We start from the raw sequence: 57671 nt of genomic DNA, 5'->3' as shown, positions 1-57671 counted from the left end.
TTAGTTTGTTCAATTTAAGTTTAAAAATGTTTACTCATACTTGTTGAAGTAACTCTAAAGGAGTATTTTTTTGTCATTGAGTTTAAATATGTAAACTGACTATGATGAGTGTAAAACAAGTACGATTTACTAACGAAGACAGAGAAGCGCTGAAAAGCTACTACCGTCTTGCGGACACCATTGCGGATCTCATAGGTCCTCACTGTGAAGTGGTGATTCATTCTTTTGAAAGTCTTGAAAACTCAGTGGTTAAAATCGTCAATGGTCATCATACAGGACGAAAAATCGGCTCACCAATTACCGACCTTGGGCTTCGTATGTGGAGTCGTTTTGAAAAAACGGGAGAAGTGTCACCGAAGAGTTATTTCACCAACTCGGCGGATGGCTCGTTACTAAAATCGACAACATGTGTGCTTGATGGACCCAATAAAAAACCTATTGGTATGTTATGTATCAATATGAATCTCTCTTTTCCGTTTCCTGAGATCATCAAAACCTTACTTCCTCAATGTACGTCGACCAATTCCTTGGTTCATGAAAATTTCAGTAATAACGCGAATGACGTTATTCAACAAGCACTCGCGTCAGCAATAAGTGAAATAGAGAACAACACATCAATTACGACAAAAGGTCGTAATAAAGCCATTGTTCGCAATCTTTTTGAAAATGGTATTTTTGAATTAAAAGAGACGACGACACAGATATCAGAAAGCTTGGGGATCAGTCGCCAAGCTATTTATAAATTTATTCGAGAATTTAAATCAGAATAGTTCGTTAATTAAGGAGTTTAACGTGAAAGAAATTATATCCACACCAGCAGCCCCTGCGGCCATTGGCCCATATTCGCAAGGAACCATTTATGGAGAGGTGGTTTACACCTCAGGCCAGCTTCCATTAGTTCCAGAAACAATGCAATTTGTTGAAGGTGGGATTAAGGAACAAGCAAAACAGTCGTTGGATAACCTGAAAGCGGTATTGGAAGCTAGTGGTGCTGGGCTCGATAGCGTACTGAAAACCACTTGCTTTCTTTCCGATATGGAAAACTTCGCTGCATTTAATGAGGTGTACACGGAGGTGTTTGGTACTGAGAATGCACCAGCGCGCTCGTGCGTCGAAGCGGCACGACTGCCAAAAGACGCGTTAGTTGAAATTGAAGCCATTGCCTACAAAAAGTAACGGCCATCCGGAAACCATGAGCATCAATAGGAGACTCTCATGAGCTTATCATTTATCGCATTAAGCGTATTGTTCTTCGGGTTCTACGCGTTACTTGCGAACTTTAAAAAACAGAAGAAAAGCTTTAACTTCCGCGTACTGAGTGCGCTTGCTGCTGGTCTGTTATTTGGCGGCGCGATTCAACTCGTATTCGGTGTTGGCAACGTTGCTACCGCAGGATTTGCCGAGCTGATTTCTGTGTTTGGCAAAGGCTACATCAAGCTACTGCAAATGATCGTGATTCCACTGGTCTTCGTTGCCATGATTTCGTCAATCATGAACGTAGAGGGCGGTGGCGCTCTATCTCGTATCGCGCCCAAAATCATCGGTATTCTACTTTTCACTTGTGCTATCTCCGCCGCTGTGGGCATCGCAAGTATTTACCTATTCGGTATCGATGCCAATGCGCTTGTGAGTACAATTGGTACCAACAGCGCCATTGAAGCGCGTGGCAATGCTTTGGTTGCAACCCAGAGTGCAATGGCCAGCAGTGGCTTATCTGGCATGGCGTTATCCATTATCCCAACCAATATTTTCGACATGCTAACGGGCTCTCAGCGCACTTCAACGCTATCGACGGTACTGTTCGGTATGTTCCTTGGCTACTGTATCCTGCAAGTGAAAAACCGTAAGCCGGAGAAAGTGCAAAACTTCGTTGATTTCATCAATGCTGCCAAAGAAGTGGTGCTTTCAATGGTACGTGAGATTCTCAAGCTGACGCCTTACGGTGTGTTTGCTCTGATGACCACGTTCATGATGACCAACGATTTGTTCGCACTGGCAGAAATGGGGCGCTTCCTACTTGCAAGTTACGTGGCCATTGGTGTGATGTTTGCTATCCACTTCGTGATGGTGTCTATGTTTGGTCTATCGCCTGCGAAGTTCATGAAGAAGACTTGGCCTGTACTCGTCTTTGGTTTTGGGTCTCGCTCAAGTATGGCTGCTATTCCACTCAACGTAGAAACGCAAACTCAGCGTTTGGGTGTGGATGAAGAAACGGCAAATATGTCAGCAACATTTGGTACCAGTATCGGCCAGAATGGGTGTGCGGGTATCTACCCTGCAATGCTTGCAATCATGGCGTCTCAAGTGATGGGCATTCCAGTTGATTTAAGTTTTGTACTACAGCTGATCGCCGTTATCGCTATTGCGTCATTCGGCATTGCCGGTGTGGGTGGCGGTGCAACGTTCGCAGCAGTGGCGGTACTAACCATTATGGGCCTTGATATCACGGTGGTAGCGATTCTAGTTTCGATCGAAGCATTAATCGATATGGCTCGTACTGCGCTTAACATCTCTGGTTCAATGCTGTCTGGTGTGCTTACCGCGAAGAAGAATGGCTCGTTAAATCTTGAGCAATACAACGCAGAGAATGGCGCAACAGCGACCAAAGAAGCGGCGGTGTAATGTGTAAACGAAATGGAGAGCACCCATAAGGGTGCTCTTCGGTTTTCCTAAGTTCAGTTTATTTAGGTAGTAAATATGAAAGTTGTTGTCGTAGGCGGTAGCGCCGCTGGGATGAGTTTTGCTGCAAAGTACAAGCGTAATCAGCCGTCGGATGAAGTGATTGTGCTGGATAAGCGAGATTACATCTCATTTGGTGCGTGTGGCTTACCTTACTTTGCTGGTGGCATGTTTGATGACACCGAGCGTATGATTTCTCGTACGCCAGAACAGGCGATTAAATCTGGCTTGGATGTGCGCATTGAAACCGAAATGGTGGCTTTAGATCGAATTGAAAAGCAGATCACGGTTCGCCATCAAGGTGAAGAAACCATTTTAGATTACGATATGCTGGTGATTGCCACTGGTGCTCGTCCAATCATCCCTTCCTTTGGTGAGTTCAACCCAGAGCACGTATACACGTTAACCAGCATGGAAGATGGCTTGGCAGTAAAACAAGCGCTTAAGGACAGCAACAAACAACGCGTTTGCGTGATTGGCGGTGGTTTTATCGGTCTTGAAGTGTTTGATGCCGCGCACTTACTAGGTAAGCATGTCACCATCATTGAACGCGAGCAACATGTCATGAGTCGTCAATTCAGCCCTGAAATGATCGACGTTGTGGAAGGCGCGATTCGTGAATCTGGCGCTGAGCTTAAAACCAGTTGCAGCGTATCGGCCATTCGCGATGCAGAGCAGGGCGGTTATCTTGTCGAAACCGACAACGGCAGCGTCGCGGCAGACGTGGTGATTATGTCCCTGGGCTTCAAACCAAACACAGAAGCGTTCGAGTTACCAAAAGCGGCTAACGGCGCATTGCTTGTCGACGAGTTTGGTGCAACAGAAGATGAGCATATCTACGCGGTTGGTGACTGTGCGGTGGTTCATCATATGGCGCTAGGCAAAACGGTTTATGTTCCTCTAGCGACGACAGCCAACAAACAAGCGCGCATGATGGCGGATAAGCTTGCAGGCAAAGACACTTACATGAATGGTTTCCTAGGCTCATCTTGTTTAAAAGTGTTGGACTACGAACTCGCATGCACTGGCGTATCTGAACTGCTCGCCAAAGAGCATGGCTTAGATGTGAGGGTTTCCACCATTTCAGATAAGAACCAAACCGATTACTACCCAGGCCAAGAAGATATCAAAGTGAAGTTGGTTTACCACCCAGAGACTAAGGTTCTACTTGGCGGTGAGATTGTTGGTAAAAAAGGTGCTGTGGGTCGAATCAACGCGCTAGCGGTTGCGATTACGGCCAAAATGACCACACAACAGCTAGGTTACATGGACTTTTGCTACGCGCCGCCATTTGCACGCACATGGGATGCATTAAATGTGGCTGGCAACGTCGCGAAATAATGGCACAGTACGAAGGGAAGCGATGCTTCCCTTTTTTATATTCCATTATGTGGCCAGTTATCCGGCACGATAAACCAGAACTGGCCACTTTTACTTTGTGCGTGAACAAACCTATCCTGTGGTTCCTGGATTGGCGTGCCAAACTCGCTGGTTCCCACGGCCCAATGGTGTTTTTCCAACGCATAGAGTGGTTCGGGTATCTGAGACCATTGATGGGCAAAACACCAATATCCTTTGATTACCTGCGCATTGAGGGAATATCCCAAGCACTCTTGAGGGATGACTTGATCTAAAAAGGGATTAATGTAGAGCCGCCCTTGCATGAGAAGGTGTTCGCTGCAATTGCGGTATTGGGGATGCGTTGCTAAGAATGCCTCGTTTGAGCTCATCTTCAACTGGTGATTGAGCATATGGCTTAACTTTTTGTCGAGGCGATCTTTCGCATTAGGGCCATACCACAACCCGTCGCACAATAAGTAGAACTTGATCGCCACCTCCCAATGCTGGTAACTCGACTCAGCGGTATTACGCAACATAAAATCGATGGCGCCGAGTGTGCGCTGGTGATCTTTTAGCTGCAATTCTTCTTCAATGAAATCAATCGTCTTGGTGTTTTGAAATAGGGTGCTACATAGGTGTTGATATAAGAAGCCCAATCTCTTGTTACCTTGATAGGGTGGTAAGGCTGATGGCAGGGAGACATCGAGAGGCTGTAACTGAGCAAAAGGTGGTTTCAGTTCAAACAGAGAGGGAGAATGTAATATCCAGTGTAGAAAGCGCAGTTGTGATTCCATCATTGTGCTCGAGGTTGGATCCGATATTGTATTGCCGACAAGCTTGAGTATACACTTTGCGTGTAACTTAAGTCTGGAATCTAAGATGAACAACCTCGAACTAGAAAAAATCTTAAATGAGAAACTGACCCCCCAGTTGATTAAAGATTACTGCCCAAATGGCCTGCAAATCGAAGGCAGTGAGACGATAAAAAAAATCATCACCGGTGTGACCGCTTCTCAAGCGTTAATCGATAAAGCGGTTGAGCTCAATGCCGATGCGCTGCTTGTGCACCACGGCTATTTTTGGAAAGGTGAAGCTGAGCCTATCCGTGGCATGAAAGGAAAACGCGTCCGCACTCTGATTAAAAATGATCTCAACTTATTTGCCTATCACTTGCCTCTCGACATTCACCCGGAGCTCGGTAACAACGCTGAGCTGGCACGTTTGCTTGAGATAAAGGTTGAGGGTGGTTTAGAAGGGCATCCTCAATCCGTGGCCATGTTTGGGCGCCTCAAACAACCGCTTACAGGGGCTGAATTTGCCCAAAAAATAGCATCTGCGCTTAACCGCGAACCTTTGCACATTGCCCCAGAAAATCGCCATAAAATGATTGAAACGGTAGGTTGGTGTACTGGTGGTGGACAAGATTACATTGAGCTTGCTGCACAACATGGCCTAGATGCTTTTATCTCTGGCGAGATTTCAGAGCGAACCACTTACAGTGCCCGAGAGCTAGATATCCATTACTATGCCGCTGGCCATCATGCTACTGAGCGTTACGGAATTAAGGCGCTTGGTGAATGGTTGGTACAACAACACCAATTGGATGTTGAATTTATTGATATCGATAATCCGGTATAGGCCCAATACCATAAAGCCACAAACAAAAAGGGTTGAGACCATGTCTCAACCCTTTTTAGTTTTAACACTGTGCGTATTACTCGCGTTCGTGCATAGGTTGGAAATCGCGTTGGACTTCCCCTGTGTACAACTGGCGAGGGCGACCGATACGGTTCAGTGGGTCACTGTGCATTTCGTTCCAGTGTGCAATCCAACCGATGGTGCGTGAAATTGCGAAGATAACGGTAAACATTGAAACTGGAATGCCAATCGCTTTCAGAATGATGCCTGAGTAGAAATCAACGTTCGGGTACAGTTTCTTCGATACAAAGTACTCGTCTGAAAGAGCAATACGCTCAAGTTCCATTGCAACATCAAGCAGTGGATCTTGAATGTTGAGCTCTTTAAGCACTTCATGACAGGTTTCACGCATGACGGTTGCGCGTGGATCGTAGTTCTTGTAAACACGGTGACCAAAGCCCATCAAACGGAATGGGTCATCTTTGTCTTTCGCTCGATCCACGTACTCAGGAATGTTGTCGACTGAAGCAATCTCTTCCAACATCTTCAAACACGCTTCATTTGCGCCGCCATGAGCTGGACCCCAAAGCGATGCAATACCTGCCGCAATACAAGCAAACGGGTTTGCACCAGAAGAACCCGCCAAACGTACCGTTGACGTTGACGCATTTTGTTCGTGGTCTGCGTGCAGAGTGAAGATTTTGTCCATCGCACGTGCAACGACAGGGTTTACTTCATATTCTTCACATGGTGTAGCAAACATCATGTGTAGGAAGTTTTCTGCGTAGCTCAAATCATTGCGAGGGTAGATGAACGGCTGGCCTGTAGAGTACTTGTAACACATCGCAGCCAAAGTCGGCATCTTAGACAACAGACGATACGCTGTGATCTCACGGTGCAGGTCATTATTGATGTCTAGAGAATCGTGGTAGAACGCAGCAAGTGCGCCAACAACACCACACATTACTGCCATAGGGTGTGCATCACGACGGAAGCCATGGAAGAAGCTGGCAATTTGTTCGTGCACCATAGTGTGGCGAGTAACAGTTGTTTTGAATTTCTCGTATTGCTCACGAGTAGGGGCTTCACCGTAAAGTAGAATATAACAAACCTCTAGGTAATCAGCGTTGTTTGCAAGCTGATCAATAGGGTATCCACGGTGAAGCAGGATGCCTTTTCCGCCGTCGATGTATGTTATTTGCGATTCACAAGATGCAGTGGCAAGAAAACCCGGGTCGAAAGTGAAGTAGCCGTTCGCTCCTAGCTTACGAACATCAATTACAGGCGTTCCCAAAGAACCTTCCATAATTGGCAATTCGATCGGCGCTTTACCTTCAACATGAAGGGTCGCTTTCTTATCCGCCATAACAATCTCCTTTGTTTATTATTTAATCCGTCCAGGATGTTTATGTGCCTTTTTTGTACTGGTGTTAAAGATTAAAGTCAATTCTTCTCCCTTTTTGTGTGCACTTGTTATTATTTTTTGCATTAAAATCGTTAAAAATCTGTTCTGTGTAGCATAATTTGTTACATCAATTGTATTAGAATGTTGCCAGCCGTATAGTGGCGCAGAAATTTTTGGTTAACTCCTTATAAATTCGGGGCTAGAAACAATTGTGAGGTGTTTCTTTTAGCTTTTTTGTTAACAAGTTTTTTACAATTTAATGGAATCATTTGCCGGAATGTTGTTAATTAAATGTTAACTTTTGTGGGGTTGGGAGCCAAAATTCGTTCATAACAATAAATGCTCAATGGAGCTGAGTGAGCAAGCCCGTGAAAGAAAGAAAGTCAAGACCTGTTAATTTAGATTTACAGACCATTCGCTTTCCTATCACAGCAATCGCGTCCATCCTGCACCGTGTGTCAGGTGTGATTACGTTTGTTGCGGTGGGAATTTTGCTTTGGTTACTATCCATTTCTCTGTCATCCCCAGTAGGCTTTATGGAAGCAAGCGACATCGTCGATAGCTTCTTTGTGAAGTTTATTCTATGGGGCATTTTAACTGCGTTGGCATACCACATCGCTGGTGGTATTCGTCACTTGATGATGGACTTAGGCCATTTTGAAGAGCTTGAGTCTGGCGCAATGAGTGCCAAAGTTGCATTTGCTGCCACCGCTGTCTTATCACTGTTGGCGGGGATTTTGGTATGGTAAAACACGTTTCCTCTGTTGGCCGTAACGGTGTGCACGATTTCTTGTTGATTCGTGCAACGGCCATCATCATGACTCTTTACACCATTTATCTTGTTAGCTTCTGTGCGTTCACAGATATCAATTATGCATCCTGGACTCAGTTTTTTGGTGGCACTTTTACTAAAGTCTTCACCATGCTTGCTCTCGCTTCTGTCCTGATTCATGCCTGGATTGGATTATGGCAAGTGCTGACTGACTACATCAAGTGCGCCAAATTGCGTGGTGGTTTACAACTTGGTGTGATCGCACTGCTGTTCGGGTATTTCTTCTCTGGTCTGTTTGTATTGTGGGGTGCATAAGTGTCTATTCCAGTTCGCGAATTTGATGCCGTAGTAATCGGCGCTGGTGGTGCAGGTATGCGTGCTGCACTACAAATTTCTGAGCAAGGCCTTTCTTGTGCATTGCTATCTAAAGTATTTCCAACACGCTCACACACTGTATCGGCTCAAGGTGGTATTACCGTTGCTCTAGGTAACTCGCACAAAGACGATTGGCAGTGGCATATGTATGACACCGTAAAAGGTTCTGACTACATTGGTGACCAAAATGCCATTGAGTACATGTGTAAGAATGGTCCTGAGTCAGTGATCGAGCTTGAGAAAATGGGTCTGCCTTTCTCTCGTTTTGATAACGGCAGTATCTACCAGCGTCCATTTGGTGGTCAGTCAAAAGAGTTTGGTGGCGAGCAAGCGGCGCGTACCGCTGCAGCGGCTGACCGTACTGGTCACGCATTGCTCCACACTCTGTATCAGCAAAACGTAAAACACAAAACCATGATCTTCTCTGAGTGGTATGCACTTGACCTGGTGAAAAACCAAGATGGTGCGGTTGTGGGTTGTACAGCGGTATGCATGGAAACGGGTGAAATTTGCTACTTCAAGTCGAAAGCGACCATTTTAGCAACTGGTGGTGCTGGCCGTATTTACGCCTCAACAACGAACGCACACATCAATACTGGTGATGGTGTTGGTATGGCACTGCGCGCTGGCGTCCCAATGCAAGACATGGAAATGTGGCAGTTCCACCCAACGGGTATCGCTGGTGCAGGTGTTCTTGTGACGGAAGGTTGTCGTGGTGAAGGCGGTTACCTTCTCAACAAAGATGGTGAGCGTTTCATGGAGCGTTATGCTCCTAATGCGAAAGATTTGGCTGGTCGCGACGTTGTTGCACGTTCAATGATGATCGAAATCCGTGAAGGTCGTGGTTGTGATGGCCCTTGGGGTCCACACATTAAACTCAAGTTGGATCATCTAGGCAAAGATGTGCTTGAATCGCGTCTACCAGGTATCTGTGAGTTATCGCGTACCTTCGCTCACGTTGACCCAGTGAAAGAGCCAATCCCAGTTATCCCAACTTGTCACTACATGATGGGTGGTGTACCAACGCAAGTTTCTGGTCAAGCGATCAAACAAACTGCCGATGGCAAAGACGTCGAAGTTCAAGGTCTATTCGCGTGTGGTGAAATTGCTTCTGTATCAGTACATGGCGCAAACCGTCTAGGTGGTAACTCACTGCTTGACCTCGTGGTATTCGGTCGTGCAACGGGTCTTCACCTTGGTGAAACACTCGCTGCGCAGGCAGAAGCGCGTGATGCATCAGCATCGGACATTGAAGCCTCACTTTCTCGCTACATGCGCTGGGAAAACAGCAAAGGTGGTGAGGATCCTGTTCAGATTCGTAAAGATCTACAACGTTGTATGCAGAACAGCTTCTCGGTATTCCGTGAAGGTGACGCTATGGCGACAGGTCTGGAAGAGCTGAAAGTGATTCGTGAGCGCCTGAAAGATGCACATCTTTCTGACAAATCAACTGAGTTCAATACTCAGCGTATCGAGTGTCTAGAGCTAGACAACTTGATGGAAACGGCATTCTCAACAGCGGTTGCGGCCAACTATCGCACAGAAAGTCGCGGTGCTCACGCCCGCTTTGACTTCCCAGATCGTGACGATGAAAACTGGCTATGCCACTCTATCTACAACCCGGAAACGGAGCAAATGAGCAAGCGTGATGTCAATATGACGCCTGTTCATCGTGATGCGTTCCCACCAAAAGTACGTACATACTAAGGGAGGACTGAACATGAAACTGAACTTCTCTGTATATCGTTACAATCCGGATGTAGATACCAAACCATACATGAAAGACTATGTGCTGGAAGTGGAAGACGGCTCTGACATGATGGTGTTGGATGCACTGATTCTACTGAAAGAACAAGACGCTACGATCTCTTTCCGTCGTTCTTGTCGTGAAGGCGTGTGTGGATCGGATGGTCTTAACATGAATGGTAAGAACGGTTTGGCGTGTATCACACCGCTGTCTGCGTTGAAAGCGGACAAAATTGTGATTCGTCCATTGCCTGGGTTACCTGTGATTCGCGATCTTATCGTTGACATGACACAGTTCTACGATAACTATGCGAAAGTTAAGCCTTTCTTGATTTCAGATGGTGCTCTTCCGCCTTCTCGAGAAAACTTACAATCACCAGACGAGCGTGCGCATTTGGATGGTTTGTACGAATGTATTATGTGTGCATGTTGTACAACCTCGTGCCCATCATTCTGGTGGAACCCGGACAAGTTTATCGGACCAGCGGGTCTTCTGGCAGCGTATCGTTGGCTGATTGACAGTCGTGATACTGCAACAGATGAACGTTTGTCTAATCTTGATGACGCATTTAGCGTTTTTCGTTGCCACGGCATTATGAATTGTGTAAGTGTTTGTCCTAAGGGGCTAAATCCTACAAAAGCTATTGGCCATATCAAGAGTATGCTGGTCAATCGTTCGGTGTAATAAACAACAAAATTGCCGACAGTGTTCTAACCAACCTGTCGGCTCTATAGTAGCTCGGCGAAGACCGCAGCAAACGTGAAAACTACTGGTTAAGGGAAAATATGCACAACGGCGTGATGAAGGCATGGCTCGAGTCTTCACACTTGGCTGGCGCCAATGCAACTTACGTAGAGGATCTCTACGAACTGTATCTAAGTGACCCCGATCTGGTAAGTGAGGAGTGGAAACGTGTTTTTGAAGGCTTGCCTAAGCCAACAAAAGAAGTGGCCGAACAGCCGCATTCACGGGTCCGTGACTACTTCCGACGACTAGCTCAAGAAACAAAGCATTATAGTGTCCAGGTAAGTGATCCTGATGTCGATGCTAAGCAAGTTAAGGTACTACAGCTGATTAATGCTTACCGCTTCCGCGGACATGAAGCAGCAGAATTGGATCCACTCGGTTTATGGCAACGCCCAACAGTGGCTGAGCTAGACCCTGCATTCCACAATCTCACCGAAGATGACTTCGAAGAAACATTCAACGTAGGTTCTTTTGCTGTTGGTCAAGAGACCATGCCGCTGAAAGATATCTACACCGCACTTAAGAAAACCTACTGTGGTTCGATTGGTGCAGAATACATGCACATGACAGACACAGAGCAAAAGCGTTGGATCCAACAACGTTTAGAATCTGTGGTAGGTCAACCTTCCTTTGATAAAGATGAAAAACGTACATTCCTTGCTGAGCTAACGGCAGCAGAAGGTCTTGAGCGCTATCTTGGTGCAAAATTCCCAGGAGCGAAGCGTTTCTCTCTCGAAGGTGGCGACGCAATGATTCCGATGATGAAAGAGTTAATTCGTCATGCGGGTCGTAGCGGAATGCGCGAAGTGGTTATCGGCATGGCTCACCGTGGCCGTCTCAATATGCTTGTTAACGTCTTGGGCAAAAAGCCACAGGACCTATTTGACGAGTTTGCTGGTAAACATGGCGAGAGTTGGGGTACGGGCGATGTAAAATATCACCAAGGTTTCTCAGCGGACTTCGCAACACCAGGTGGCGACGTTCACTTAGCCCTTGCGTTTAACCCATCTCACTTAGAGATCGTTAACCCAGTAGTTATGGGTTCTGTGCGTGCGCGTCAAGATCGCTTGGGCGACGATGACGGTAGCAAAGTGTTGCCGATTACCATCCATGGTGACTCTGCGATCGCGGGTCAAGGGGTTGTTGCTGAAACATTCAACATGTCTCAAGCGCGTGGCTTCTGCGTTGGTGGCACGGTACGTGTTGTCGTCAATAACCAAGTTGGTTTTACGACGTCTAACCCACGCGACACCCGCTCAACGATGTACTGTACTGATATTGCGAAGATGGTACAGGCACCGATTTTCCACGTAAACGCAGATGACCCTGAAGCAGTAGCTTTCGTGACTCGTATTGCGTTGGATTACCGTAACGAGTTTAAACGCGATGTGGTGATTGACTTGGTTTGTTACCGCCGTCATGGCCACAATGAAGCGGACGAGCCGAATGCTACTCAGCCTTTGATGTACCAAAAGATCAAAAAACATCCTACGCCTCGTAAGTTGTATGCTGATGTTTTGATTGATCGTAACGAGTGCGACATTGAAACCGCAACGCAAATGGTCAACGAGTATCGTGATGCACTCGATCACGGCGAAGTGGTTGTTAAAGAATGGCGCCCAATGGCATTACATTCTGTCGATTGGTCTCCATATCTGGGCCATGACTGGGATACGCCTTGGAGCAATACCTACGATAAACAACGCCTAGTCGAGCTAGGTAAGCGTTTATGCCAATACCCAGAAAGTCACACGCTTCACAGCCGAGTGAGCAAGCTTTACAACGACCGTACGGCAATGACCAATGGTGAAAAAGAGCTAGATTGGGGGATGGCAGAAACTTTGGCCTACGCCACACTAGTGGATGATGGCAAGCGCATTCGTATTTCAGGTCAGGATTCTGGTCGTGGTACCTTCTTCCATCGTCATGCTGTACTGCACAACCAAAACGATGCCAGTACGTATGTTCCTCTTGCCAATATTCATGATAAGCAAGGTCCTTTTGAAGTATTCGATTCGGTTCTTTCTGAAGAAGCGGTACTTGCCTTTGAATATGGTTACGCAACGGCAGAGCCAAGTGGCTTGACGCTTTGGGAAGCGCAATTTGGTGACTTTGCTAACGGCGCACAAGTGGTTATTGACCAGTTCATCTCTTCGGGTGAACAGAAGTGGGCTCGACTATGTGGGTTAACCATGTTGTTGCCTCACGGCTATGAAGGTCAAGGTCCAGAGCACTCATCTGCGCGTCTTGAGCGTTACCTACAACTGTGTGCTGAACAAAACATGCAAGTGGTTGTGCCATCAACCCCTGCGCAGGTTTATCACATGATCCGTCGTCAAGTTGTGCGTCCAATGCGTCGTCCACTGATTGTGATGTCTCCTAAATCATTGCTACGCCACCCATTATGCACATCGTCACTCGATGACTTGGCAAATGGTACCTTTATGCCCGCGATTCCAGAAATCGATGAACTGGATCCGGCAAAAGTGAAACGTGTTGTGTTCTGTTCAGGTAAGGTCTACTTCGACCTTCTAGAGCAGCGTCGCAATAACGAGCAAGATGATGTCGCGATTGTACGTATTGAACAGCTGTACCCATTCCCAATGGATGACGTGAAAGCGGCAATAGCACCTTATGTGAATGTTGAAGATTTTGTTTGGTGTCAGGAAGAACCGCAAAACCAAGGGGCTTGGTACTGTAGCCAACATAACTTCCGTGCAGCTATCCCGGCAGGAACTGAGTTGAAATACGCTGGTCGTCCAGCGTCAGCTTCTCCAGCCGTTGGCTATATGTCGGTGCACTTGAAACAGCAGAAAGCGCTGATTGATGACGCGCTAAACGTGAACGAAAAGACTTCGGATTAAGAACTAGAAGTAAAAGGAAGAAACAGATATGACTATTGAAATTCTGGTTCCAGATTTACCTGAATCAGTGGCCGATGCAACAGTTGCAACTTGGCACAAGAAACCAGGCGACAGAGTTGAGCGCGATGAAGTACTGGTTGATATTGAAACAGACAAAGTAGTGTTAGAAGTACCGGCTTCAGAAGCGGGTATTCTAGAAGCGATCGTTGAAGAAGAAGGTGCGACAGTGCTTTCGAAGCAACTGATTGGTCGCATTAAATTGGCGGCTGTCGCGGGTGAACCTACGGCTGATACGACGGAAGAGTCAGAGCCATCTCCAGATAAGCGTCATACAGCAAGCTTATCAGAAGAGAGCAATGATGCCCTTAGTCCAGCGGTGCGTCGCCTTCTCGCAGAGCATAGCTTGGAAGCAAGCCAAGTAAAAGGTACGGGTGTTGGTGGCCGTATTACACGTGAAGATATCGAAGCGCACCTTGCCGCGGCAAAACAAGCTCCTGCAGTTGCAGAAGCTCCTGCTGCAGTTGCATCGGTTGCTGCTCGCAGTGAAAAACGTGTTCCAATGACACGTCTACGCAAAACAGTGGCTAACCGTTTGCTAGAAGCGAAAAACAGCACGGCGATGTTGACGACGTTTAACGAAGTTAACATGAAGCCAATCATGGATCTTCGTAAGCAGTATGGTGATCAGTTTGAAGCGCGTCATGGTATTCGTCTTGGCTTCATGTCTTTCTACGTGAAAGCGGTGACTGAAGCACTGAAGCGTTATCCTGAAATCAACGCATCGATCGATGGTGATGACATTGTTTACCACAACTATTTTGACATCAGTATGGCGGTTTCTACGCCACGTGGTCTAGTGACTCCAGTCCTAAAAGACTGCGACACGCTAGGTTTTGCGGATGTTGAAAAGGGTATCAAAGAGCTCGCCATCAAAGGTCGTGACGGAAAACTAACCGTTGACGAGCTAATTGGCGGCAACTTTACCATCACGAATGGTGGTGTGTTTGGTTCATTGATGTCGACTCCAATCATCAACCCACCACAATCTGCGATTTTGGGTATGCATAAGATTCAAGATCGTCCGATGGCGGTAGATGGCAAAGTTGAAATTCTGCCAATGATGTACCTAGCACTGTCTTATGACCACCGCTTGATTGATGGTCGCGAGTCGGTTGGCTTCCTAGTGACCGTGAAAGAGTTACTGGAAGATCCAGCACGTCTGTTGTTAGACGTTTAATATCGCTAAAACGTCTAGTTGTCGTTGATGGCTAGACGTTAAAAATCCCTAAGGCTAGACTGGCTCAGCGTCTGGCCTTCACTTGAACTGTTAGCAGTTTATTTGAGAAGACCCTACAGGCGTCGCACTGTTAATCGTGACGTTATGGAAATAATAAATCCCTTAAGGGAAGAACAAACGGAATATCAAAATGAATTTGCATGAATACCAAGCCAAACAGCTGTTTGCAGAATTCGGTTTGCCGGTACCAGAAGGTTATGCTTGTGATACACCTCAAGAAGCATTTGAAGCTGCTGGCCGCATTAGCACCGCGAAGAAAGTTGTAAAATGTCAGGTTCACGCAGGTGGCCGCGGTAAAGCGGGTGGCGTAGAGCTTCACGATACGAAAGAAGGCGTGAAAGAATTTGCACAAAAATGGCTTGGCAAAAACCTGGTAACTTATCAGACAGATGCGAATGGTCAGCCAGTAACAAAAATTTTGGTTGAAGAAGCGTCCAATATTGCCAACGAGCTATACTTGGGTGCTGTCGTTGACCGTGCAACACGTAAAGTCGTTTTCATGGCCTCAACTGAAGGCGGTGTGGAAATCGAAAAAGTTGCAGAAGAAACACCTGAACTGATTCACAAAGCGGCTATTGATCCACTGGTAGGCCCTCAGGCTTATCAAGGTCGTGAGCTTGCATTTAAACTTGGTCTTCAAGGCGATCAAATTAAGCAGTTTGTGAAAATCTTCATGGGTTTGGGTGAAATGTTCACTCAATACGATCTCGCTCTTCTTGAAATCAACCCACTTGTGATTACTGGTGAAGGCAACCTACTTTGTCTAGATGGTAAGATCAACATCGACTCAAATGCGCTTTACCGCCAACCTAAACTGCGTGAAATGCACGATCCTTCTCAAGAAGATAAGCGTGAAGCTCATGCGGCGCAGTGGGAACTGAACTACGTAGCACTTGATGGTAACGTCGGCTGTATGGTGAACGGTGCAGGCCTTGCAATGGGTACTATGGACATCGTAAACCTACACGGTGGCAAACCAGCCAACTTCTTGGATGTAGGTGGCGGCGCGACAAAAGAGCGTGTAGCAGAGGCATTCAAGATCATCCTTTCTGATGACAATGTAAAAGCCGTTTTGGTGAACATCTTTGGTGGTATTGTTCGTTGTGACATGATCGCAGAAGGTATCATCGGCGCGGTAAAAGAAGTTGGTGTAAGCGTACCCGTTGTTGTACGCCTTGAAGGTACTAACGCGGATCTTGGCCGCAAAGTACTGGCAGAGTCAGGTTTGGATATCATTGCAGCAGAATCACTAACAGATGCTGCTCAGAAAGTAGTTGCTGCGGCGGAGGGCAAATAATGTCTGTATTAATTAACAAAGACACCAAAGTAATCTGTCAGGGTTTCACAGGCGGTCAAGGTACTTTCCACTCAGAGCAAGCGCTAGCTTATGGCACGCAAATGGTTGGTGGTGTTTCTCCTGGTAAAGGTGGTCAAACACATTTAGGCCTACCTGTGTTCAACACTGTTCGCGAAGCGGTAGAAGCAACGGGCGCAACAGCAACAGTTATCTACGTTCCAGCTCCTTTCTGTAAAGATGCCATCTTGGAAGCAATCGATGCGGGTATCGAACTTATTGTAACCATCACAGAGGGCATTCCTACGACGGATATGATCGATGTGAAAGTGAAACTTGAGCAGACTGGCGTTCGTATGATTGGGCCAAACTGTCCAGGCGTTATCACTCCTGATGAGTGTAAGATCGGCATCATGCCAGGTCATATCCATAAGAAGGGTAAAGTGGGTATCGTTTCACGCTCAGGTACTTTAACGTACGAAGCCGTTAAACAAACCACGGATGAAGGTTTCGGTCAGTCTACGTGTGTTGGTATCGGTGGCGACCCAATCCCAGGTTCTAACTTCATCGATATTCTAAAATTGTTCCAAGAAGACCCAGAAACGGAAGCGATCGTGATGATCGGTGAAATTGGCGGTACGGCAGAAGAAGAAGCGGCAGCGTTCATTAAAGAGAACGTTACTAAGCCAGTGGTCTCTTACATCGCTGGTGTAACTGCGCCTCCGGGTAAACGTATGGGCCATGCTGGTGCTATCATTTCTGGTGGTAAAGGGACTGCGGATGAGAAGTTTGCAGCACTTGAATCTGCTGGTGTGAAAACCGTTAAGTCTTTGGCTGACATTGGTCAAGCACTTCGCGAAGTGACGGGTTGGTAATAGACAACAGCGTCAACCGTTTAAGTAAAAGCCGAGCAATCAATGCTCGGCTTTTTCATTGTAGTTTACTTGTTCTGTCACTTTAGCTTGTTTGCGGCTTTAGTTGAGCCAGCATAAAGATAGCGGTTGCGCTAATGACCACTGAGGGGCCTGCCGGGGTATCGAAATGCCAAGAGAGCGTTAATCCACCGAGGACGGCAAGAACACCGATCAGAGAAGCAAACCCAGCCATTTGCTCTGGTGACTGAGCAAAGCGCCTTGCCGCTGCTGCAGGGATGATCAGCAGAGAGGTCATAATCAGTGCGCCGACAAATTTCATTCCCACTGCGATAACGATACCGACCATCAGCATCAAAATTAGGCGAATCAAATCGATATTGGTGCCTTCCACTGCAGCCAACTCTTCATTAACTGTGGTGGACAAAAGCGGTCGCCAAAAAAGATACAACGTTGCGCCAACCGCAGCGACTCCTGCGTATATGAACAGCAAATCTTGTGGGGAGACAGCCAAAAGATCACCAAATAAGTAGCTCATCAGATCCACACGGACATTATCGAGAAAACTTACCGCGACCAAACCGATGGACAATGCGCTGTGAGCTAAGATGCCGAGCAGTGTATCCGACGCAACGAGCTGCTGTTTTTGCAGTGTCACGAGTATCACCGCTAAAGCGAGGCAACATACAATGAGCGCAAGGTACAAGTTCACATCGAGCAGAAAGCCAAGCGCTAGCCCCATTAGTGACGCATGAGCTAGGGTATCGCCGAAGTAAGCCATTCTGCGCCAAACAACAAATGATCCCAAAGGCCCGGCGATCAGTGCAATTCCTAAGCCGGCTAAAAGAGAAGGAAGAAGAAACTCAATCATGATGATGTCCATGGTGATGATGGTTACACTGAGTTGCATCACCAGAAACAGGTTGGCCTGCTAAATCGTGGTGGTGGTGGTCATGTTGGTGATGATAAATCGCTAATGAGTCTCTTGCCGCACTACCAAATAATGCAATGTAAGACGGGTGCTGAGTAATGTCTTCTGGCGCGCCAGAACAGCAAACGTGATGTTGAAGGCAAATGACTTCATCGGTTTTTGCCATAACCAGATGTAAGTCATGTGACACCATAAACACGGCACAATCGAAACGATGGCGGATGCTTTCAATTAAATCGTAGAGATCAATTTGTCCTTGAATGTCGACGCCTTGAGCGGGTTCATCAAGTACAAGTAAGTCTGGCCGTTGCAAAAGCGCGCGAGCCAACAGCACGCGTTGAGTCTCACCGCCAGAGAGTTTGTGCATGTTGGATTTATATAGGTGCTCGGCACCAACAAGTCGAAGTGCTTCCATGGTTTCTTGCTGACTATACTTTCCTGATAGATTTAAGAAACGGATAACATTAAGTGGCAATGTGTCATTTAGCTTTAGCTTTTGCGGAACATAGCCGATAGTAAGCTTTGCTTGACGTTGAACTTGACCTGAAGTGGGTTTGAGTAAACCGATGATGATTTTGACTAAGGTTGACTTGCCGGCACCATTTGGGCCGATCAGTGTCGTGATTTTACCTTTGTGCAAATCCAAGCTAATACTGTCTAAAACTTTCTTATTGTCAAAGGTGACCGAAAGCGCCTTTAGGCTAATTAACGCTGACATGAATAGAACTCATTTGCAATTGGTGAGTGTTATAATGTAACATTTTATCCTAATGAACGCTACTTACCAACTTGGATTATTATGATTCGCTTTTTATTGTGTACTTTTACACTATTTTTGCCGTTACAAGCGCTTGCCGTTGAGGTTTTAACCAGCATTAAACCAATACAGCTAATCGTCAATGAGCTTACACAAGAGGTAACGACTCCAACGTTACTCGTGGCTGCCAATGCTTCGCCTCACGACTACGCTTTGAAACCTTCTGACGTGAAAAAAGTAAGGCGAGCGGATCTGATAGTGTGGTTTGGCTCATCCTTAGAGCCTTTTATGACAAAGTTGGTGTCAGAACATTCCAATGTGCTAACGATCAGCGCGATTCCTTCTCTTAAGTTACGTGAATACCAAGAGGCTCATCAGCATGATGGCCATGATCACGGTAGCCATGACCCCCATTTTTGGATGGGCATCGACACGGTCAAACAAGTTGCTCCAGCGATAACGGCGCGTCTGATCGAAATCGACGCGCAGAACGAAGAACAGTACCAAGCTAACTTAAAGCGTTTCATGCAGGGATTGGATGAAACGGATACGCGTTTAAATAAGTTGCTACAAGGAGTGAAAGAGCGCGGCTACTATGTGTTCCATGATGCTTATGGCTACTTTGAACAGCAGTATCAACTTCGCAACCTTGGGCACTTTACGGTTAGCCCGGAGAAAAAGCCTGGAGCGAAAACGTTGATTGAAATTCGTAACCGTTTAGCAAAAGGCGATGTTGTGTGTGTGTTTGCTGAGCCACAATTTACACCAGCGGTTATCGAAAGTGTCATGAGAGGCAGCTCGGCGAAAAAAGGGGTTCTAGACCCTATTGGTACAGAAGTGACACTTGAATCCGGCGGCTACTTTAATTATCTCCTCTCAATGGGGAATGATTTCTACCAATGTTTACATGATAAGTAGATCCAACTTCTCCCTATTTACGTGATCCAATTAGTGATATTGGCAACCCTTGCTAAGTTGATATTTTTATCATGCCGCAATTTCGCTATGATATTTAGCGCCCCAAAATAATGCTCTAAAGCGTTGAAAATAATCAAGGGCGTAAGAATTGACTTTACAGGGAAATCTGACTTGCTGCGTATTCTTGCCTGGCTTCTACTTGCTGGGCTTACACTACCGTTCAAAGTGCTAGCTTTGGACGGTAACTCTGCCATATTTTACCCACTGCCTGGACAGGAGCAGGGAACCTTTGTTGCCGCTAAAAATCTCTTTGTTGGTGGTGATGGTGGTTTGTGGATTCACGACGTGCACGGCAAAGTGCAATATTTCGATGGCAATACCTTGTTGCCGAAACGTGGCAGCCTTCTAGAGTATCCTTCCGAGCAAGTGGCCTTTCATCAAGGCAGTTTTTGGACTTTTGTCGCGAATGAAGTCTTCCAAACATACCCCAATCAGAAGCGTCAGTTAGCGTTCAGCTTAAACCCAGGGGCAGAAATCAGAAAAATTGGCAGCTCAGATGGCCACATTTGGGTGAGTGATGGCATCAATTTTTATGACTACGATATTGAATCAAAAGAATTAAAAACCTATTCCTTACTCTCGTTGTATCAAAACAATCAGAGTAGTTACGTCTACATCAATGATGCAAAGCGGGTTTTAAGCAAATGGGTACTCGGTACCACATCGGGAGCTTACCTATCACAAGGTGAGCAATTTACCCATATCAAAGCGTCAGCGAAGCATTTCGTTGCCAAACTGTACTTTTCTCCGACTCGTCGTGAGTTACTGGTGGGGACGCTAAATGGCGCTGCGCTCATTGATATTTTAAAGCCGACTCAAAAAAACATCATGATTGGAGAGTCTCATGTGCTTTCGATGACAGAAACCAATCAAGAATATTGGATTGGCACGGAACATGGTCTGTACAGTTACTCGTTTTTAACTGGACAAGTGGCCAAAGTGAAAGCGGCAGGTGCGCAAGATGTCTCTCCTGATAATCGAAAAATTTACTCGTTGGTGAATGATGAACAAGGGGGTATTTGGGTTGCGACGAACAGTGGCATTCTCTACTACTCGCTGTTTGGCCGAAAATTTGAACGTCTTAATAACATCACCGAAGAAAAAGCCAGCCGTTTTAATGGCAATATCACCAAAATTGTCTATGCATCAGATGAAACGATTTGGTTTAAAGATGCAAACAATCTTTACCGGGCCATTGGGGTTAATAAACAATACAGCCGTGTGCGTTTGCCGATAAAGGTGAATGACTTTGCACTTGAAGATGGCAACATCTGGATTGCTTCCGAGCAAGGTCTGTATATATACGACACGAATCAGTACAAACTTCGATCGTTCGATTTACCAAGTTACCTTAAAGGTAAAGAGATTGATTTTGTTTCGGTCAGCCCTCAAGGCAAGGTTTGGATTAGTTCGGGTTATCGATTAGCTGCCATTGGCGTTGCCGATGGACGCTTCCAAGATTATGGCGATCGGTGGATTGCCAGCCAAAATTTGCCCGCTCGAATTTTGGGTCTAGAAGTGGATCAAAAAGTCCCGTTAATCGTAAGAACCGATCACGGGGCCTATGTGCTAGAAAACGACAAGATCCGTTTTGAGCGAAACACGCAGTCTTTTGGTGAAAGTGTCGATATTGCAGAAGCGAAAGATGGGTCGCTATGGTTTGCAGGGACTCACGGCATCTATCGTAAGGATCCCACAGAAAAAACGTTAGGAGAGCTGGCACTTCCTCAGGAAAACGTGAAGCCTATTTGCTTAGTCACCGATGCTAGCGGCATTTGGATGGTGAGTTCAATTGGCCTCAGTTTTTACAATTTTGACGGAGAGCTGCGTAAGCACTTTGGGTCTCGCTCGGGCATTATGAGTAATGAGTTCGTTGAAGGGGCATGTGCGGCTTCATTTGGAGAAGCGCAATCCGGCTCGGTGTTAGTACTGGGTTCAAAATATGGCCTGGTATTTGCGGACCGTGATGACCTAATGGTATCCAAACTACCTGAACCTAGAGTGGTCATCAGCCAAGTTCGTATTGATGATCAGGTTGCAAATATCGGGCAAAAAGAGTGGCAATTGCCCGAGTTAGCGTATGGTTCCGCGATCAGTTTTGGCCTCGGCGTGATGCCCAATGCTTACGGTGAAACGCTCTATTACCGTTTAAACCAGGAACACTGGCAAACCACAGAAGCAGGACAAGTCTCTTTTGAACACCTTGCGGCAGGTGATTACTTGTTAAGTGTTAAAACCAGCCTAGTCGCAGGGGATTCCGTGCAAGTTCGCTTTACGGTGTTACACCCGTGGTATCAAACTACGATGGCGATGGCAATTTTTGTCTTGCTTATCGTAGCGCTGGGCGGCTTAGTTGTTTTCTGGCGTTCTCGTTACGTCAGTGTTCAAAACCGTGAGTTAACTGCACTGGTGGCATTGAAGACCAATCAATTGCGTCATCAGAGTCGAGTGTTGCTCACCAGTAACCAACAACTTCGTAAACAGATCCAAGTTAGAAATTTGCTGGTTGACAATGTTGCCCGTTCATTACGTCAAAGTGTGGCTGCATTACTAAGCAAGCCATCGGTTGAACCTGCCTCAGAATATCAGGAACATCAAATGCGCATAGCAATGCTTTTGGAAGAGCTAAAAAGCTCGCCCAGCGATGGAACTGACGGGTATCTGCAAAACTTTAACGTTAGCCATATCATTCAGTCGGTCGTTGACGTTTGGGAAGATGAACTCAATAAAAGCGGTGTTCAGGTGCACATTTCTGGCGAATCGGACGACTATCGTGTCGCGGTAGGGCAATTTAATCTGGATGTCATTTTTAATAGTGTTTTTGCAAGTGTATTGAAACGCGCCTATCGTGGCCAAATGCTCGATATTGTGATCAGAGAGCAAAACGATTTTGTTGAAGTGTCGTTTATTGATTTTGGCCAGCCGTTTAGTACGAGCACGGAAGCCGAGGATAGCGCTGGTGTTGAGTCGACAAAAGTCGATACTGCAATCGAGAAGCTTCCTGCTTTAGTTGAACAAAGTGGTGGACGCTTAAGCTTGTTCAGTAGCGCTGAGCGAAACAAGATCGAAATACTGTGGCCGAAAGCGGTTGAATCTCTGATAAATGATGAAGAGCCAAGCATCTTTGTTGATTCAGTCGAACCGTCTCCAGTTACGGAAGTCTTATCCGAAGCTGTTCTGTCGCCAGAGCAGCTATGGTTGGCGAAGGTCGAGGCTATGGTGGCAGAGCATTATACAAACCCAGAATTTGGCACGGCAATGGCGGCCAAAAAGCTCTATGTTTCTGAGCGCAGCTTACAGCGACGGTTTAAATCAGCGAGCTCTCGTACATTTACGGATTACCTCACGGAAGTACGTTTAGAAAAAGCATGCGAAAGTTTGTTGGCTGGTGAAAAAGTGGTCGATGTGGCTTTCGCATCGGGATTTAATGATCCTTCTTACTTTAGTCAACGTTTTAAACTGTACTTTGGTGTGCCCCCTTCAAAATTTGCCAGTGACGCTCTAGAGTCCGAATAACATCGCGGTCTACCTAGCGTGCTCGGCTTACCTCAAAGCTTGATTCGCCTTGCCTATGGCCTTTATTCATCAACGACACATTATTTCCGCCTAACTTGCGCCTAGGCTATTTCAACTCATAGCCTGATACGACATGGATGCTTTCTCTCATCCTTGTTCGTTAAGCTACTCATTGGCTGCTCTATAGCTGAGATAGTCATGTTCATGCGGAGTTATTGAACGGTGTGATCGAAAATACGTTGAGAAACGGATGAGGCTAATTTATTGCTTGCTAAGTGCACGGGTGAAAGTGAGAGTAATAAGATAAAGAGTTTAACAAGAGAGGAAAACGATAGAAAAAAAATATCGTGGTATAGCCGGGGGGACTATACCACGGGTGTCAATGACACCTTCGCTTGCTGCCGGAGTGACGCGACATCGTCACGCCACCTCTGGAATTCTTGAGAGGAGTGCCTCTCGATGTGTTCACTATAAGTTAATCGACTTATTTTCCTTATAAAAATAACGCCATTGATACCTTACAAAAACGACAATATCTTCCTGTGTGCTTAAGTTGTTGTAATTTAAGGTTTATTTATTTCATTCCTTGTTTTTGTAAACAAAACGTTAAACGCGATGTTGATTTGAAATTTGGATTTTGACGTAAATGACGTGTCTAAATTTGACAAAAGTTACGAACGCAGTTCTGCAATCTTTGATTTCAGACAATAAAAATCAGCTTGTTGAGGCGTAGAATTGCATTATTAATAAAAATATTTCTCATTTACACTTTCTTTTCGGGCAAGTATGAAATTATCAGAATTAAAACAAGGCCAGAGCGCGACGGTTGTGGCTATTCATGGACTCACTAGCGACGTGAGAAAGAAACTCATGGTGATGGGTATTTTGCCAAACACGTCTGTACGACTTATCCGTCGAGCACCAATGGGGGATCCGCTACAAATAGAAGCTCGTGGTGTATCGTTAGCGGTGCGAGAAAAAATTGCGGAAGCCATCGAAGTGGAGTGCCAATAATGCAGTATCAAATTCTGACGGTCGGTAATCCTAACAGCGGAAAAACGACGTTATTTAACGGTTTGACCGGCGCAAAACAGCAAGTGGGTAACTGGGCTGGCGTCACGGTAGAAAAGAAAACCGGCCGTTACCATCACGCTGGTGATGAATTTTTACTGACAGATCTTCCGGGTATCTACTCGCTGGATAGTGGTAATGACAGCAACAGTATTGATGAATCCATTGCTTCCCGTGCGGTATTAACTCACCCAGCCGATATGATCATCAATGTGGTGGACGCAACGAGCCTTGAGCGCAGCTTATACATGACACTGCAATTGCGCGAACTTGGCCGTCCGATGATTGTTGTGTTGAATAAAATGGATGCGCTTAAACGTGAGCGTCAGATCATCAATGTGGCTGAGTTAGAAAAAAGTCTCGGTTGCCCGGTGATCAGTTTATCCGCAACGAACAAAGCACAAGTCGCGGAGTTTAAAGAGAAACTGCACAAATCTGTGGTTCAAGGTGTGGCACTAAAAGAGATTGCTTTGAACTATGGTCCGGCGATGGAAGCGGCGATTGATAGCATTTCAACGCTATTTAACGATCAAACGGTTTCCCATCGAGCACTCGCCGTTCGTGCTCTCGAGAAAGACGCTCTGGTATTAAACAGTATGTCAGATGTGGATCGCCTTCGTGTTGAAGAAGTCGTGACGGAATTAAATCTGGATGTGGACTTACACGTTGCTGACGTCAAATATACGCATCTTCATCAGGAGTGCAAAAAGGTCCGTCGTAGCGAAGGTAAGTTAAGCCGCAGTGTCACTGAAAAGCTGGACCAATTTATTCTAAACAAATGGGTCGGTATTCCGTTCTTCTTCGTTGTGATGTACCTCATGTTCATGTTCTCTATCAACATTGGTAGTGCCTTTATTGACTTCTTTGATATCGGTGTCGGTGCTCTATTGGTTGATGGAGGCCACCACTTGTTAGACGGACACTTGCCGGTGTGGTTGGTGACGGTACTGGCCGATGGACTCGGTGGTGGTATCCAGACGGTGGCGACTTTCATTCCGGTTATCGCCTGTTTGTACCTTTTCCTCGCAGTGCTTGAAAGCTCAGGCTACATGGCTCGTGCCGCGTTTGTGCTTGATAAAGTGATGCAGAAGATCGGCCTGCCGGGTAAAGCTTTTGTACCACTGGTTTTAGGTTTCGGCTGTAACGTGCCATCCATTATGGCCACGCGTACACTAGACCAAGAGCGTGAACGTAAACTGGCAGCATCAATGGCGCCATTTATGTCTTGTGGTGCTCGCTTGCCTGTGTATGCGCTATTTGCTGCCGCCTTTTTCCCAGGTGCTGGGCAAAATATTGTGTTTGCGCTTTACCTACTTGGTATCGTCGCGGCGATTTTCACGGGTCTCTTCCTTAAGCACACACTGTACCCAGGTAGCAGTGACAACTTAGTGATGGAGATGCCCGATTACGAACTGCCAACACTGCAAAACGTGGTGATCAAAACATGGCAAAAACTGAAGCGTTTCGTTTTGGGAGCAGGCAAAACCATCGTTGTTGTGGTTGCGATCCTAAGTTTCTTAAACTCGCTTGGTACCGATGGCAGCTTCGGCAACGAAGACAGCGAAAACTCGGTTCTGTCAAAAGCCGCACAAGTGGTAACGCCCGTGTTTGCTCCGATTGGCATCGAGAAAGACAACTGGCCAGCGACAGTCGGTATCATCACAGGTATCTTCGCCAAAGAGGCGGTAGTGGGTACGCTTAATAGTCTATACACCACACCAAGTGATGGAGAAGAAGCAGAGTTTGATCTGATGGCCAGCCTAGAAGAGGCCGTGATGAGTATCCCTGAAAACTTAGCGGGTTTGAGCTATTCAGATCCATTGGGTATCGAGGTGGGAGATCTAACGGATTCAAATGCTGTGGCAGAGGAACAAGATGTCGATGCTTCTATCTTTGGTAACCTTAAAGCGCAGTTTGCGTCTGGTCATGCGGCTTTTGCCTACCTCATTTTTATTTTGTTGTACACCCCATGTGTGGCAGCGATGGGGGCATACGTTCGCGAATTCGGTCATAAGTTTGCACGCTTTATTGCCGTTTGGACGATGGCTCTGGCCTACCTTTGTGCGACCTTCTACAATCAATTGACACACTTTGCGGATAGCCCTGTCACCAGTGGTATTTGGATCGCAGCGATTGTCGCCATTTTCTTTGCCACGTATCGTGTGTTTAAGCGCGTAGGTGACAAGCAACGAGGCATATTTGAGGCGCAGGTAGCATGATATTAAAAGAGCTTTATCAATATATTGCAGACAAAGGAACTGTCTCCCAGTCAGATCTGGCTAAGCAGTTTGGGATGAGTGAAGATGGCGCTGATGCGATGTTAAGCGTGTGGATCAAAAAAGGTAAAATTAGCCGCTTAGTCGACACCAATAAAGCTCATAGTGTCACTCGCGTTCGCTACGCAGTGACCAAACAAGACGGTTTATCGCTGACCGTAACCATGTAGTCTCAGACGCCAAATGAGATAAAAACGACAAAGCCGCATCAGTAATGATGCGGCTTTTCTATTGCGCCCGAGTACTCTTTCAGCCCCGCTATCAACAAGCGATTTGATTTAGGCTTTTTGGAAGATTGAGCTCAGTGATAGGACGTTTTTGATGCGAACAAGCAGTTCGTTTTGTTCTTCTTCGGTGCGGAATTCTCCGTTGGTATTGCCCCAAACGGGTCCTGGCCACGCCACGTCGTCTTTAAAGCGTGCAATGTGGTGAATGTGCAGTTGTGGCACCATGTTACCTAATGCGCCAAGGTTGAGTTTGTCTGGGCGGAATGTCGCTTCCAGTGCTTGGCTTACTGCTTGAGACTCGAGCAAAAACTGTTGTTGCTCTTGCATTGGCAAGTGGTGTAGTTCTTTTAGGTTTGCACGTTTCGGTACCAAAATCACCCACGGCACGGCATTGTCTTTATGCAGCAATGCCACACACAGCGGGAAGTGGCCAATCACCGTCGTGTCTTTGGCCAGTTGAGGATGCAGTTCAAAACTCATTGTTGTTGTCCGGTTTGAATTGAATGACAACAGTATACGCCAGATAAAACAAAAGGTTGACGCTTTCACGTCAACCTTTCTTAATTGTCTCGAACCTCGAACCTCGAACCTCGAACCTCGAACCTCGAACCTATTACATACGTTCTAGCGTATCGATACCAAGTAGAGACAGACCTTGCTTGATGGTCTTCGCTGTTAGCGCAGCGAGTTTCAGACGGCTTTGTTTCACTGCTTCGTCTTCAGCCACTAGGATAGGGCATGCTTCGTAGAAGCTAGAGAACTGGCCTGCGAGTTCGAATAGGTAGCTACACATGATGTGTGGCTGACCTTCGCGAGCCACAGATTGAACTGCTTCTTCGAACTGCATCAGTTTAGCGATAAGTGCTTTCTCTTTCTCGTCAGTGATTTTGATTTCACCTTGCAGATCATCCATAGAAACGCCAGCTTTAGCGAATACAGAGGCTACGCGAGTGTAAGCGTATTGCATGTACGGTGCTGTGTTACCTTCGAACGCTAGCATGTTGTCCCAATCGAACACGTAGTCCGTGGTACGGTGCTTAGAAAGGTCTGCGTATTTAACCGCTGCCATGGCAACCGTGTTCGCGATCGCTTTCTTCTCGTCTTCTGCTAGTTCTGGGTTCTTAGATTCGATCAGCTGTGCTGCACGCACTTCTGCTTCATCAAGCAGATCAGCAAGACGAACCGTACCACCCGCACGAGTCTTGAATGGCTTACCGTCTTTACCTAGCATCATACCGAACGCGTGGTGCTCAAGAGATACTGACTCTGGCACGTAACCCGCTTTGCGAACGATCGTCCAAGCTTGCATTAAGTGCTGGTGCTGACGAGAGTCGATGAAGTAAAGCACACGATCTGCGCCTAGCTCTTCGTAACGGTATTTCGCACACGCGATGTCCGTTGTGGTGTAGAGGAAGCCACCGTCACGTTTTTGTACGATAACGCCCATAGGCTCGCCGTCTTTGTTCTTGAATTCGTCGAGGAAAACAACTTGTGCGCCGTCATCTTCAACCGCAAGACCTTGAGCTTTCAGGTCGGCTACGATCTTAGGTAGCATGTCGTTGTACATGCTTTCGCCCATCACGTCATCACGAGATAGAGAGACGTTGAGACGATCGTAGTTGCGTTGGTTTTGGATCATGGTGACGTCAACCAGCTTCTTCCACATTTCTGCGCAGAACTCGTCGCCGCTTTGCAGTTTCACAACGTAGTTACGTGCTTTCACTGCGAATTCTTCGTCTTCGTCGTATAGTTTCTTAGACTCACGGTAGAAGCCTTCAAGGTCAGCCAGTTCCATCGAAACTTCACCAGACTCTTGCTGTACGCGCTCAAGGTTGGCGATAAGCATACCGAACTGAGTACCCCAGTCACCGATGTGGTTCGCACGGATCACTTTGTGACCTAGGAACTCAAGGGTACGTACAACCGCATCACCAATGATGGTTGAACGTAGGTGACCAACGTGCATCTCTTTTGCCACGTTTGGCGCAGAGTAGTCAGCAACGATGGTTTGTGCTTCTTCTGACGCGACGCCAAGACGAGGATCCGCCAGTGCCGCTTCAGCTTGCTTCGCTAGGAACTCTTCGCTTAGGAAAATATTGATGAAACCAGGACCTGCGATTTCGGTTTTGCTTGCGATGCCGTCTAGGTCTAGAACATCCAATACTTTTTGCGCAAATTCTCGAGGGTTAGTACCCAACTGTTTTGCTACGCCCATTACGCCGTTTGCTTGGTAGTCACCAAATTGTGGCTTAGCGGATTGGCGAACCGCTGCAGGGCTGCCTGCAGGAGCGCCAGCAGCTTCAAGAGCCTGAGATACTTTGTCGTTAATAAGTGCTTGGATATTCACACGCGTTTCCTTCAATTCAAGGACGAAAAACCCGGAAATAGAGAGGCCGGGTTCTGTTTGAGTTCACAAAAATGGGGCTAATGATAGCAATTATATTGCCTTTCATACAGAGCCGATTTAGTGAAATTTTGACTTTTTATTTAAGTACTCGCAGGACTGCCAATTTTGCCTGAAGTTGTTACTATGACGCCCAGAAATAAAAAGTGTGAAGAGAACGAGAATGAGTAATTTGCTGGCAGAAAAACGCCTGACACCCCAACAGATGCTAGAGGATTTACCCGGTTTCATGCAGAAAATCGAGTCGCTGGCCGATTTATTGCAACTGGATTTGAGTTTTGCTCAAGCGGATCATATTGCGCTACGCGTAAACGAGAATCAAACCGCGCAGTTGTCTCAGCAAATGTGGAGTGAACAAGGCAAAGTGATCTCACAGGCGAACATCAATGGTCGTCCGATCATTGTGATCGAGTTTGATGCGCCACTGGCCAGTCGCGGTTGGAAAATCGAATGCTTAGAGCTGCCTTATCCGGCAGAAGGAAAAGCGTATCCCCAAGAAGGTTGGGAACATGTAGAGTTTGTCGTCCCATCTCATGCTCAAACGGCCGAAGACTATTTGGTGGATTTGAAACACACCTATCCAGCGTTTGGCGCTCAGTTTAGCAAACTCGAGGAATTGGGGGTTAAGGTGAAGTTGTCGAGTCCAAAGGGGGAAGGTGAGCGGTTGAACAATCCGACGGTTGCGTTCAAGTACCAAGGCATTTGCATCAAGCTGCACCCACATTCTTTAAAACGTATTGTTGAGTCTGAGCAAGCCTAGCTGCGCAGAAAAACAAAGGGTTGCAATTATTGCAACCCTTTTAGTTCGCCGTATTCCATGCTTAAAGAATGACGGTTTTGTTGCCATACACAAAAACGTGGTCATTCAGTACCTTATTAAGCGCCTTGCTCAACACATTCTTCTCAACATCTCGACCCGCTTGCGCCATGTCTTGCGCGCTGAAGTTGTGATCAACCGGAATCACGTCTTGTTTGATGATTGGGCCTTCATCTAAATCATTGGTGACGAAGTGTGCCGTAGCACCGATGATTTTTACACCGCGATCAAAAGCTTGTTGATAAGGTTTCGCGCCAATAAAGGCAGGCAAGAAGCTGTGGTGAATGTTGATGATCTTATGGTGATATTTCTCAACAAAACCTGGCGTGAGCACACGCATGTATTTCGCTAGCACCAAATAATCGGGCTGATATTGACCAATCACTTCAAGCATCTTCTGCTCGTGACTTTCACGATCGAGCCCTTCATGACAAACATGGTGATAAGGGATGTCGAATTTTTCCGTGAGGCTTTGCAGTTTGTCGTAGTTACCTACCACCGCAGCAATGTCAACATCCAAGCTACCGTCGTAATTCTTCATCAGAATATCACCTAAGCAGTGCGCTTCTTTGGTAACCAAAATCACAATGCGTTTGCGCTCAGAACTGACGAGTTTACGTTTTGCCCCTTGTGGCAGCGCTTGGTCGAGATCGGCAAGAAAAGTGTGGTCGTTAAAGTATCCCTCCAGCTCGGTTCGCATAAAAAAGTGACCGCTGGAATTATCTACAAACTCATTGTTGTGAATAATATTCAGTTGATGCTTGTAACAAATGTTGGTGATTTTAGAGATCAGACCCGGCGCGTCTGAGCAATGAGTCAGTAGTGTTTTCTTTTCCATATTAGAGATACTTCCGTGATTTATTTTTTTTATGGTACGAATAATTGTTTGGGCGTCGAACGGTGAACTAAACCGCAATACAGGCCTAATAGATAATCTATTATTAAGATGGTTTCAAACAAATTCTCCAGCAAAACGTTTGGCTGAAGACGTTGTCTGAATTGAGCCTTCATAAGAATCATAGAGGTGGTGTATATGGACAAAGATCTACTGGCTCGAAAACTGTATGTAGAGAGAGTGAGCTCTCTGCTCGGTAACCATGAAATAGATGAGGATCGCATTACTGAACTTTGGGAAAATCGAGCTTCTCCAGCCGAAGCGGCCAAGGCCATCTTAGGGGAAGAGGATCAATTCACCGGCCCAGCGTGGCTTGCACGCTATTTAAACCGCAAATAACCGACCAAATACCTGCCGAGGCGAAGACAATTCGGATTCGCCTCAAAAAGACAAACCTGACATAATCTGTGCCACTGACCCCTCAGCAGAACACAGAATGATAGCAAAAACGTTTTCTTCCAAAGGTGCTTTAGGCAAGGCCATTCCCGGCTTTCAAGCTCGTCAACCTCAGGTCGATATGGCCGAAGCGGTCGCCGAGGCGATCCAACAGCAAACACAGCTTGTGGTTGAAGCGGGGACCGGAACCGGTAAAACCTTCGCTTATCTGGTGCCAGCTCTGCTAAGTGGCAAAAAGGTCATTATTTCTACTGGTTCGAAAAACTTGCAAGAACAGCTTTTTCATCGTGATTTGCCGCTCATGACCGATGCGTTGGGCTTTTTTGGACAAGTCGCGTTATTGAAAGGCCGCTCCAACTATTTGTGTTTAGAGCGTTTAAGCCGACAAATGGTCGAAGTGCATCACAATGAATCGGATTCCACTTCATTAAGCCAATTGGTCAAAGTGCGCAGTTGGTCTTCGGAAACCAAAACGGGCGATTTGGGTGATTGTGAAGAGTTGCCAGAAGACAGCATGATCATACCCACCATTACGTCAACCAATGACAACTGCTTAGGTAAAGATTGCCCAAGTTACCAAGATTGCTTTGTGTTAAAAGCGCGAAAGAAAGCGCTGGATGCCGATGTGGTGGTGGTGAACCATCACCTTTTTCTTGCCGACCTGGCGATCAAAGAAACCGGTTTTGGTGAGCTGATCCCCGAAGCGGATGTGTTTATTTTCGATGAAGCGCACCAACTGCCTGATATTGCGAGCGAATATTTTGGTCAGTCACTCTCCAGCCGCCAGATTCTCGATTTGGCCAAAGACATTGAAATTGCCTATCGCACGGAAGTGAAAGACATGCGTCAGCTGCAAAAAGTGGGGGATAAATTAGCCCAAACCGCAATGGATATGCGCATTGTGCTGGGTGAGCCTGGCTTTCGTGGCAATTGGCGAGATGCCTTACAATCGCCATCCATCAAGCGCGAAGTGGATCGCTTGGTGGATGCGTTGGATCTGACCATCGAGGTACTCAAGCTCGCGTTAGGTCGCTGCCAATTGCTTGATGTGGCGTTTGAGCGCGCTAACCTTATCAAAGGTCGTTTAGAACGAGTGTGTGATACCAGCATAACGGGCTATTCATACTGGTTTGATACCTCGCCGCGCCATTTTACATTGCACATCACGCCGCTCTCTGTTGCCGACAAATTTCATGAGCAAATAGAGATCAAGCAGGGTGCGTGGATCTTCACCTCGGCCACGTTGGCGGTGGGGGACGATTTTAGTCATTTTACCGACCGCTTAGGCTTAAAGCCGCGAAAGCAATTCTCATTGCCAAGTCCATTTGATTATGCCGAGCAGGCGCGATTGTGCGTCCCTCGCTATCTACCAGAGCCCAATAGCCCAGGTTTGGCGCAAAAACTGGTGAGCATGTTAGCTCCGGTGATCGAATCCAACCAAGGGCGCTGTTTCTTCCTCTGTACTTCACATTCGATGATGCGTGAATTAGGCGAGCGTTTTCGCGAGGTTTTGGACTTACCCGTTTTATTGCAAGGCGAGATGAGCAAACAGCGCACGCTCGCTGAATTTATGGAGTTGGGGAATGCCTTGCTGGTGGCCACTGGCGCTTTTTGGGAAGGAATCGATGTTAGAGGTGACGCCTTAAGCTGTGTTATCATCGACAAACTTCCTTTTACATCACCAGATGACCCGCTACTTAAAGCTCGTATCGAAGATTGTCGATTACGAGGCGGAGAGCCGTTTGAGCAAGTACAACTGCCTGATGCAGTCATTACGCTCAAACAAGGGGTAGGGCGTCTGATTCGAGATCAAAAAGATCGCGGGGCTTTAATCATCTGTGACAACCGCTTGGTCACAAGAGAGTACGGCGGCATTTTTCTTGCCAGTTTACCTCCGATCCCGAGAACCCGTGATTTGGATTTGATTCAACAATTTCTAACAGAACAAACAGAGAACTGAATGAGCGCTAAAATTCTTGCTATCGACACCGCAACCGAAAACTGTTCAGTCGCCCTTTTAGTCGGCGACCAAGTCTTTTCACGTAGCGAAGTGGCCCCACGTGACCACACCAAAAAAGTGCTCCCTATGGTGGAAGAGGTGTTGCAACAAGCTGGATTGACACTGACCGATTTGGATGCGCTTGCTTTTGGTCGTGGTCCTGGCAGTTTTACTGGCGTGCGAATTGGCATCGGTATTGCACAAGGTTTAGCATTCGGTGCGGATTTGCCAATGATTGGCATTTCAACACTGGCAGCGATGGCGCAAGGTTCCTACCGTGTACACGGCGCGACCTCGGTGGTGGCTGCGATTGATGCGCGCATGGATGAAGTCTATTGGGGACGCTACCAGCGTCAGCAAGATGGCAGTTGGGTTGCCGTGGATGCAGAATGCGTCATTCCTCCGGCGCAATTAGCACAAAATATCACGGCCGATCAACAGAGCTGGACAAGCGCGGGTACAGGATGGGATGCCTACGCTGAAAGCTTAGCCAATTTGCCGTTGAACATCGAAGCGGGTGAGGTACTTTACCCTGATGCTCAAGACATTGTTGTCCTTGCTAAGTATGAGCTGGCGGCGGGCAATACGGTCGCCGTAGAAGAGTCTAGCCCAGTTTATCTGCGCGATAACGTGGCTTGGAAAAAATTACCAGGGCGTGAATAACGCCCACTCAAAGTGATGGAACGCGATGGCTTCAATTAACGGTTTACCTCCTGCGATTATTCCCGGGACGCAACGGACGAATAAAAGCAGCAACAAGCGTAAGGTGGCGAAAAACCAACAGCAACAAGCGGTTGGTCAAACGTCCAAGGTAGCCAATGCTGTTGCCCATAGCATCCAAAATGTCAAAGAATCTGACATTCATAAAGCGCAAATTCAGTATGATCTTCCCGAAGGTCAAGCTCGACGTGCAATGCAAGAATACATGGACGTAATGAATCAAGCCAAAAGAGAGGAACTCGCCCAGTTGCTCGGTGTCGATATCTACATTTGACCCTTTTGTTGCTTTGATGACTGAAGACAGGCAGGTAAATAATGAAGAAAACGGTTCGCTCTCTTTTCGCAATGATCGCTTTGCTCGGCTTGGCGGCGTGTAGCTCTCTCCCACAAGAGCTGACGGCGCAAAACCAAGAAGTGCTAACGGATTATAAAATCTTTGCAGAAAGCCAAGGCGTGGTGACGCAAGATGTTCGTTTGGGTGGCGTGATTGCTAAAGTGGACAATCTCAAAGACAAAACGCGCATTGAAATTGTTAACTTGCCGATCGATAAAAACGGCAAGCCCGACATTAGCCAAGAACCCAATGGACGTTTTGTTGCCTACCTTGATGGCTATTTAGAGCCCGTTGCGTTTAGTCAAGGACGTTTGATTACCGTAGTCGGCACTGCTGCAGGGGAAGAGCAAGGCAAAATCGGCGAGTATGATTATGTTTTTCCAGTGGTGAAGAGCTACGGTTATCGCCTTTGGACCATCGAAGAAAGAGTGAGAGTGTATGACACTTCAAGCTACCTCTACCCGTGTTATTCGATTACTTGCCGACAAATGCGCGACTTCCCGCGTGACGGTAAAATCATTCAAGATGTTAAATAATGCGTGAGACGCGTTATGTTATCGCTAGTGGAACGCTGGCAGCAATCGAGTATGGTGATGTAAAAACGGCTGATTTATCAGTCGTTTTTCTTCATGGCTGGCTGGATAACGCCGCCAGCTTTCATAGCGTCATGGCAGAGCTGCATCAGCAAAACCCTAAGCTTCACCTATGCGCCATTGATCTCCCCGGTCATGGTCTCTCTTCGCACAAGTCATTGGATAATTTTTATCCATTTCATGATTATATCGATGACGTTTATCAGTTTTTGCGTGTTTTATCGCCAAATAAACTGCTACTAGTAGGCCATTCACTTGGTGCTTTGATTGCAAGTTGTTATAGTGCGGCCTTTCCTGAACAGGTGACAGCTCTGGTTCAGATAGAAGGTTACGGGCCTTTGGCTGAAGCCCCGCAAAAGGCGGTTGAAAGGCTCAGGCAAGGGGTACTCAGCCGTAATCGTTTGCGTGCGAAACCCTCCCGTAATCTCAGTAGTTTTGATGAAGCGCTCATGCTTCGCGTCGCTGCCAATCAGCTTTCTGCGGATGCATTGCGACCCATCGTCGAACGTGGTGTTGAACATCGCCATGGCATTTGGCAATGGCGTCATGATGCAAAACTGAAATGTGATTCGTTGTATCGACTCTCGCAGAAACATGCCGAAACGATTTTAGACCAAATTTCCTGTTTTCATCTGATCATATTAGGCGAAAATGGATTTCGTGAGCTTAAGGATATCAGTCACTTAAATGCGAAAAATCCAGCCCAAATTGAGACAGTGCAAGGCGGTCATCACTGTCACTTAGAGCAATCACTCGAGGTCGCAATGCGAATTCTTGGAGTAGTTAACAAAATTTAAACAAGTGTTTGAGAGTTTCGTGCTCAAGCATGCCTGCTGTGCTGTAATAGTGAACAAATAAAAAGGACGCTATCTCGCAAGCTTCTCTTGCGTAGGCCAGCTTTAAACGAGGAGTAACATCGTGGAAAAACCATGGCTGTCACGTTATCCATCTGACGTACCGGAAACCATTAACCCAGATCAGTACGAGTCACTGGTCGAAATGTTTGAGCAATCAGTGCAGAAATACGCCGACCAACCTGCGTTTATGAACATGGGTTCGGTGATGACTTTCCGCAAGTTAGAAGAGCGCAGCCGTGCGTTTGCTGCGTATCTACAAAACGAGTTGAAACTGAAAAAAGGCGATCGCGTGGCATTAATGATGCCAAACCTACTGCAATATCCTGTGGCACTGTTTGGTGTGCTACGTGCGGGCTGTATTGCTGTGAACGTAAACCCGTTGTATACCCCACGTGAATTGGAACATCAGCTCAACGACTCTGGTGCCACCGCGATTGTGATCGTGTCGAACTTTGCCAATACACTAGAGCAGATCGTTGAGAACACGCCAGTGAAACACGTGGTGCTAACCAGCCTAGGCCAAATGCTGCCACGTGCGAAAGGCACCATCGTTGATTTTGTTGTGAAATACGTCAAAGGCATGGTACCAAAATACGATCTGCCTGGGGCCATCTCGATGCGTAAAGCCTTGCACAAAGGCCGTCGTCTGCAGTACGTCAAACCTTTTATGACTGGTGATGATATTGCGTTCTTGCAATACACCGGTGGTACTACTGGGGTGGCGAAAGGCGCAATCCTTACTCACCGCAATATGATTGCTAACGTAATGCAAGCTAAAGGCATGTATGGTCCGGTTCTGCAGCCTGGCCGTGAGCTTGTGGTGACCGCGTTGCCGTTGTATCACGTGTTTGCTTTAACGGTGAACTGCTTGCTGTTTATCGAAATGGGTGGCCGCAACCTGTTGATCACCAACCCACGCGATATTCCAGGGTTTGTTAAAGAGCTACAGAGATACCCGTTCACCGCCATTACTGGGGTAAACACGCTGTTTAACGCGCTGGTCAATAATGAAGATTTCCATGAACTGAACTTCAGCCATCTGAAACTGGCGGTTGGTGGTGGCATGGCCGTTCAGCGCGCGGTGGCGGAGAAGTGGAAGAAAACCACAGGCTGTTACCTGCTCGAAGGCTACGGTTTAACCGAGTGTTCACCACTGGTTGCCGCGTATCCGCACGATCTTGTGGATTACAACGGTTCCATTGGTCTGCCCGTTCCATCAACAGAAGTTCGCATTGTGAACGATGAAGGTGAAGCCCTCGCTAATAGTGAAACGGGTGAGTTGCAAGTGCGTGGCCCACAGGTGATGCAAGGTTACTGGCAGCGCCCAGAAGCGACCAAAGAAGTGATCAACAATGATGGTTGGCTATCGACTGGCGACATCGTCAAGTTTGATGAAGATGGCTTCTTGCACATTGTTGATCGTAAGAAAGACATGATTTTGGTGTCCGGTTTCAACGTTTATCCAAATGAAATCGAAGATGTGGTTGCGCTGCACGGTAAAGTGCTTGAAGTGGCGGCCATCGGTCAGCCGCACGAAGTCTCTGGCGAAGTGGTGAAGATTTACGTGGTTAAGCGTGATCCAAGCCTGACCAAAGAAGAGATCATCAATCACTGTCGTCAGCACCTGACAGGCTATAAAGTGCCGAAGTTGATTGAGTTCCGTGAAGATCTGCCGAAAACCAACGTCGGTAAGATTTTGCGTCGCGTATTACGCGATGAAAATGATGCTAAGCTTGCCAAAGAGAATGAGGCAGCGTAAGCCGCGCAAAGTGTCACGAAGAGTGTTAAAATGCCAGCCGAATTCCAAGGCTGGCATTTTTATTTTCAAAGCGATAGCGAGAGACGAGTGAATTACCAAATTATTACCGAAAACCAAGACCTAGTTAGGGTATGCAGTAAAGCGCGCAAAGCAGACGTTGTGATGTTGGATACCGAGTTTGTCCGCACCCGAACGTATTACCCACAATTGGGCTTAATTCAGCTTTTTGATGGTGACACCCTCTCGCTGATTGATCCAACGGTGCTGACTGATATGAGTGCGTTTACTGAGTTGCTTAACGATGCCTCGGTAATGAAAGTGCTTCACGCGTGCGGTGAGGATTTGGAAGTGTTCCACAATGCGTTTGGTGCGATACCCGTGCCGATGGTGGATACGCAAATCATGGCCGCGTTTTTGGGTCACGGTCTATCGACGGGCTTTGCCGCATTGGTCGAGCAGTACCTTAACGTGGAACTGGATAAAAGTGAGTCGCGCACGGACTGGTTGGCTCGCCCTCTGAGTGACAAACAGCTTGAGTACGCCGCGGCAGATGTTCACTACTTGTTGCCGCTGTACGAGATCTTGTTGGAAAAAGTGATGGAAGCGGGCTGGTGGCAAGCGGCTCAGCAAGAGAGCGAACTGCAAGCAAGCAAGCGTGTAAAAACGCCGAATGCCGACAATGCTTACCTCGATATCAAAGGGGCTTGGCAGCTTAAGCCAAGAGAGCTAGCGATACTCAAACCGCTTGCGACTTGGCGTATGCAAGAGGCGATTCGTCGTGACTTAGCGTTGAACTTTGTTTTCAAAGAACACGACTTACTCACGGTGGCACGTTTAGGTCTGACGAGCTTTAAGCGCATGGAAGAAGAGGGGATGGATGTCCGCTCAGTACAGCGTCATGGCAATCGTATTGCTGCGATGGTGAAGTCGGCGCGTGAGACTGATCCTGAGGATTATCCAGCACCAATTGAACGCTTGATGGATTTGCCAGGTTACAAACAACTGTTTAAAAAACTGAAAGACGAAGTCACTCGCGCGTCAAAAGCGACAGGTTTAGCGAGCGAGTTTTTAGCGTCGAAGAAGCAGACTAATCAACTGATCAGTTGGGTATGGAAACATCAGCGCGATCAAAATCGCCTGCCAGACTTGATGCAAGGTTGGCGCTTAGACATTCTGGGCGAAAAAATGAACAAGCTAATTTAGAGCACGCTTGGCGCATTTGCTTTATGGATAAATAAAAACAGACGGTCTAAGCCGTCTGTTTTTCTATCCGATGAATGAAGCGCTATTTCTCTTCATCTGGCAGTTTCACGTTCAATTCCAAGACGGAAATATCATCGTCTTTATGTTCGAATGTCAAATCCACCATGGCTGGATCAATCGCGACGTATTTACTGATCACTTTAAGAATGTCTTCTTTCAGCTGTGGCAAGTATGACGGCGCAGGATCATTTTGGCTGCGGCGTTCTGCGACGATGATCTGCAAACGCTCTTTAGCGAGGCTTGCAGAGGTCTTTTTTTGTGGGCGGAAAAACTCAAGCAGTGACATATCTAGCCTCCAAACAGTCGTTTAAACAGTCCTTTCTTCTCCTCAGTAAGGAAACGAAAATCCACTTGATTACCCAGTAGGCGATCAACGGTGTCTGAATAGGCCATGCCTGCATCGGTGTTTTCATCAAAAATCACGGGCACGCCTTTGTTCGAGGCATTCAGAACCGCTTGGCTTTCAGGAATCACACCGAGTAGTGAAATGTGCAGAATTTCCTCGACATCTTCAACGCTCAGCATTTCGCCAAGATTCACGCGAGCAGGGTTGTAACGGGTCAACAAAAGATGCTGCTTGACCGGCTCAAGCCCTTGTTCTGCGCGCAGAGATTTCGAATCCAAAATCCCCAAAATACGGTCTGAATCTCGCACAGAAGAGACTTCTGGGTTGGTGGTGACAATCGCTTCATCTGCAAAGTATAGCGCCATTAACGCACCTTGCTCGATGCCCGCAGGGGAATCACAGATGACAAAATCAAAGCCCATCTCATCGAGCTCATCCAATACACGCTTGACCCCTTCTTTGGTTAACGCATCTTTATCGCGCGTTTGAGAAGCGGGCAAAATGAATAAGTTGTCGACGCGTTTGTCTTTGATCATCGCTTGATTGAGCGTCGCTTCGCCATTAATCACGTTAACAAAGTCATAGACCACACGACGTTCACAGCCCATGATCAAATCTAGGTTACGTAGGCCGATATCAAAATCGATAACCGCTGTTTTTTTTCCTTTCAGCGCAAGGCCTGAAGCAATCGCGGCGCTGGACGTGGTTTTGCCAACCCCACCTTTACCCGAAGTTACAACAATAATGCGTGCCATTGTGTGATTTCCTTTTAATTCTTTACTGAGTGAGCGCTTCGAGATGGAGTGACTCGTCCACCAAGCTCAACATCACTTTTTGCTGCCAAAATTGGCGTTCAATTTGGTCACTGAGCCAGTAGTTGCCCGCAATTGAGATCAGCTCTGCTTGCAAGTCATGGCAAATAATTCGTGCTTCCTTTTGGCCACTTGCCCCGGCAATCGCTCGGCCACGTAAGGTGCCGTGAATATGGATCGAGCCATCGGCGATAACTTCGGCCCCCGCACTGACGTGATTAAGAATGACCAAATCACCGTCTTTGGCGTAAATTTGCTGGCCAGAACGAATCGGGGTGCGAACAATTTTGGTTGGCGCCATCTTTGCTGGGGCCTGCGTTGGCGATTTGCTGGCCGACATAATGGCAAACCCAGCGTCGGAAGCCAGATTCTGGGTTCGTTTATCTTTTGCTCCAGTGATTCCTACAGGAATAAAACCGGCTTGTGATATGCCTTGTTTTAGCGCGACAAAATCGAGGTCGCCTTCAACGTTGGCGATATTGATCACAACAGGTGCAGCCGCGAAAAAAGCGGGCGCTTGCTCAACTTTTTCTTTGACGAATTCGATAGCCGTGTCGACCGAGTTGTTGCAAAGGTGCAGAACCGATAACGTAAAGCTGCTACCTTTTAGGTCTGGAGAGTGAGACATTAGATACTTCTTGCCTTTGTTGAAAGAGCGTTGTCTTTTACTAAGGCTGTCATGTTATATTTCATCCCAATACGCAGCAAGTTCTCTTGCTGTCAAATAAGTGATTTCGTCTAAAAAATTAGGTTTAAATTAAATTTCGCGTGTCAAACGCGAAAATCAGCACAAAAGGCTTGTCATGCTTTGTTCTATCTATAAAAGTTCTAAGAAAGAAGGCACATATCTTTACATCCCAAAAAAAGATGATTTTTCACAGGTTCCTGACACATTAATGCAGATGTTCGGTAAGCCTTCTCATGTGATGACGGTGAATCTTGAAGGGCGTAGTTTGGCATTAGTGAACATTGAAAAAGTAAAAGAATCGCTCAACAACGAGGGCTTTTTCTTGCAACTGCCACCTCCGCCAGAAAATCTATTACAACAACATAAAGAGCGTAAAGCGCAGCAGAAAAACGACTAAGGCGTGATTGCCCTGAGTTAAAGTCAGCTCGATTGCTCAAGGAGGGCTATTTGAAAAAATTGGTAACCGCGATACTCAGCATTGGACTTTGTTCATCGGCGTGGGCGAACACTGAAAGTTTTGAGCAGTATCTTGAGCGTTTAAAAGCCCAAGCGGCAGAAGAAGGCATTTCGGCTCAAACCATAGAGCAAGCCTTTCGCGATGTGCAATTTAAGCCACGAGCGGTAAAAGCCGATCGCAACCAACCGGAGAAAAAACAAACGCTGGATGAATATCTTCCTCGTGCGGTGCCCGATTGGAAAGTGAAACAAGCCAAAGATCTCTATGCAAAGCATTACGCTGAATTGAGCCAGATTGCGGATCGCTATGGCGTACAAGCGCGCTTTATTGTCGCGTTGTGGGGCGTTGAGAGTAACTTTGGTAAGTTCACCGGCAATTTCCCTGTGGTCGATGCTTTATCAACCATGGCCTATGAAGGGCGTCGTGAAGCCTTCTTTCGTGCCGAAACCATGGCTGCGCTGAAAATCTTAGACCAAGGGCATATTGAGTTTGAAAACTTCAAAGGCTCTTGGGCAGGCGCGATGGGCCAGTGTCAGTTTATGCCAAGCTCTTTCCTTGCCTATGCGGCAGACGGTAACGGTGATGGCAAGAAAGACATCTGGAATACCAAAGCCGATGTGTTTGCTTCAACAGCCAGTTACCTCAGCCAATCGGGTTGGGATGATAAATACACTTGGGGTCGCCAAGTACGCGTGCCGAAAGGGTTTGAACTTGAGCTAGAAGGGCGAGAAGAGGCGAAAGGCAAATACCTGCAGGAATGGAAAAAACTGGGTATTACCAGCATCAATGGACGCCCATTACCTAAGCTAAACGAAGACATTAAAGCTTGGTTAGTGATGCCCGATGATGAAAATGGCCGCGCTTATCTGGTCTACAACAACTACAATGTGTTGATGAAGTGGAATCGCTCGCATTACTTTGCACTGGCAGTGAGCCATTTGGCTGACCGCATCAAAAATTAATTCAATTCGGCTTGTGGTGTTAGCCACAAGCCAACAGCGATAAACATGTTATCTGAACGCGCAGCACAAATGGTGGTTTTTGCCGCCCTCGTCAAACATCAAAACTTCACTTCTGCAGCTAAGAGCTTAGCGGTGTCGGTTTCTCATGTCAGTAAGCAACTGGCACAACTCGAAGCATCGTTGGGGATCAAGTTGATCCAACGCACCACGCGCAGCTTTACACCAACTGAAGCAGGATTGGCCTTCTATCACCATTGCCAGCAAGTGGTGCAGGCGGTGAATAATGCGCAGCATGAAATGGAGAGCCAGCGCGATGAAATTGCCGGTTTAGTACGAATTGGCTTGTCGCAATCCTTTGGTACTTTGCATATTCTCCCTGCCATTGATGAACTGCGCCAGAAATACCCGCTACTGCAAGTGGAAATGCATCTGTTTGATTACAAAGTCGACATGCTGCAAGAAGGGTTGGATCTCTGGATCACCAATCATGAACATTTACCAGAAGGCTACATTGCTCAGCGTTTAGCGGATTGTCAGTTCGTTGTCGCGGCGTCTCCTGACTATTTGCTGCAGCATGATGCACCGAAGGAGCCCAATGATCTCGCCAATCACAACTGCCTGATTTACCGAAGCTGGGAGCGCGACTACACCAGTTGGGCGTTTCGCCGCCAAGGGGAGCACCTTAGCGTCAAGGTATCGGGTAATTATTCGGTCGATCTGGCTGAGGCGGTTCGAGACGCGGCGATCTCAGGGTGGGGGATTGGCTATCTGGCGACCTACTTGCTTGGTGATGAGTTTAGAACTGGGAAACTGATTCAACTGTTGCCAGATTGGCGCGCGAATCAGGAAATGCCATTTTATGCGGTGTATCCTAGCCGCCAGCATATGCCGAAAAAAACCTCCGCTGTCATCGATTTCATTAAACAAAAAATCGGTACGCCGTGTCATTGGGACAAACAGCTGGAGCCCTATGTCAGCTTCCCTGATTAGAGTGATTTGAGTCACAAATATTTTCTATTTCCAGAAACATATTTTCCATATGGAAACAATAAAACAAAGCAAACGTTTATCTTGTTTTTATTCAATAAGTTAAGACTTGTGGTTTTATTGCGTTTTTCTAATGAACCACCTTGTTAACATTCTCGACTTGCATCTTACGATGCTGGTAATACAATCCGCGCCTTCCTTGTTCCCCCTCTCTGGAAATAATCACTATGAACTCACTCTTGGGTGTCGTAGCCATTTTGCTTTTTGCTTGGCTGCTTTCTACCAATAGAAAAAATATCCGTCTTAAAACGGTGGGATTGGCGTTTGCATTGCAAGTGGCCTTTGCGTTGTTGGTGCTGTATGTACCTGCGGGTAAAAATGCGCTAAATGGCGTGACGGGCGCGGTTTCAAATTTGATTAACTATGGACAGGAAGGCATCGCTTTTCTGTTCGGCGGTTTGGCAACCGGCGGTTTTACTTTCGCGATTAACGTTCTTGGTATCATCATCTTCTTCTCTGCCTTGATCTCAGGCCTTTACCATATTGGATTGATGCCGAAAGTAATCAACTTGATTGGTGGCGCCCTACAAAAGTTGTTAGGGACTGGCCGTGCTGAATCGCTTTCTGCAACCGCCAACATCTTCGTTGGCATGATTGAAGCCCCGTTGGTGGTGAAACCTTACTTAAAGCACATGAGTGACTCGCAATTCTTTGCCGTCATGACCTGTGGCCTTGCTTCAGTAGCAGGCGGTACCTTAGTCGGTTACGCCTCTTTGGGTGTGGAACTGAACTACCTGATTGCTGCGGCATTTATGTCGGCACCTGCTGGTCTTTTGATGGCCAAAATCTTGATGCCTGAAACTGAAGCTCAGGCGGAAGATGTGCAGATGGAAAACGTTGAGATGCCAAAAGCGACCAACGTGGTGGAAGCGATGGCAGACGGTGCGATGTCGGGCTTGCGTATCGCGGTAGCGGTAGGGGCAACCTTACTGGCGTTTGTCAGCGTGATTGCACTGCTGAATGGCCTGTTGGGCTGGGTCGGCAGTTGGTTTGGCATCTCTCTTAGCTTTGAGTTGATTTTGGGCTACCTATTCGCGCCAGTCGCTTGGTTGTTGGGTATTCCATGGCATGAAGCCATTACCGCGGGTTCTCTGATCGGCAATAAAATTGTGGTGAACGAATTCGTAGCGTTTATTCAGCTCATGCAAGTGAAACAAGATCTGAGTGCACACTCGCAAGCGATCGTGACCTTTGCTTTGTGTGGTTTTGCTAACATCTCCACAATGGCGATGTTGATCGGTGGTTTGGGTAGCTTGGTGCCTGAAAAACGCTCGTTCATCTCGAAATACGGCTTCCGTGCAATTACCGCAGGTGTCTTGGCGAACCTGATGAGCGCATCGATTGCGGGCGTGATTTTAAGCCTGTAAGCGATAAGAAAACAGATGACAGTCGATGCTTACGCGCCTCTGGACAAAGTGAAGCATCGTACTGTCATTATTTGTTTTTATTCGCTATCGTTTTGATAAATAAGAAAAAGGCAGAGGATTTCCTCTGCCTTTTTGCGATTGAGTGATGACGACGTCAATCACTCACCTGCTGTGCAATATCAACGCGGATTAATCGATATCGCGTTCAATTTCGCGTGCAACGTATTGTTGATTCAACATGATGCCTTCGGCTTCAATGTAGGCACCTTGCAGCTCCGACTCTTGAATGTGCTCAAAGCGCGTATTGGCATCAATATAGATAATTTTCTCGCCAAGACTAACGCCGTCATCGGAACATTCCATGGTGATAGTACGTTGCTCGTTATCGTGGAGAGTCACCAGACCATCGCACTCAAACTCATGATCGTCCCAATTGCTGTCGTGATCTTGTTCGTCAAACTCCACCACACGCGCAAGCAGCTCGTTGCTTGTACTTGATTGCGCGGTGACTTCCACTTCTGCCCCTGCGACCAATAGACCTTTGTGGCCATCTTCAAAGCGAGTGTGAGCATCGACGGTAAACATGCCACGGTAGTTCAACTCGAACTGCGATTTATCGCCTGCCACCCAAGTGACAATGCCTTCGATTTCGTTGTCGTCATCAAGATCATCGTAAGATTCGATCTCAATCTCGCTGGCGGCAAACACGTTATTGGCAAATTGGCCTTCAATTTCTACCCATTGACCGTTTTCAAGTGGTTGATGCGGTTTAATAAAGGTACCATTGTCGTAATTTACTGTAATGCCAGCGCCCAATTTAAACGTACCGTTGTTGTCATCGAGGCTGTTGATGCGACCTTCGATTTCAACATGGCCAACAAGATCGGGATCATCAAACTTTACGACCGACAGAACTTTGTATCCTGCGTCGGCGGTCGGAAGAGAAGAGACCATCACCCAGTCGCCATTTTTAATCTCTGGGCTGAGCTTAGCAAACGTCAGTGTTGCTCCATTAATGCTAAAAGTGTGGTCTGTAGGGTTGATGTTACTGATCACCCCGGTCATGGTTGGCTCTAATTGCGCCGAAAAAGTGCCTGCTTGGCCGCTGGCGGAATCGCGTTGCACACCGGTGTTTGGGGCGATGCGAATCATCATATTGGGTTGCAGTGCACTTAACTCAATGTTGGCCGAGGAATACGATACTTGCTCGACGGTATATTGGTGTCCATTGACCACAAGTGATCGGTGTTGTGGGTCGACGGAATCAATAGTACCGGTGATTGTTTTGGGAGCAACATCGGGTTGCGCTGGTGTTGAACTGTTACTTCCTCCACAAGCCGATAAAACTAAGGTTAACGCGCTTACTAAAGTCAGCTTCTTCATCTCTATCTGTACCCTATATGAATGGTGGATGTTTGGTTTTTCGCTATGTTAGGAAATGAGATGTGAAGCGATCGTGAAGAGATAAAACTGAATGAAAATTTTGTTAGTGGATGATAACCACAATGTGGCAGAAACGATTGCCGACTATCTGGAGCTCGAAGGCATCACCATCGATTGTGCGTATCATGGTGAAGCGGCGCTGCGATTGATTGAAACGAACCACTACGATGTGATTGTCATGGACATCATGATGCCTAAGCTTGACGGCATCAGTACGGTGAAGAAACTCAGAGAGGACTATCTTTGTGGGACGCCCATCCTATTTCTAACTGCAAAACAGGGCTTGGATGACAAAATCGCGGCTTTTACTGCTGGTGGCGATGATTACCTATTGAAACCTTTTGCGATGCAGGAACTGAGCTTGCGACTGCACGCATTGGCGAACCGAGGACCAAGACAAGATATTGGTGTGTTGAAATTTGCCGACATCACCTTGGATGTCAAAACCGAGCAGGTTGAACGCCAAGGTCAGCAGATCAAACTGAGCCGTATTCAGACGCGAATTCTGAAGTTATTGATGAAGCGAGCGCCGGCAATCGTGTCACGCGTTGAAGTGATTGAAAGCGTGTGGGGCGATGAACCGCCGGGGAGTGATGCTCTGCGTAGCCACATTTACGGTTTGCGCACCGCATTGGACAAAGGTTTTTCAGAATCACGATTAGAGACCATTCATGGACAAGGTTACCGACTCAAAGCATAGCGCCTATCCCAGTATTTACCGCAAGATCCGTTGGAGCTTTGGTGTTCTGACCTTTCTGATGTTTACGCTGTTTTGGAGCTTGATCTATGTGGCGGAAAACAAGCTGGAAGTATTGAGCTTGCACCACTGGTTAGACACAGAAGCCGCTCTGTACAAAGAGAATTACGCAACACTGAAGGAGCAAGCACCGTTACCCAATCCGCAAGAGTTTGATAGTTACTGGAGCGAGAAAGAGATACCGAGCTGGCTGCTGGCTTTTTCCAAACCCGGTTTCTATGAATACCTGCAAGGGGAAGAGGACAAACACTTTGTTGTTTTTGCTCATCCTTCCGGTGTTGGCAATATGTACATCGTTTTCCAAGATGATTCGGATGATTACCTGGATGAGTATGAAAGCTCGTTGCACCAAGTGACTTTTGTATTGGGCGGCATACTCTCCATTGCCATGCTGCTTTATGGTGTGTATATGGTTCGCATTCTGTCGAAACCCTTGACGGAAATTGAACATAAAATTAGTCAAATGCCACCGGATTGTCCGCCATTTAGCATCGACACTACGTTCAGCGAAACGCGCCATATTGAGCAGACTCTGTTAGACAGTAAAAATCATATTGCAGGATTTTTCCAACGTGAGCAGGAGTTTAGCCGCTTCGCTTCTCATGAGCTGCGGACACCGATTATGGTGATCCAGGGTTCCGCCGATATTCTTAGCCGAGTGGAAGGGCAACCCCAAGTCGCGCAAAAAGCGATACGTCGTCTGCATCAAGCAGGTCAGGAAATGAAGGTGTTGACGGAGACGTTTTTGTTGTTGGGTAAATCGGAGATAGAGCCACATCACTTTGGCTATTACGATCTTCAGCAGTCGTTGGAACAGCAACTGGCGTTGCTCGAGCCCTTGTTTGCTCGTCAGGGCTCGAGTTATGAGCTTGATCTGTCGCAGCCTAGCCAGGTTCGAGCTCCAGAAAGCTTTATCACCATCGTCATTAATAACCTCATCAAAAATGCTTTCAGCTATAGCGTTGGAAGTATCAACATTGCGCTACATCAGTGTTGTTTTGAAATTCAGAACCGACATGACGGCAATGAAACTTACAACGCAGGTTATGGATGTGGCTTGGTGATTGTTGAGCGAATTTGCGAGCGGATGAATTGGGCGTTTAGCATGGAAGATGACGGTACGCATTTTATCGCGAAAGTGCGCTTTCGTTCGGCAGAGACAGAGGAATAGACGGTACCTTGATAATGCCGAGCGCCAAATAGCAAAAAAGAGAGCCGAAGCTCTCTTTTTTTAGGTGTATGGTCGGACTGAGAGGATTTGAACCTCCGACCCCCGACACCCCATGACGGTGCGCTACCAAGCTGCGCTACAGTCCGATGGCAGTTACTGTAATGGTAAGGAGGTGACTCGTCAACACTTTGTTTATCAACAATAAAAGCTAGGCGACAGAATGAGCAGTTTGTATGAAAAAGCAGCAGTGGTTTTTGAGGGGAACGGAATCAAAAACGGCTGCCTAAAGCAGCCGTTGAGTACGCTAATCGCGAACGCGTTTAAAGATGAGGGAAGTATTGATGCCGCCAAACGCAAAGTTATTGCTCATCATGTAATCAATATCCATCTCGCGGCCAGCACCAGCAATGTAATCCAGATCACCGCAATCTGGGTCTAGGTTAGTGAGATTCAGTGTTGGGCTAAACCAGCCACTGTTCATCATCTCAATACTCAACCATGCCTCGATGGCACCGCATGCGCCCAATGTGTGGCCAAAATAGCTCTTTAATGAACTGATTGGCACCTTGCCAATGGCATTTTGTGTCGCGTTACTTTCGGCAATGTCACCACGGTCTGTCGCAGTGCCATGCGCAGAAACATAGCCAATGTGTTTTGGATGTAGATCCGCGTTTTGCAGGGCCATTTCCATACAGATCTGCATGGTTTCCATCTGCGGCTGAGTTACATGTGCCGCGTCACAGTTGCTGGCAAAACCGATGATCTCAGCGTAGATTGTCGCACCGCGTGCTTTGGCGTGTTCGTACTCTTCCAGCACCAGCGTGCCAGCGCCTTCACCGATCACGAGGCCATCACGATCTTTGTCGTAAGGGCTTGGCGTTGTTTTCGGCTGATCATTTTTCAAGCTGGTCGCAAACAAGGTATCGAATACCGCTGATTCGGTTGGACAAAGCTCTTCTGCTCCCCCTGCCACCATGACGGTTTGATAGCCGTGTTTGATCGCTTCATAGGCGTAACCAATAGCTTGGCTGCCAGATGTACATGCGCTGCTGGTCGGAATAACGCGGCCACGCAGGCCAAAAAAGAGCCCGACATTGACGGCGGTGGTGTGCGGCATCATTTGAACGTAGGTCGTCGCGGTGATCGCTTTGGTGGTTTTGTCGTTCAGCATCACGCCAAATGCGCCAATGGCGTCAGTTGAGCCAGTTGATGAACCGTAAGCAATGCCAGTTTGGCCATTCGTAAGTACGTCTTCACCAATTAAGCCTGCTTGGCTTAGCGCGTTTTCAGTCGCCACGGTGGCTAATTTGGAGACGCGGCCCATACCGCGAACTTGCTTGCGTTTGTAATGCGAAGGGAGCTCAAAATCGACCACGGGAGCGGCAAGTTTTGTGTTCAACCCTTCGTACTGTTGGTAATTTTCCATAAACTGAGTGGCATTTTCTAGCGCGCGTAATTTGGGCTCGACACTTTGCCAATCATTGCCAAATGCAGTGACACCAGACATACCAGTGACAACAACTCTGCGATTCATATTAGGCCTCCATTAACCGAAATCACTTGGCGAGTGACATAACCTGCGATGTCAGACATCAAATAACTGACTAAGCCAGCCACTTCTTCCGGCTCACCCATGCGGCGTAGCGGTACTTGAGGTAAAGCGTGCTCTTTGACATGCTCATCCACCATGCCTGTATCAATCAGCCCAGGGGCGACACAGTTCACGGTGATTTTGCGTTTCGCCAGCTCGAGAGCCAATGATTTGGTTGCGCCAATCACCCCCGCTTTGGCAGCGGCGTAGTTGGTTTGACCTCGATTGCCCATTAATCCGGAGACGGAGGCCAAAGTAACAATGCGTCCACCTTTGCGTTTTTGCACCATCGGCATCACGCAAGGGTGTAAGACGTTATAAAAACTGTCGAGGTTGGTGTGAATTACGCCATCCCATTCTGCTTCGGTCATCGCTGGGAAAGCGGTGTCTTTGGTGATACCCGCGTTATTGACCACTCCGTAGTATGCGCCGTGCTCTGCGATGTCGGCTTCAATACGCTCACGACATTGTTGACGATGGCTAATATCAAACTGAATTAAACGGCCACTGCCACCGTTTTGTTCAATCATGGCCAATGTTTGCTCGGCACCTTGCTTATCGCCCATGTAGTGAACGACGATGGTAAAGCCATCTTTCGCTAATTGAATGGCGATGGCTTTGCCGATGCCTTTACTGGCCCCTGTGACTAACACTTGACGGGTCATTCTTGACTCCTGATTTTCATTTCTTGTAATTTTTCTTCCGTTGGAACATAAACGTTCAACTGACATTTTGCGACTGTCTCACCTGAGATATCGATTCGACCCGTAAACACGGCCATGCCGTTGTCTTCCATCAGCTGCTCTGCGTAGATATCGAGTGTCTGTCCTTGCTGAAAGGTATCGCACATCGCTTGATAACGCCTACCACCAAGGAGAAAACCGATCGGTGGTTCTTGGCCTTTCTGCTGCGCATGATAGCCAGACCAAGCCGCGATAGACTGCGCCATAAACTCGATACCCACATAACCAGGTACGCTTTGCGTTTCAGCATGGAAGAAGGCGAGGTGAGGGCCAATGTCTACCTGACAGTGAATCGACTCCTTCGCCACGCTGATCGCCCGATCAATTAAGATCATCGGAGCGTCGTGGGGCAGCAAGGTCTCAATGCTGGGCAGCTTATTCATGAGGATATCCAAATATCAGACTGATGTTATTTCCGCCAAAGGCGAAAGAGTTGCTAAGTATTGCCTTGTGTGCCAATTTCATTGGCTGTTCGACGAGCGTGACCTCTATGTCATCCGCTTTGTTCTGACATCCTTGTTGCGGTAAATCTAAGTTGTATTTCAGTATATGCCATGCAATGGCCGCTTCAACGGCACTGGCTGCGCCCAAAGTGTGGCCTGTTAGGTGCTTGGTTGAACTGACGGGCACTGATTGGCCAAAAAGACGAAAGATGGCTTTGCTTTCCATGCTGTCGTTGAGTGGAGTTGCCGTGCCATGGGCGTTAACGTAGCCAATTTGTTCTGGTTTCAAATTGGCGTCTAGTAGCGCTTTTGCCATTGCCTCTTCAGCCCCATTACCTTCAGGGTGTGGAGCGGAAATGTGGTGTGCGTCTGAGCTGTCGCCACAACCGAGTAGGGCGATCTCTGAAGGGGCTTTGCTGAGCAGCATAAAAGCGGCGCCTTCACCAATATTAATGCCACTTCTGTCGGCACTAAATGGCTGACAATGTTGATTTGAGAGGGCCTCTAAACCATTAAAACCATTTAGGGTTAAGCGACAGAGCGTATCTGCCCCCCCCACGATCACCGCATCCGCCATGCCACTGAGTAGGAGGCGTTTTGCTGAAATGAACACACGGCCGCTGGATGAACAGGCCGTGGAAATCGCGTAACAAGGCCCCGTTAACTGAAAGTAATCGGCGATAAAGTCGCTGACGTTGCCAAGCTCTTGTTTGTGGTAGTGATAATCACTCGGGAAGTGCTCTTGTGACAGCTTCTGCTCAAATGCGTTTTCGCCGTCGGCAATACCGGAGGTGCTGGTGCCGATAACTACGGCGATGCGGTTCGCGCCATATTGGCGAATGGCCTCTTGAATTGCGGGCTCAATTTGCTGCAGCGCTGAGAGGGCTAAACGGTTGTTTCTTGAATCGTATTCACGCAGCGATGATGGCAGCTCTGGCAAAGTGTCGCTCACTCGACCAACGATGGTGGCGGTGCCCGTGTTGAGTTGATCCACGGCTTGCTGCATTTGCACACTGTGATTATGTTGCAGTGCGTGGTGGATCTGCTCTGCAGTTGCCCCCAATGCTGAGTGGAAGCCACAGCCATGAATATAAATGGGTTGAGAAAGGTGTGAATTCATTTGGCTCTACTATTTCGCGTCCGATAACTGATAATTCAGGGTTTGAATCTCGATTTTATAGTCGTTTAACAGCGAGTGAAAACGAATTGGGCCAGCAAAACTTCGGCCTTGCTCGTAATCAATCACAATGATCGTGTTGCCATGGTTATCGATGATGGTGCGCTGATTATCTCGGTCAATGAGTTGCCACTTTACCTGATTTAATGGCGCTTCCCAAGCTTGTTCAGGCCACAGCGTGATCATCAGATTAAAAAGTACCTGCTCGGGCTGAGGCAGGGTATTTTCTAAGCCATTCAATACTTGTGTTTCAATATGATTATCTTGGTAGGTGAGAGACAACAAACGTGTTCCCCACGACGAAAAACCAGCCAAAACCAGTTTGTTTTGGTCAACTTGCAGCTGGACGGGCAATTGCTGAGTTTGTGTGCCGGTGTCGGTTTGCCATGTCGCGGTGATCAATTGGCTTGCCGTCACATCCAAGCCGAGCTCACTCGGCTGTGGGAGCGTGACAAACGTTTGATCGGCAATCTCAATTTGAGTGCTTTGCGTGCGAGGTTGCATGCTGCATGCCGTGATGGAGAGCGCCAACAACAGGCAGAGGACAAGCTGTCTTATCATGGTTTTTTCTCTTGATTGGGAATGGCCATCGGTGCCAACAACCAAGCGACAAAGATACCGCTTAGCACGGTTAGCCCAAAGCTGTGAATGGCATGCGTGGCACTCAAGGCCAATAAACCAAACGACAATAAAGTGGTGATGGCCGATAAGGTGACGGCGAGGAGCGTGCTATGGCTGCCTTGTTGCTCCGCAAAGAACAAGGTGTAATCAATGCCGATACCAATAACCAGTACCAGTGCCAGTAAGCTAAACAAGTTCAAACTTGAACCGGTGACAACAGAAACCGCCAGTCCCGCGATACAGGCGATAACACAAGGCAGCATCATGGTTAGGCTGTGTCGGAAGCCATAACGCCAGCACAATAAAGCAAAAATCACCGCCATAGCTGCAACCAGTAACTCCATTACTTTGACGCGATACTGATTGAACAAGCTCGAAATTTCTTGTGCCTTATCGAGGTAAGAGACATCGCTGTGTTGCTGTGCAAATGTCATCACGACCTCGGGCTGCTGAAGATCTTTCAGTAAAATGGCTGCGGCCGTTTTGTTGTCCACTTTGCCCAAAGCAAGGAAACGTACAGGTTCGGATACGGCTGCCTTGAGGTAGTCTTGCAGCGAAATTGGCACAAATGGTTGGTCGAGCTCTGCGGTGGCGGGTAACCCAAGAGTCCGTGACAGTTGCGCCGCCTGAGTTTGGTACAGGGTTTCGACGAGTTGGTAATCGGCCCGCTGCTGCGATTCTGAACTCAGGTATTGAGACAGGCTCTGATAGCCCGCCAGCACGCCTTGCTGCTGCCAACCATCGAGTAGTTTGGTGATCTGTTCCAAGCGCTCCATCAAGGCGGAGTCGTTATCTGCGGTGACCACCAACATTTGTTGTGAGGATTGGAGCCCCGTCAGTTGGGCGATCTGCGCTTCTTGTGATTTGAGAGAGGCAGGTAGTGCCTGCAATTGGCGAATATCGTCGTCGTAATGCACTTGGGTTAAGGCGGCGACGCTGATGACGGCGATCGCCACGGGCAAGCCAATCGCCAGTTTGGGCTTTCGCCACGCGCTTAGCCAGCGTTGATAAAGTGGCAAGCCGAGAAGTGGTCTATCTGCCGAGGGTTTGACGGCCAACCAAGGATACCAAGCCACCACAGTGAGATAAGCGGCGATGAGGCCAGTGGCGGAAAACAGCGCCAATTGTTGCAATCCCGGGAATGGGGCAATAAGGAGACCCAAATAGCCAATTAAGCTTGTCACTAGGCCAAAGGTGATTGCGGTGAAGATATGCTTGAGCCCTGCTGTGGCGTTCCAACGCGAACCAGCCGCCAATCGGTCGGTCAGATAGTGAAAAGCATAGTCAATCGAGACGCCGATTAAGCTGGCACCAAACACCAAGCTAAAGAGATGTACTTTGCCAAAAATCGCAATGGTGATGGTGAGTGCCATCAAAAGTCCGATGCCAATCGAGAGTAGTGACAGAAACAATGGGGTCACACTGCGAAAAACCAGCAGGATGAGCAACACAATACCCAGCAGTGAAACAACACCGATGGTGCTGATTTCTTGCTTGGCGCTTTGGGTACCAAAATCAGCATAAAACAAGACCCCAGTGTGGGCTATCTCAGTGCCAAATGTTTGATGAATTTGCGCTTCCCACTGTAAGATTTCTGACACTGAACGCTGCGCCGCAACGCTGTATGGGGAGTCTTGAAGCTCAGCGCTGATCAGCACATACAAGCGCCCCTCTTTTTCTAAACTCAGATAGTTATGTTTAACTTTGAACTGGCCAGATAATGACGAGAGTTGGTTCAAATACTCTCGAAACAACAGAAAAGGATCGTTTTGTAGCTCGCTCCCCGTAACACCAGCAAAAGGGTTGTAGAGGGCTTGCAATACCTGCTGCACCTGCTGTTGCGGTTGTTGGCTGAGCCGTTCTCTTTGTTGCTCAGTTAAAAATTGGAAACGGTGTTCGAAGTAATATTTCGCCCATTGTTGCTGGGTATCTTGAGGGATTTGGCCCATCACTTGGGCAAAATAACCGCTTTGAGTGAGCTGCTGTGTGAGCGCATCGCTTGCTTGGTAAACTTTATCGATCTCATCGCCCGATACGATAAAAATCACCTTGTTGCCCATCGTCTCCGCAATGCGCTCAAACGCTTGTTCTGCTACTGGATTTTGCTGATTTTTAGGCAGCAGTTTTAAAATATCGGTTTCGATTGGCGCCGTTGCTTGCGCAAACCAGAGATAGCTCAGCAACAAACCGGCCGTGATCACGGCCATAAGCCAGCTAACGGATAACGTCGGGGATTTAAAACGCAAACTGCTTTTGCTCCGTCTCGCTCAACTGTTTTGGGGTGTGCGTTTGCTGTGAAAATTGAATATCGGTGCGATCGCCACGTTTTTCCACCAGTTCCAGTTGGTCAATTTCTTCGTTACCTCTGAGGGTAATCTTGCTGAATACCGCATTTAAAGGGGCTGCTGTCGGTGTCAGGTCGAGCTGCCATCCATTGTCGTCAACGTGTAACGTCAACTCGAACTCGCGCTGCAAAGCGGAGGTATCTCCATGAAACACGGAGAGAAAAATGCGGCTGAAGTAAAACGCCATCGGGTTTTGCTCTGCCGTGATCACTTGTGGTGCTTGCCCAGCAAAACTTTGTCGCAGTTTGTTTTGCGTTAAAACCAAATTCACAGGGAAGGGGGTTTGTTGTTGCCACAACAGACCATGGCTTTTGTCTAACACAAATTGCCCTTGAGAACTCAAGGGTTGGTTAAACATTTCCAAATGGCGTTGTTGGGTGAACTGGCCTCGCACCAGATCGTGTTTGGAAAGCTGCGCTTGCAATTCATCTAGGTTGTTCACTTGGGCCCAGCTCAGCGGAGAAAACAGTGTGCAAACCAGTAGCCACAAAGTGAGCGTGTGTTGTCGGCATGACATTAACATAGGTACGCTCCGTTCTGATGCCATTGATGGACGCGTTCGAGAAACACCGAGGGCGATGCTAATCGCATCTCTTGATCGTCAATGCCGACGGCGACCTGAGTGGTATGTGCTTTACACATGCGTTGCCCTGTGGCGGCATCAAAGATTTGATAATGCACTCGTAAGCGGTTTTCCCATTCGCTCAGCGTCGCTTTGACGCGAATTGCGTGATTAAAAGGAATGGCTCGGACGTACTTTACCTGAACATCAATCACTGGCCACATGAAGCCCGAAGCGCTCATTTGCTGATAGCCATAATCAATTTTTTCCATCATCACTCGTCTTGCTTCTTCAAAAAATCGGAAGTAATTACCGTGATAGATAACCCCCATAGGGTCGGCATCTTGAAACGAGGTAACCAAGGTTACCTCAGCTTCTAGTGGATAAAGTACGTCTGTCATAGAACCTCTTAATACAGTGACCAATGACGCTGTTGAATGTGAGCGATGAACTGGCGCAGATCTTTTTCCAATGGGCGATCTTCAGTGACAAATTCAAACTCATTGAGTACCGAACTGCAGATGGCTTTCAGGCGATCGCTCATGTGGTTTTCGTCCAGTTCACCACGACGGCGGCGAATTTCGATCCCTTGCGTTGCAGCAAGTAGAGACGCGGCTGCCACCTGTTCGGTCAGTTCCAATACTCGCAAACAATCGCGGGCAGCGATAGTCCCCATGCTCACTTTGTCTTGGTTGTGACACTCGGTAGAGCGTGAAAATACACTGGCGGGCATGGTGTGCTTGAGCGCTTCTGCGGTCCAGGCAGAAATACCAATTTGCACCGCTTTAAAGCCATGATTGATAGGTTTGCGTTCCCCTTCGGCACCGCTCAAGTTAAATGGTAAGCCATTGTTGAACTTGTAATCCATCAATTGTGCCATTTGACGATCGAGTAGATCTGCGAGGTTGGCAATACCGGTTTTTAGTGTGTCCATTGCCATGGCAATGTGACCACCATAGAAGTGACCGCCGTGTAAAACACGTTCGTTGTCACCATCGATGATCGGGTTATCATTGGCGCTGTTGAGCTCGTTCTCGATCATTTGGCGCAACCAAGGTAGCGAATCCTGGACAACGCCAATCACGTGCGGCGCACAGCGTAATGAGTAACGATCTTGCAGACGGTCACTGTTGCGTGGTGGCTTATCGGCTTTCAAGTCATCTCGCAACCAAGCGGCGATCTGTTGTTGGCCAGGATGAGGTTTGACTGCAAAGAGCGCTTCATCAAAATGGAAGTCATTACCGTGCATGGCCACAGAGACCATTGCGGTGATTTTGGTGCTGAGCTGCGCTAGATACTCCGCGCGTTTGTAGGCAAGGCAAGCTAACGCGGTCATCACTGACGTTCCGTTCATGAGCGCCAAGCCCTCTTTAGGACGCAGTTTAATCGGTTGGATGCCAAGTTCGGCGTAAACCTCGGCGGTTGCACGCTCTTCACCTTGGTAGATCACTTCTCGCTCACCAACCAGCGCTGCAGCAAGGTAGGAAAGGGGAGTCAGATCGCCACTGGCCCCTACCGAACCTTCTTCAGGAATGCGAGGTGAAATATCGTGATTAATCAAAGTTACGATCTGATTAAGTAAGTCATGACTTACGCCCGAAACGCCTTGTGATAAAGAACACAGACGTGTAGCAAGCACCGCGCGCGCTTGCTCATGGGTGAGAATTTTGCCTAAGCCACAGCCGTGAAAGCGCGTTAGGTGAAGGGGCAATTCTTCAACCAATTGAGGCGGTATCGCGACTGTACAAGAGTCGCCGTATCCAGTGGTGACGCCATAGATCACCCCTTCTTCTTTAAGAAGGCGTTCTAGAAAGGCGACACCGCGGTCGATTTTGGCGGTAAATTCAACTGAGTTGTTTAACGTGGCCTTTGCGCCTTGAGCGATCGCCGCAACATCCTCAATCGTCAGTCTGCCTTGGCCAAAGGTAATATTATTTTCTGCTTGCATCGTCATGTTGCTGATCTGTTAGGTTCCAAAAATCAAAAAAGTTATACCACTGCAGAGGAGCCTGCAGTGTGTAATGTTCTAAACGTTGTGCGTACTGTTGCACAACCATTTCCAAAGCGGTTTGTCTCTCTTTGCGAGGCAGAACAATTTTGTCGCTAAAATGTTCGAAGTAGACATCAAAATGGGGGGTACTGCTGGAATCGTCACGTAGGCCAAAGAGTAAATACACAGGCGCTTTGAGAATCGAAGCCAACATAAATGGCCCTTGTGGGAATGGCGCAGGCTTGCCAAGAAAATCAGCCCAAACGGCGCGTGTTTCTTTGCTGGTGGAGGTGCGATCACCCACAATGACGACCCATTCGCCTTG

Annotated in this window: 54 protein-coding genes and 1 tRNA gene (1 of these 55 only partly in view); 33 read left to right on the top strand and 22 right to left on the bottom strand. The window is 47.5% G+C overall.

Features of this window, described 5'->3' with window-relative positions:
* The first annotated feature begins 101 nt into the window (after positions 1–101).
* The 4 genes from PQQ36_RS15325 to PQQ36_RS15310 all read left to right on the top strand — a co-directional run bounded on the left by PQQ36_RS15325 (position 102) and on the right by PQQ36_RS15310 (position 4020).
* On the top strand, positions 102–770 hold the full coding sequence (locus PQQ36_RS15325; RefSeq protein WP_011078285.1) for a helix-turn-helix transcriptional regulator: 669 nt from the start codon (positions 102–104) through the stop codon (positions 768–770).
* 22 nt (positions 771–792) lie between these two features.
* Positions 793–1176 (top strand): RidA family protein, encoded by a 384-nt coding sequence (locus tag PQQ36_RS15320; RefSeq protein ID WP_011078284.1) that lies wholly within the window; start codon positions 793–795, stop codon positions 1174–1176.
* A gap of 39 nt (positions 1177–1215) precedes the next feature.
* The gene (locus PQQ36_RS15315; RefSeq protein WP_011078283.1) at positions 1216–2622 is read left to right on the top strand and encodes a cation:dicarboxylate symporter family transporter; all 1407 of its coding nucleotides are present in this window, start codon (positions 1216–1218) and stop codon (positions 2620–2622) included.
* A gap of 75 nt (positions 2623–2697) precedes the next feature.
* A complete protein-coding gene (locus PQQ36_RS15310; RefSeq protein WP_045624002.1) occupies positions 2698–4020 on the top strand; it encodes a CoA-disulfide reductase in 1323 nt (440 codons plus the stop codon).
* 35 nt (positions 4021–4055) lie between these two features.
* Here the strand turns inward: PQQ36_RS15310 and PQQ36_RS15305 are convergent, their stop codons facing one another.
* Positions 4056–4817 (bottom strand): DUF1853 family protein, encoded by a 762-nt coding sequence (locus PQQ36_RS15305; protein WP_273661772.1) that lies wholly within the window; start codon positions 4815–4817, stop codon positions 4056–4058.
* A gap of 82 nt (positions 4818–4899) precedes the next feature.
* On the opposite strand from PQQ36_RS15305, the gene PQQ36_RS15300 reads away from it, so the two are divergent.
* Positions 4900–5658 carry a Nif3-like dinuclear metal center hexameric protein gene (locus tag PQQ36_RS15300; RefSeq protein ID WP_011078280.1) on the top strand — a complete coding sequence of 253 codons (759 nt, stop codon included), beginning with the start codon at positions 4900–4902 and terminating at the stop codon, positions 5656–5658.
* 76 nt (positions 5659–5734) lie between these two features.
* On the opposite strand, the gene PQQ36_RS15295 is transcribed toward PQQ36_RS15300, so the two are convergent.
* A complete protein-coding gene (locus tag PQQ36_RS15295; RefSeq protein WP_273661771.1) occupies positions 5735–7024 on the bottom strand; it encodes a citrate synthase in 1290 nt (429 codons plus the stop codon).
* A gap of 395 nt (positions 7025–7419) precedes the next feature.
* Here PQQ36_RS15295 and sdhC point away from each other — a divergent pair, with 395 nt between their 5' ends.
* From sdhC to sucD, 8 genes are all read left to right on the top strand, one after another.
* A complete protein-coding gene (gene sdhC, locus PQQ36_RS15290) occupies positions 7420–7812 on the top strand; it encodes a succinate dehydrogenase cytochrome b556 subunit (protein WP_011078278.1) in 393 nt (130 codons plus the stop codon).
* Positions 7806–8150 (top strand): succinate dehydrogenase, hydrophobic membrane anchor protein, encoded by a 345-nt coding sequence (gene sdhD, locus PQQ36_RS15285; protein WP_011078277.1) that lies wholly within the window; start codon positions 7806–7808, stop codon positions 8148–8150. The genes sdhC and sdhD overlap by 7 nt, the downstream gene beginning before the upstream one ends.
* Positions 8151–9917 carry a succinate dehydrogenase flavoprotein subunit gene (gene sdhA / locus PQQ36_RS15280; protein ID WP_011078276.1) on the top strand — a complete coding sequence of 589 codons (1767 nt, stop codon included), beginning with the start codon at positions 8151–8153 and terminating at the stop codon, positions 9915–9917. It begins immediately after the preceding gene.
* Between the two features lie 13 nt (positions 9918–9930).
* Complete coding sequence (locus PQQ36_RS15275; RefSeq protein ID WP_011078275.1) at positions 9931–10641, top strand: succinate dehydrogenase iron-sulfur subunit; 711 nt, start codon at positions 9931–9933, stop codon at positions 10639–10641.
* Between the two features lie 101 nt (positions 10642–10742).
* Positions 10743–13568, top strand: a complete 2826-nt coding sequence (sucA, locus tag PQQ36_RS15270; RefSeq protein ID WP_011149792.1) for a 2-oxoglutarate dehydrogenase E1 component — start codon at positions 10743–10745, stop codon at positions 13566–13568.
* 28 nt (positions 13569–13596) lie between these two features.
* Positions 13597–14805, top strand: a complete 1209-nt coding sequence (gene odhB / locus PQQ36_RS15265) for a 2-oxoglutarate dehydrogenase complex dihydrolipoyllysine-residue succinyltransferase (RefSeq protein ID WP_039553085.1) — start codon at positions 13597–13599, stop codon at positions 14803–14805.
* 190 nt (positions 14806–14995) lie between these two features.
* Positions 14996–16162, top strand: a complete 1167-nt coding sequence (gene sucC / locus PQQ36_RS15260) for an ADP-forming succinate--CoA ligase subunit beta (protein ID WP_011078272.1) — start codon at positions 14996–14998, stop codon at positions 16160–16162.
* Complete coding sequence (sucD, locus tag PQQ36_RS15255) at positions 16162–17034, top strand: succinate--CoA ligase subunit alpha (protein WP_011149794.1); 873 nt, start codon at positions 16162–16164, stop codon at positions 17032–17034. The genes sucC and sucD overlap by 1 nt, the downstream gene beginning before the upstream one ends.
* A gap of 82 nt (positions 17035–17116) precedes the next feature.
* On the opposite strand, the gene znuB is transcribed toward sucD, so the two are convergent.
* Entirely contained in the window at positions 17117–17902 is a 786-nt protein-coding gene (gene znuB, locus PQQ36_RS15250) for a zinc ABC transporter permease subunit ZnuB (protein WP_039553087.1), read from the bottom strand.
* The gene (znuC, locus tag PQQ36_RS15245) at positions 17895–18680 is read right to left on the bottom strand and encodes a zinc ABC transporter ATP-binding protein ZnuC (RefSeq protein ID WP_047108990.1); all 786 of its coding nucleotides are present in this window, start codon (positions 18678–18680) and stop codon (positions 17895–17897) included. The genes znuB and znuC overlap by 8 nt, the downstream gene beginning before the upstream one ends.
* Positions 18681–18761: 81 nt before the next feature.
* On the opposite strand from znuC, the gene znuA reads away from it, so the two are divergent.
* The 5 genes from znuA (at position 18762) to PQQ36_RS15220 (ending at position 26730) form a co-directional block, all read left to right on the top strand.
* Positions 18762–19637 carry a zinc ABC transporter substrate-binding protein ZnuA gene (gene znuA / locus PQQ36_RS15240; RefSeq protein WP_053542985.1) on the top strand — a complete coding sequence of 292 codons (876 nt, stop codon included), beginning with the start codon at positions 18762–18764 and terminating at the stop codon, positions 19635–19637.
* A gap of 171 nt (positions 19638–19808) precedes the next feature.
* On the top strand, positions 19809–23213 hold the full coding sequence (locus PQQ36_RS15235) for an AraC family transcriptional regulator (protein ID WP_047108992.1): 3405 nt from the start codon (positions 19809–19811) through the stop codon (positions 23211–23213).
* 786 nt (positions 23214–23999) lie between these two features.
* On the top strand, positions 24000–24227 hold the full coding sequence (locus PQQ36_RS15230; RefSeq protein ID WP_011149798.1) for a FeoA family protein: 228 nt from the start codon (positions 24000–24002) through the stop codon (positions 24225–24227).
* Positions 24227–26503 carry a Fe(2+) transporter permease subunit FeoB gene (gene feoB, locus PQQ36_RS15225; protein WP_053542983.1) on the top strand — a complete coding sequence of 759 codons (2277 nt, stop codon included), beginning with the start codon at positions 24227–24229 and terminating at the stop codon, positions 26501–26503. The genes PQQ36_RS15230 and feoB overlap by 1 nt, the downstream gene beginning before the upstream one ends.
* Positions 26500–26730, top strand: coding sequence for a FeoC-like transcriptional regulator (locus tag PQQ36_RS15220; RefSeq protein WP_011149800.1), 231 nt, complete (start codon positions 26500–26502; stop codon positions 26728–26730). The genes feoB and PQQ36_RS15220 overlap by 4 nt, the downstream gene beginning before the upstream one ends.
* A gap of 108 nt (positions 26731–26838) precedes the next feature.
* Here the strand turns inward: PQQ36_RS15220 and PQQ36_RS15215 are convergent, their stop codons facing one another.
* Positions 26839–27267: an HIT family protein gene (locus tag PQQ36_RS15215; protein ID WP_011078263.1), complete on the bottom strand. Its 429-nt coding sequence runs from the start codon at positions 27265–27267 to the stop codon at positions 26839–26841.
* A gap of 133 nt (positions 27268–27400) precedes the next feature.
* On the bottom strand, positions 27401–29134 hold the full coding sequence (argS, locus tag PQQ36_RS15210) for an arginine--tRNA ligase (RefSeq protein WP_013572216.1): 1734 nt from the start codon (positions 29132–29134) through the stop codon (positions 27401–27403).
* A 220-nt stretch (positions 29135–29354) separates the two neighbouring features.
* Between argS and PQQ36_RS15205 the strand changes: the two genes are divergently transcribed.
* Positions 29355–29951, top strand: coding sequence for a VOC family protein (locus tag PQQ36_RS15205; RefSeq protein ID WP_053542982.1), 597 nt, complete (start codon positions 29355–29357; stop codon positions 29949–29951).
* A gap of 61 nt (positions 29952–30012) precedes the next feature.
* On the opposite strand, the gene purU is transcribed toward PQQ36_RS15205, so the two are convergent.
* The gene (gene purU / locus PQQ36_RS15200; protein WP_011078260.1) at positions 30013–30846 is read right to left on the bottom strand and encodes a formyltetrahydrofolate deformylase; all 834 of its coding nucleotides are present in this window, start codon (positions 30844–30846) and stop codon (positions 30013–30015) included.
* A 195-nt stretch (positions 30847–31041) separates the two neighbouring features.
* On the opposite strand from purU, the gene PQQ36_RS15195 reads away from it, so the two are divergent.
* The 8 genes from PQQ36_RS15195 to rnd all read left to right on the top strand — a co-directional run bounded on the left by PQQ36_RS15195 (position 31042) and on the right by rnd (position 38764).
* Positions 31042–31242 (top strand): hypothetical protein, encoded by a 201-nt coding sequence (locus PQQ36_RS15195; RefSeq protein WP_011078259.1) that lies wholly within the window; start codon positions 31042–31044, stop codon positions 31240–31242.
* Between the two features lie 97 nt (positions 31243–31339).
* Complete coding sequence (locus tag PQQ36_RS15190; RefSeq protein WP_045619853.1) at positions 31340–33259, top strand: ATP-dependent DNA helicase; 1920 nt, start codon at positions 31340–31342, stop codon at positions 33257–33259.
* Complete coding sequence (tsaB, locus tag PQQ36_RS15185; protein WP_011078257.1) at positions 33260–33961, top strand: tRNA (adenosine(37)-N6)-threonylcarbamoyltransferase complex dimerization subunit type 1 TsaB; 702 nt, start codon at positions 33260–33262, stop codon at positions 33959–33961.
* Between the two features lie 25 nt (positions 33962–33986).
* Positions 33987–34292 (top strand): hypothetical protein, encoded by a 306-nt coding sequence (locus PQQ36_RS15180; RefSeq protein WP_011078256.1) that lies wholly within the window; start codon positions 33987–33989, stop codon positions 34290–34292.
* Between the two features lie 41 nt (positions 34293–34333).
* A complete protein-coding gene (locus PQQ36_RS15175) occupies positions 34334–34888 on the top strand; it encodes a Slp family lipoprotein (protein WP_011149808.1) in 555 nt (184 codons plus the stop codon).
* A complete protein-coding gene (locus PQQ36_RS15170) occupies positions 34888–35742 on the top strand; it encodes an alpha/beta fold hydrolase (protein ID WP_013572211.1) in 855 nt (284 codons plus the stop codon). The genes PQQ36_RS15175 and PQQ36_RS15170 overlap by 1 nt, the downstream gene beginning before the upstream one ends.
* A gap of 121 nt (positions 35743–35863) precedes the next feature.
* On the top strand, positions 35864–37561 hold the full coding sequence (fadD, locus tag PQQ36_RS15165) for a long-chain-fatty-acid--CoA ligase FadD (RefSeq protein WP_053542980.1): 1698 nt from the start codon (positions 35864–35866) through the stop codon (positions 37559–37561).
* 87 nt (positions 37562–37648) lie between these two features.
* The gene (rnd, locus tag PQQ36_RS15160) at positions 37649–38764 is read left to right on the top strand and encodes a ribonuclease D (RefSeq protein ID WP_225470799.1); all 1116 of its coding nucleotides are present in this window, start codon (positions 37649–37651) and stop codon (positions 38762–38764) included.
* Between the two features lie 82 nt (positions 38765–38846).
* On the opposite strand, the gene minE is transcribed toward rnd, so the two are convergent.
* The 3 genes from minE to minC are packed head-to-tail and all read right to left on the bottom strand — an operon-like array spanning position 38847 to position 40610.
* Positions 38847–39110, bottom strand: coding sequence for a cell division topological specificity factor MinE (minE, locus tag PQQ36_RS15155; RefSeq protein ID WP_011078251.1), 264 nt, complete (start codon positions 39108–39110; stop codon positions 38847–38849).
* A gap of 2 nt (positions 39111–39112) precedes the next feature.
* Entirely contained in the window at positions 39113–39925 is an 813-nt protein-coding gene (gene minD / locus PQQ36_RS15150) for a septum site-determining protein MinD (RefSeq protein ID WP_011149811.1), read from the bottom strand.
* 22 nt (positions 39926–39947) lie between these two features.
* Complete coding sequence (gene minC / locus PQQ36_RS15145) at positions 39948–40610, bottom strand: septum site-determining protein MinC (RefSeq protein ID WP_011078249.1); 663 nt, start codon at positions 40608–40610, stop codon at positions 39948–39950.
* 175 nt (positions 40611–40785) lie between these two features.
* Here minC and PQQ36_RS15140 point away from each other — a divergent pair, with 175 nt between their 5' ends.
* From PQQ36_RS15140 to PQQ36_RS15125, 4 genes are all read left to right on the top strand, one after another.
* Positions 40786–41067 carry a YcgL domain-containing protein gene (locus PQQ36_RS15140; RefSeq protein ID WP_011078248.1) on the top strand — a complete coding sequence of 94 codons (282 nt, stop codon included), beginning with the start codon at positions 40786–40788 and terminating at the stop codon, positions 41065–41067.
* Positions 41068–41117: 50 nt separating this feature from the next.
* A complete protein-coding gene (locus PQQ36_RS15135; RefSeq protein ID WP_273661770.1) occupies positions 41118–42089 on the top strand; it encodes a lytic murein transglycosylase in 972 nt (323 codons plus the stop codon).
* A gap of 45 nt (positions 42090–42134) precedes the next feature.
* The gene (locus PQQ36_RS15130) at positions 42135–43079 is read left to right on the top strand and encodes a LysR family transcriptional regulator (protein ID WP_011078246.1); all 945 of its coding nucleotides are present in this window, start codon (positions 42135–42137) and stop codon (positions 43077–43079) included.
* Between the two features lie 224 nt (positions 43080–43303).
* Positions 43304–44503 carry a NupC/NupG family nucleoside CNT transporter gene (locus tag PQQ36_RS15125; protein ID WP_011078245.1) on the top strand — a complete coding sequence of 400 codons (1200 nt, stop codon included), beginning with the start codon at positions 43304–43306 and terminating at the stop codon, positions 44501–44503.
* A gap of 189 nt (positions 44504–44692) precedes the next feature.
* Here PQQ36_RS15125 and PQQ36_RS15120 read toward each other — a convergent pair whose 3' ends face one another.
* Positions 44693–45886, bottom strand: coding sequence for a DUF5666 domain-containing protein (locus PQQ36_RS15120; RefSeq protein ID WP_273661769.1), 1194 nt, complete (start codon positions 45884–45886; stop codon positions 44693–44695).
* 91 nt (positions 45887–45977) lie between these two features.
* On the opposite strand from PQQ36_RS15120, the gene PQQ36_RS15115 reads away from it, so the two are divergent.
* Positions 45978–46646, top strand: coding sequence for a response regulator transcription factor (locus tag PQQ36_RS15115; RefSeq protein ID WP_011078243.1), 669 nt, complete (start codon positions 45978–45980; stop codon positions 46644–46646).
* Positions 46618–47874: a sensor histidine kinase gene (locus PQQ36_RS15110; RefSeq protein ID WP_130250526.1), complete on the top strand. Its 1257-nt coding sequence runs from the start codon at positions 46618–46620 to the stop codon at positions 47872–47874. Before PQQ36_RS15115 ends, PQQ36_RS15110 begins: the two co-directional genes overlap by 29 nt.
* A 69-nt stretch (positions 47875–47943) precedes the next feature.
* On the opposite strand, the gene PQQ36_RS15105 is transcribed toward PQQ36_RS15110, so the two are convergent.
* The 11 genes from PQQ36_RS15105 to PQQ36_RS15055 all read right to left on the bottom strand — a co-directional run.
* A tRNA-Pro gene (locus PQQ36_RS15105) sits at positions 47944–48020 on the bottom strand.
* Positions 48021–48178: 158 nt separating this feature from the next.
* Positions 48179–49408, bottom strand: coding sequence for a beta-ketoacyl-ACP synthase (locus tag PQQ36_RS15100; protein WP_238834126.1), 1230 nt, complete (start codon positions 49406–49408; stop codon positions 48179–48181).
* The gene (gene fabG / locus PQQ36_RS15095; protein WP_011078184.1) at positions 49405–50130 is read right to left on the bottom strand and encodes a 3-oxoacyl-ACP reductase FabG; all 726 of its coding nucleotides are present in this window, start codon (positions 50128–50130) and stop codon (positions 49405–49407) included. The genes PQQ36_RS15100 and fabG overlap by 4 nt, the downstream gene beginning before the upstream one ends.
* Positions 50127–50591: a hotdog family protein gene (locus tag PQQ36_RS15090; RefSeq protein ID WP_043877099.1), complete on the bottom strand. Its 465-nt coding sequence runs from the start codon at positions 50589–50591 to the stop codon at positions 50127–50129. The genes fabG and PQQ36_RS15090 overlap by 4 nt, the downstream gene beginning before the upstream one ends.
* Positions 50584–51771 (bottom strand): beta-ketoacyl-[acyl-carrier-protein] synthase family protein, encoded by a 1188-nt coding sequence (locus PQQ36_RS15085; protein WP_011149819.1) that lies wholly within the window; start codon positions 51769–51771, stop codon positions 50584–50586. The genes PQQ36_RS15090 and PQQ36_RS15085 overlap by 8 nt, the downstream gene beginning before the upstream one ends.
* A 9-nt stretch (positions 51772–51780) precedes the next feature.
* Positions 51781–52389, bottom strand: a complete 609-nt coding sequence (locus tag PQQ36_RS15080) for a DUF3261 domain-containing protein (protein WP_017420980.1) — start codon at positions 52387–52389, stop codon at positions 51781–51783.
* Positions 52386–54656: an MMPL family transporter gene (locus PQQ36_RS15075; protein WP_273661774.1), complete on the bottom strand. Its 2271-nt coding sequence runs from the start codon at positions 54654–54656 to the stop codon at positions 52386–52388. The genes PQQ36_RS15080 and PQQ36_RS15075 overlap by 4 nt, the downstream gene beginning before the upstream one ends.
* A gap of 28 nt (positions 54657–54684) precedes the next feature.
* A complete protein-coding gene (locus PQQ36_RS15070; protein WP_103278002.1) occupies positions 54685–55341 on the bottom strand; it encodes an outer membrane lipoprotein carrier protein LolA in 657 nt (218 codons plus the stop codon).
* Positions 55311–55757, bottom strand: a complete 447-nt coding sequence (locus tag PQQ36_RS15065) for an acyl-CoA thioesterase (protein ID WP_013572199.1) — start codon at positions 55755–55757, stop codon at positions 55311–55313. The genes PQQ36_RS15070 and PQQ36_RS15065 overlap by 31 nt, the downstream gene beginning before the upstream one ends.
* 8 nt (positions 55758–55765) lie before the next feature.
* Complete coding sequence (locus tag PQQ36_RS15060; RefSeq protein WP_011078177.1) at positions 55766–57310, bottom strand: HAL/PAL/TAL family ammonia-lyase; 1545 nt, start codon at positions 57308–57310, stop codon at positions 55766–55768.
* A protein-coding gene (locus PQQ36_RS15055; protein WP_045619863.1) for a glycosyltransferase family 2 protein crosses the window boundary here: on the bottom strand, positions 57288–57671 show its 3' portion. 1326 nt of this gene lie beyond the right edge of the window; only the last 384 of its 1710 coding nucleotides appear in the window; the start codon falls outside the window, past its right edge; it ends in the stop codon at positions 57288–57290. Before PQQ36_RS15055 ends, PQQ36_RS15060 begins: the two co-directional genes overlap by 23 nt.

It is taken from the genome of Vibrio sp. CCUG 15886 (assembly GCF_028570825.1).
Lineage (GTDB): Bacteria > Pseudomonadota > Gammaproteobacteria > Enterobacterales > Vibrionaceae > Vibrio > Vibrio vulnificus_B.
Note: the sequence above shows the minus strand (reverse complement) of the source record. Positions and strands in the feature narration are given on the sequence as shown.

What these genes read in the sequence shown, in the direction of transcription:
- PQQ36_RS15325 (WP_011078285.1), top strand. Translation starts at nt 102, where the DNA reads ATGATGAGTGTAAAACAAGTACGATTTACTAACGAAGACAGAGAAGCG.
- PQQ36_RS15315 (WP_011078283.1), top strand. Translation starts at nt 1,216, where the DNA reads ATGAGCTTATCATTTATCGCATTAAGCGTATTGTTCTTCGGGTTCTAC.
- PQQ36_RS15310 (WP_045624002.1), top strand. Translation starts at nt 2,698, where the DNA reads ATGAAAGTTGTTGTCGTAGGCGGTAGCGCCGCTGGGATGAGTTTTGCT.
- PQQ36_RS15305 (WP_273661772.1), bottom strand. Translation starts at nt 4,817, where the DNA reads ATGATGGAATCACAACTGCGCTTTCTACACTGGATATTACATTCTCCC.
- PQQ36_RS15300 (WP_011078280.1), top strand. Translation starts at nt 4,900, where the DNA reads ATGAACAACCTCGAACTAGAAAAAATCTTAAATGAGAAACTGACCCCC.
- PQQ36_RS15295 (WP_273661771.1), bottom strand. Translation starts at nt 7,024, where the DNA reads ATGGCGGATAAGAAAGCGACCCTTCATGTTGAAGGTAAAGCGCCGATC.
- sdhD (WP_011078277.1), top strand. Translation starts at nt 7,806, where the DNA reads ATGGTAAAACACGTTTCCTCTGTTGGCCGTAACGGTGTGCACGATTTC.
- PQQ36_RS15275 (WP_011078275.1), top strand. Translation starts at nt 9,931, where the DNA reads ATGAAACTGAACTTCTCTGTATATCGTTACAATCCGGATGTAGATACC.
- sucA (WP_011149792.1), top strand. Translation starts at nt 10,743, where the DNA reads ATGCACAACGGCGTGATGAAGGCATGGCTCGAGTCTTCACACTTGGCT.
- odhB (WP_039553085.1), top strand. Translation starts at nt 13,597, where the DNA reads ATGACTATTGAAATTCTGGTTCCAGATTTACCTGAATCAGTGGCCGAT.
- sucC (WP_011078272.1), top strand. Translation starts at nt 14,996, where the DNA reads ATGAATTTGCATGAATACCAAGCCAAACAGCTGTTTGCAGAATTCGGT.
- sucD (WP_011149794.1), top strand. Translation starts at nt 16,162, where the DNA reads ATGTCTGTATTAATTAACAAAGACACCAAAGTAATCTGTCAGGGTTTC.
- znuB (WP_039553087.1), bottom strand. Translation starts at nt 17,902, where the DNA reads ATGATTGAGTTTCTTCTTCCTTCTCTTTTAGCCGGCTTAGGAATTGCA.
- znuC (WP_047108990.1), bottom strand. Translation starts at nt 18,680, where the DNA reads ATGTCAGCGTTAATTAGCCTAAAGGCGCTTTCGGTCACCTTTGACAAT.
- znuA (WP_053542985.1), top strand. Translation starts at nt 18,762, where the DNA reads ATGATTCGCTTTTTATTGTGTACTTTTACACTATTTTTGCCGTTACAA.
- PQQ36_RS15230 (WP_011149798.1), top strand. Translation starts at nt 24,000, where the DNA reads ATGAAATTATCAGAATTAAAACAAGGCCAGAGCGCGACGGTTGTGGCT.
- feoB (WP_053542983.1), top strand. Translation starts at nt 24,227, where the DNA reads ATGCAGTATCAAATTCTGACGGTCGGTAATCCTAACAGCGGAAAAACG.
- PQQ36_RS15220 (WP_011149800.1), top strand. Translation starts at nt 26,500, where the DNA reads ATGATATTAAAAGAGCTTTATCAATATATTGCAGACAAAGGAACTGTC.
- PQQ36_RS15215 (WP_011078263.1), bottom strand. Translation starts at nt 27,267, where the DNA reads ATGAGTTTTGAACTGCATCCTCAACTGGCCAAAGACACGACGGTGATT.
- PQQ36_RS15205 (WP_053542982.1), top strand. Translation starts at nt 29,355, where the DNA reads ATGAGTAATTTGCTGGCAGAAAAACGCCTGACACCCCAACAGATGCTA.
- purU (WP_011078260.1), bottom strand. Translation starts at nt 30,846, where the DNA reads ATGGAAAAGAAAACACTACTGACTCATTGCTCAGACGCGCCGGGTCTG.
- PQQ36_RS15195 (WP_011078259.1), top strand. Translation starts at nt 31,042, where the DNA reads ATGGACAAAGATCTACTGGCTCGAAAACTGTATGTAGAGAGAGTGAGC.
- PQQ36_RS15190 (WP_045619853.1), top strand. Translation starts at nt 31,340, where the DNA reads ATGATAGCAAAAACGTTTTCTTCCAAAGGTGCTTTAGGCAAGGCCATT.
- tsaB (WP_011078257.1), top strand. Translation starts at nt 33,260, where the DNA reads ATGAGCGCTAAAATTCTTGCTATCGACACCGCAACCGAAAACTGTTCA.
- PQQ36_RS15180 (WP_011078256.1), top strand. Translation starts at nt 33,987, where the DNA reads ATGGCTTCAATTAACGGTTTACCTCCTGCGATTATTCCCGGGACGCAA.
- PQQ36_RS15175 (WP_011149808.1), top strand. Translation starts at nt 34,334, where the DNA reads ATGAAGAAAACGGTTCGCTCTCTTTTCGCAATGATCGCTTTGCTCGGC.
- PQQ36_RS15170 (WP_013572211.1), top strand. Translation starts at nt 34,888, where the DNA reads ATGCGTGAGACGCGTTATGTTATCGCTAGTGGAACGCTGGCAGCAATC.
- minE (WP_011078251.1), bottom strand. Translation starts at nt 39,110, where the DNA reads ATGTCACTGCTTGAGTTTTTCCGCCCACAAAAAAAGACCTCTGCAAGC.
- minD (WP_011149811.1), bottom strand. Translation starts at nt 39,925, where the DNA reads ATGGCACGCATTATTGTTGTAACTTCGGGTAAAGGTGGGGTTGGCAAA.
- minC (WP_011078249.1), bottom strand. Translation starts at nt 40,610, where the DNA reads ATGTCTCACTCTCCAGACCTAAAAGGTAGCAGCTTTACGTTATCGGTT.
- PQQ36_RS15140 (WP_011078248.1), top strand. Translation starts at nt 40,786, where the DNA reads ATGCTTTGTTCTATCTATAAAAGTTCTAAGAAAGAAGGCACATATCTT.
- PQQ36_RS15130 (WP_011078246.1), top strand. Translation starts at nt 42,135, where the DNA reads ATGTTATCTGAACGCGCAGCACAAATGGTGGTTTTTGCCGCCCTCGTC.
- PQQ36_RS15125 (WP_011078245.1), top strand. Translation starts at nt 43,304, where the DNA reads ATGAACTCACTCTTGGGTGTCGTAGCCATTTTGCTTTTTGCTTGGCTG.
- PQQ36_RS15120 (WP_273661769.1), bottom strand. Translation starts at nt 45,886, where the DNA reads ATGAAGAAGCTGACTTTAGTAAGCGCGTTAACCTTAGTTTTATCGGCT.
- PQQ36_RS15115 (WP_011078243.1), top strand. Translation starts at nt 45,978, where the DNA reads ATGAAAATTTTGTTAGTGGATGATAACCACAATGTGGCAGAAACGATT.
- PQQ36_RS15110 (WP_130250526.1), top strand. Translation starts at nt 46,618, where the DNA reads ATGGACAAGGTTACCGACTCAAAGCATAGCGCCTATCCCAGTATTTAC.
- PQQ36_RS15100 (WP_238834126.1), bottom strand. Translation starts at nt 49,408, where the DNA reads ATGAATCGCAGAGTTGTTGTCACTGGTATGTCTGGTGTCACTGCATTT.
- fabG (WP_011078184.1), bottom strand. Translation starts at nt 50,130, where the DNA reads ATGACCCGTCAAGTGTTAGTCACAGGGGCCAGTAAAGGCATCGGCAAA.
- PQQ36_RS15090 (WP_043877099.1), bottom strand. Translation starts at nt 50,591, where the DNA reads ATGAATAAGCTGCCCAGCATTGAGACCTTGCTGCCCCACGACGCTCCG.
- PQQ36_RS15085 (WP_011149819.1), bottom strand. Translation starts at nt 51,771, where the DNA reads ATGAATTCACACCTTTCTCAACCCATTTATATTCATGGCTGTGGCTTC.
- PQQ36_RS15080 (WP_017420980.1), bottom strand. Translation starts at nt 52,389, where the DNA reads ATGATAAGACAGCTTGTCCTCTGCCTGTTGTTGGCGCTCTCCATCACG.
- PQQ36_RS15075 (WP_273661774.1), bottom strand. Translation starts at nt 54,656, where the DNA reads ATGGCCGTGATCACGGCCGGTTTGTTGCTGAGCTATCTCTGGTTTGCG.
- PQQ36_RS15070 (WP_103278002.1), bottom strand. Translation starts at nt 55,341, where the DNA reads ATGGCATCAGAACGGAGCGTACCTATGTTAATGTCATGCCGACAACAC.
- PQQ36_RS15065 (WP_013572199.1), bottom strand. Translation starts at nt 55,757, where the DNA reads ATGACAGACGTACTTTATCCACTAGAAGCTGAGGTAACCTTGGTTACC.
- PQQ36_RS15060 (WP_011078177.1), bottom strand. Translation starts at nt 57,310, where the DNA reads ATGACGATGCAAGCAGAAAATAATATTACCTTTGGCCAAGGCAGACTG.